The organism is Methylobacterium sp. 10 (assembly GCF_000519085.1).
Lineage (GTDB): Bacteria > Pseudomonadota > Alphaproteobacteria > Rhizobiales > Beijerinckiaceae > Methylobacterium.
Genome location: NZ_KI912577.1, coordinates 1,896,961 through 1,953,895, shown reverse-complemented (window position 1 = coordinate 1,953,895; position 56,935 = coordinate 1,896,961). Strand labels below are relative to the sequence as shown.

52 protein-coding genes and 1 tRNA gene (2 of these 53 running past the window's edge) are annotated in these 56,935 nt (G+C 66.7%); 25 read left to right on the top strand and 28 right to left on the bottom strand.

The window, feature by feature from the left end:
* A protein-coding gene (locus tag K368_RS0108975; protein ID WP_027172096.1) for a PAS domain S-box protein crosses the window boundary here: on the top strand, positions 1 to 267 show its 3' end. The gene continues 1,203 nt to the left of window position 1, outside the view; the window shows 267 of its 1,470 coding nt (coding positions 1,204-1,470); the start codon falls outside the window, past its left edge; its stop codon occupies positions 265 to 267.
* A 554-nt stretch (positions 268 to 821) separates the two neighbouring features.
* Here K368_RS0108975 and K368_RS0108970 read toward each other — a convergent pair.
* The 3 genes from K368_RS0108970 to K368_RS0108960 form a co-directional block, all read right to left on the bottom strand.
* A complete protein-coding gene (locus tag K368_RS0108970; protein WP_036266862.1) occupies positions 822 to 1,562 on the bottom strand; it encodes an ABC transporter permease subunit in 741 nt (246 codons plus the stop codon).
* Complete coding sequence (locus K368_RS0108965) at positions 1,559 to 2,638, bottom strand: ABC transporter permease subunit (protein WP_245259544.1); 1,080 nt, start codon at positions 2,636 to 2,638, stop codon at positions 1,559 to 1,561. Before K368_RS0108965 ends, K368_RS0108970 begins: the two co-directional genes overlap by 4 nt.
* Positions 2,639 to 2,739: 101 nt before the next feature.
* Positions 2,740 to 3,666, bottom strand: a complete 927-nt coding sequence (locus K368_RS0108960) for a glycine betaine ABC transporter substrate-binding protein (RefSeq protein WP_027172093.1) — start codon at positions 3,664 to 3,666, stop codon at positions 2,740 to 2,742.
* Between the two features lie 229 nt (positions 3,667 to 3,895).
* Between K368_RS0108960 and K368_RS0108955 the strand changes: the two genes are divergently transcribed.
* Entirely contained in the window at positions 3,896 to 4,285 is a 390-nt protein-coding gene (locus K368_RS0108955; RefSeq protein ID WP_027172092.1) for a response regulator, read from the top strand.
* 36 nt (positions 4,286 to 4,321) lie between these two features.
* On the opposite strand, the gene K368_RS0108950 is transcribed toward K368_RS0108955, so the two are convergent.
* On the bottom strand, positions 4,322 to 4,714 hold the full coding sequence (locus K368_RS0108950) for a YraN family protein (protein WP_027172091.1): 393 nt from the start codon (positions 4,712 to 4,714) through the stop codon (positions 4,322 to 4,324).
* The gene (rsmI, locus tag K368_RS0108945) at positions 4,701 to 5,663 is read right to left on the bottom strand and encodes a 16S rRNA (cytidine(1402)-2'-O)-methyltransferase (RefSeq protein WP_027172090.1); all 963 of its coding nucleotides are present in this window, start codon (positions 5,661 to 5,663) and stop codon (positions 4,701 to 4,703) included. The genes K368_RS0108950 and rsmI overlap by 14 nt, the downstream gene beginning before the upstream one ends.
* Before the next feature lie 331 nt (positions 5,664 to 5,994).
* Between rsmI and K368_RS0108940 the strand changes: the two genes are divergently transcribed.
* Complete coding sequence (locus K368_RS0108940; protein ID WP_245259543.1) at positions 5,995 to 7,044, top strand: penicillin-binding protein activator; 1,050 nt, start codon at positions 5,995 to 5,997, stop codon at positions 7,042 to 7,044.
* 90 nt (positions 7,045 to 7,134) lie between these two features.
* Here K368_RS0108940 and hemW read toward each other — a convergent pair whose 3' ends face one another.
* The 4 genes from hemW to K368_RS0108920 form a co-directional block, all read right to left on the bottom strand.
* On the bottom strand, positions 7,135 to 8,313 hold the full coding sequence (hemW, locus tag K368_RS0108935) for a radical SAM family heme chaperone HemW (protein WP_027172088.1): 1,179 nt from the start codon (positions 8,311 to 8,313) through the stop codon (positions 7,135 to 7,137).
* Positions 8,314 to 8,427: 114 nt separating this feature from the next.
* Positions 8,428 to 9,063 carry an RdgB/HAM1 family non-canonical purine NTP pyrophosphatase gene (gene rdgB, locus K368_RS0108930; protein ID WP_027172087.1) on the bottom strand — a complete coding sequence of 212 codons (636 nt, stop codon included), beginning with the start codon at positions 9,061 to 9,063 and terminating at the stop codon, positions 8,428 to 8,430.
* Entirely contained in the window at positions 9,060 to 9,773 is a 714-nt protein-coding gene (gene rph, locus K368_RS0108925) for a ribonuclease PH (protein WP_027172086.1), read from the bottom strand. The genes rdgB and rph overlap by 4 nt, the downstream gene beginning before the upstream one ends.
* Positions 9,774 to 9,895: 122 nt before the next feature.
* Positions 9,896 to 10,216, bottom strand: a complete 321-nt coding sequence (locus tag K368_RS0108920) for a hypothetical protein (protein WP_051439821.1) — start codon at positions 10,214 to 10,216, stop codon at positions 9,896 to 9,898.
* A gap of 501 nt (positions 10,217 to 10,717) precedes the next feature.
* Between K368_RS0108920 and K368_RS0108915 the strand changes: the two genes are divergently transcribed.
* On the top strand, positions 10,718 to 11,758 hold the full coding sequence (locus K368_RS0108915) for a glutamine synthetase beta-grasp domain-containing protein (protein ID WP_027172084.1): 1,041 nt from the start codon (positions 10,718 to 10,720) through the stop codon (positions 11,756 to 11,758).
* A 335-nt stretch (positions 11,759 to 12,093) separates the two neighbouring features.
* On the opposite strand, the gene K368_RS0108910 is transcribed toward K368_RS0108915, so the two are convergent.
* Positions 12,094 to 12,696, bottom strand: a complete 603-nt coding sequence (locus tag K368_RS0108910; RefSeq protein WP_027172083.1) for a glutathione S-transferase family protein — start codon at positions 12,694 to 12,696, stop codon at positions 12,094 to 12,096.
* A 75-nt stretch (positions 12,697 to 12,771) separates the two neighbouring features.
* Here K368_RS0108910 and K368_RS0108905 point away from each other — a divergent pair, with 75 nt between their 5' ends.
* On the top strand, positions 12,772 to 13,476 hold the full coding sequence (locus tag K368_RS0108905; RefSeq protein WP_027172082.1) for a YafY family protein: 705 nt from the start codon (positions 12,772 to 12,774) through the stop codon (positions 13,474 to 13,476).
* A gap of 29 nt (positions 13,477 to 13,505) precedes the next feature.
* Here the strand turns inward: K368_RS0108905 and K368_RS0108900 are convergent, their stop codons facing one another.
* Positions 13,506 to 14,435 (bottom strand): glutaminase, encoded by a 930-nt coding sequence (locus K368_RS0108900; protein WP_027172081.1) that lies wholly within the window; start codon positions 14,433 to 14,435, stop codon positions 13,506 to 13,508.
* A gap of 212 nt (positions 14,436 to 14,647) precedes the next feature.
* On the opposite strand from K368_RS0108900, the gene hrcA reads away from it, so the two are divergent.
* Positions 14,648 to 15,745 (top strand): heat-inducible transcriptional repressor HrcA, encoded by a 1,098-nt coding sequence (gene hrcA, locus K368_RS0108895; RefSeq protein WP_036266128.1) that lies wholly within the window; start codon positions 14,648 to 14,650, stop codon positions 15,743 to 15,745.
* A 133-nt stretch (positions 15,746 to 15,878) separates the two neighbouring features.
* Here hrcA and K368_RS0108890 read toward each other — a convergent pair whose 3' ends face one another.
* Complete coding sequence (locus K368_RS0108890) at positions 15,879 to 16,895, bottom strand: AraC family transcriptional regulator (protein WP_027172079.1); 1,017 nt, start codon at positions 16,893 to 16,895, stop codon at positions 15,879 to 15,881.
* 208 nt (positions 16,896 to 17,103) lie between these two features.
* On the opposite strand from K368_RS0108890, the gene K368_RS0108885 reads away from it, so the two are divergent.
* The gene (locus K368_RS0108885; RefSeq protein ID WP_027172078.1) at positions 17,104 to 17,394 is read left to right on the top strand and encodes a hypothetical protein; all 291 of its coding nucleotides are present in this window, start codon (positions 17,104 to 17,106) and stop codon (positions 17,392 to 17,394) included.
* Positions 17,395 to 17,641: 247 nt separating this feature from the next.
* On the opposite strand, the gene K368_RS0108875 is transcribed toward K368_RS0108885, so the two are convergent.
* Positions 17,642 to 18,190, bottom strand: coding sequence for a DUF1236 domain-containing protein (locus K368_RS0108875; RefSeq protein WP_348625530.1), 549 nt, complete (start codon positions 18,188 to 18,190; stop codon positions 17,642 to 17,644).
* A 666-nt stretch (positions 18,191 to 18,856) separates the two neighbouring features.
* Here K368_RS0108875 and K368_RS0108870 point away from each other — a divergent pair.
* On the top strand, positions 18,857 to 20,215 hold the full coding sequence (locus K368_RS0108870) for an MFS family transporter (protein WP_027172075.1): 1,359 nt from the start codon (positions 18,857 to 18,859) through the stop codon (positions 20,213 to 20,215).
* A gap of 226 nt (positions 20,216 to 20,441) precedes the next feature.
* Entirely contained in the window at positions 20,442 to 21,257 is an 816-nt protein-coding gene (locus tag K368_RS24295) for a YfdX family protein (protein WP_051439820.1), read from the top strand.
* Positions 21,258 to 21,594: 337 nt separating this feature from the next.
* On the opposite strand, the gene K368_RS0108855 is transcribed toward K368_RS24295, so the two are convergent.
* Positions 21,595 to 23,427, bottom strand: coding sequence for a chloride channel protein (locus K368_RS0108855; protein ID WP_155935063.1), 1,833 nt, complete (start codon positions 23,425 to 23,427; stop codon positions 21,595 to 21,597).
* A gap of 236 nt (positions 23,428 to 23,663) precedes the next feature.
* Between K368_RS0108855 and K368_RS0108850 the strand changes: the two genes are divergently transcribed.
* The 6 genes from K368_RS0108850 to K368_RS0108825 all read left to right on the top strand — a co-directional run bounded on the left by K368_RS0108850 (position 23,664) and on the right by K368_RS0108825 (position 28,833).
* Positions 23,664 to 23,740: transfer RNA gene (locus K368_RS0108850), tRNA-His, on the top strand.
* 344 nt (positions 23,741 to 24,084) lie between these two features.
* Entirely contained in the window at positions 24,085 to 25,230 is a 1,146-nt protein-coding gene (locus K368_RS0108845) for a transglycosylase SLT domain-containing protein (RefSeq protein WP_027172072.1), read from the top strand.
* A 287-nt stretch (positions 25,231 to 25,517) separates the two neighbouring features.
* On the top strand, positions 25,518 to 26,048 hold the full coding sequence (locus tag K368_RS0108840) for a response regulator (protein ID WP_027172071.1): 531 nt from the start codon (positions 25,518 to 25,520) through the stop codon (positions 26,046 to 26,048).
* A 222-nt stretch (positions 26,049 to 26,270) separates the two neighbouring features.
* Positions 26,271 to 27,191, top strand: a complete 921-nt coding sequence (locus K368_RS0108835) for a transglutaminase family protein (protein ID WP_051440028.1) — start codon at positions 26,271 to 26,273, stop codon at positions 27,189 to 27,191.
* Positions 27,192 to 27,262: 71 nt separating this feature from the next.
* Positions 27,263 to 28,069, top strand: a complete 807-nt coding sequence (locus tag K368_RS0108830) for a transglutaminase family protein (protein WP_018045137.1) — start codon at positions 27,263 to 27,265, stop codon at positions 28,067 to 28,069.
* Between the two features lie 110 nt (positions 28,070 to 28,179).
* Positions 28,180 to 28,833 (top strand): L,D-transpeptidase, encoded by a 654-nt coding sequence (locus tag K368_RS0108825; protein WP_027172069.1) that lies wholly within the window; start codon positions 28,180 to 28,182, stop codon positions 28,831 to 28,833.
* Between the two features lie 64 nt (positions 28,834 to 28,897).
* Here K368_RS0108825 and K368_RS0108820 read toward each other — a convergent pair whose 3' ends face one another.
* From K368_RS0108820 to K368_RS0108805, 4 genes are all read right to left on the bottom strand, one after another.
* Positions 28,898 to 29,230, bottom strand: a complete 333-nt coding sequence (locus tag K368_RS0108820; protein WP_027172068.1) for a hypothetical protein — start codon at positions 29,228 to 29,230, stop codon at positions 28,898 to 28,900.
* Positions 29,231 to 29,371: 141 nt separating this feature from the next.
* The gene (locus tag K368_RS27040; RefSeq protein WP_197030999.1) at positions 29,372 to 29,539 is read right to left on the bottom strand and encodes a hypothetical protein; all 168 of its coding nucleotides are present in this window, start codon (positions 29,537 to 29,539) and stop codon (positions 29,372 to 29,374) included.
* 218 nt (positions 29,540 to 29,757) lie between these two features.
* A complete protein-coding gene (locus K368_RS0108810) occupies positions 29,758 to 30,018 on the bottom strand; it encodes a DUF2798 domain-containing protein (protein ID WP_027172067.1) in 261 nt (86 codons plus the stop codon).
* Positions 30,019 to 30,287: 269 nt separating this feature from the next.
* Positions 30,288 to 30,776 (bottom strand): phasin, encoded by a 489-nt coding sequence (locus K368_RS0108805; RefSeq protein WP_027172066.1) that lies wholly within the window; start codon positions 30,774 to 30,776, stop codon positions 30,288 to 30,290.
* Between the two features lie 202 nt (positions 30,777 to 30,978).
* Here K368_RS0108805 and K368_RS24290 point away from each other — a divergent pair, with 202 nt between their 5' ends.
* From K368_RS24290 to K368_RS0108770, 7 genes are all read left to right on the top strand, one after another.
* Positions 30,979 to 33,900, top strand: a complete 2,922-nt coding sequence (locus K368_RS24290) for an ATP-binding protein (protein WP_051439819.1) — start codon at positions 30,979 to 30,981, stop codon at positions 33,898 to 33,900.
* Between the two features lie 139 nt (positions 33,901 to 34,039).
* On the top strand, positions 34,040 to 35,341 hold the full coding sequence (locus tag K368_RS0108795; RefSeq protein WP_245259542.1) for an ABC transporter substrate-binding protein: 1,302 nt from the start codon (positions 34,040 to 34,042) through the stop codon (positions 35,339 to 35,341).
* A gap of 113 nt (positions 35,342 to 35,454) precedes the next feature.
* Positions 35,455 to 35,715, top strand: coding sequence for a hypothetical protein (locus tag K368_RS0108790; RefSeq protein WP_027172064.1), 261 nt, complete (start codon positions 35,455 to 35,457; stop codon positions 35,713 to 35,715).
* A 169-nt stretch (positions 35,716 to 35,884) separates the two neighbouring features.
* Positions 35,885 to 37,834, top strand: a complete 1,950-nt coding sequence (gene acs / locus K368_RS0108785) for an acetate--CoA ligase (protein WP_027172063.1) — start codon at positions 35,885 to 35,887, stop codon at positions 37,832 to 37,834.
* Between the two features lie 348 nt (positions 37,835 to 38,182).
* Positions 38,183 to 38,491: a DUF485 domain-containing protein gene (locus K368_RS0108780; RefSeq protein WP_018045146.1), complete on the top strand. Its 309-nt coding sequence runs from the start codon at positions 38,183 to 38,185 to the stop codon at positions 38,489 to 38,491.
* Positions 38,488 to 40,182, top strand: a complete 1,695-nt coding sequence (locus K368_RS0108775) for a cation acetate symporter (RefSeq protein WP_036266124.1) — start codon at positions 38,488 to 38,490, stop codon at positions 40,180 to 40,182. The genes K368_RS0108780 and K368_RS0108775 overlap by 4 nt, the downstream gene beginning before the upstream one ends.
* Before the next feature lie 383 nt (positions 40,183 to 40,565).
* A complete protein-coding gene (locus K368_RS0108770; protein WP_027172061.1) occupies positions 40,566 to 42,305 on the top strand; it encodes an MFS transporter in 1,740 nt (579 codons plus the stop codon).
* Positions 42,306 to 42,448: 143 nt separating this feature from the next.
* On the opposite strand, the gene K368_RS0108765 is transcribed toward K368_RS0108770, so the two are convergent.
* From K368_RS0108765 to K368_RS24285, 3 genes are all read right to left on the bottom strand, one after another.
* Positions 42,449 to 43,819, bottom strand: coding sequence for a DUF2252 domain-containing protein (locus K368_RS0108765; RefSeq protein WP_027172060.1), 1,371 nt, complete (start codon positions 43,817 to 43,819; stop codon positions 42,449 to 42,451).
* Between the two features lie 58 nt (positions 43,820 to 43,877).
* On the bottom strand, positions 43,878 to 45,476 hold the full coding sequence (purH, locus tag K368_RS0108760) for a bifunctional phosphoribosylaminoimidazolecarboxamide formyltransferase/IMP cyclohydrolase (protein WP_027172059.1): 1,599 nt from the start codon (positions 45,474 to 45,476) through the stop codon (positions 43,878 to 43,880).
* A gap of 74 nt (positions 45,477 to 45,550) precedes the next feature.
* Entirely contained in the window at positions 45,551 to 47,335 is a 1,785-nt protein-coding gene (locus K368_RS24285; RefSeq protein WP_036266121.1) for a heparinase II/III family protein, read from the bottom strand.
* A gap of 386 nt (positions 47,336 to 47,721) precedes the next feature.
* Between K368_RS24285 and K368_RS0108750 the strand changes: the two genes are divergently transcribed.
* Entirely contained in the window at positions 47,722 to 48,276 is a 555-nt protein-coding gene (locus tag K368_RS0108750; protein WP_027172058.1) for a hypothetical protein, read from the top strand.
* A gap of 9 nt (positions 48,277 to 48,285) precedes the next feature.
* Here the strand turns inward: K368_RS0108750 and K368_RS0108745 are convergent, their stop codons facing one another.
* Complete coding sequence (locus K368_RS0108745; protein ID WP_027172057.1) at positions 48,286 to 49,428, bottom strand: hypothetical protein; 1,143 nt, start codon at positions 49,426 to 49,428, stop codon at positions 48,286 to 48,288.
* A gap of 8 nt (positions 49,429 to 49,436) precedes the next feature.
* Positions 49,437 to 50,834: an RsmB/NOP family class I SAM-dependent RNA methyltransferase gene (locus tag K368_RS0108740; protein WP_027172056.1), complete on the bottom strand. Its 1,398-nt coding sequence runs from the start codon at positions 50,832 to 50,834 to the stop codon at positions 49,437 to 49,439.
* A gap of 86 nt (positions 50,835 to 50,920) precedes the next feature.
* Between K368_RS0108740 and K368_RS0108735 the strand changes: the two genes are divergently transcribed.
* Positions 50,921 to 51,139 carry a DUF1674 domain-containing protein gene (locus K368_RS0108735; RefSeq protein WP_027172055.1) on the top strand — a complete coding sequence of 73 codons (219 nt, stop codon included), beginning with the start codon at positions 50,921 to 50,923 and terminating at the stop codon, positions 51,137 to 51,139.
* Between the two features lie 8 nt (positions 51,140 to 51,147).
* On the opposite strand, the gene K368_RS0108730 is transcribed toward K368_RS0108735, so the two are convergent.
* Positions 51,148 to 51,663: a L,D-transpeptidase gene (locus K368_RS0108730; protein ID WP_027172054.1), complete on the bottom strand. Its 516-nt coding sequence runs from the start codon at positions 51,661 to 51,663 to the stop codon at positions 51,148 to 51,150.
* A 188-nt stretch (positions 51,664 to 51,851) separates the two neighbouring features.
* Positions 51,852 to 52,508: a 5,6-dimethylbenzimidazole synthase gene (gene bluB / locus K368_RS0108725; protein ID WP_027172053.1), complete on the bottom strand. Its 657-nt coding sequence runs from the start codon at positions 52,506 to 52,508 to the stop codon at positions 51,852 to 51,854.
* A 465-nt stretch (positions 52,509 to 52,973) separates the two neighbouring features.
* On the opposite strand from bluB, the gene K368_RS0108720 reads away from it, so the two are divergent.
* Positions 52,974 to 53,348: a DUF2794 domain-containing protein gene (locus K368_RS0108720; RefSeq protein ID WP_027172052.1), complete on the top strand. Its 375-nt coding sequence runs from the start codon at positions 52,974 to 52,976 to the stop codon at positions 53,346 to 53,348.
* A gap of 8 nt (positions 53,349 to 53,356) precedes the next feature.
* On the opposite strand, the gene K368_RS0108715 is transcribed toward K368_RS0108720, so the two are convergent.
* From K368_RS0108715 to K368_RS0108705, 3 genes are all read right to left on the bottom strand, one after another.
* Entirely contained in the window at positions 53,357 to 53,614 is a 258-nt protein-coding gene (locus K368_RS0108715) for a hypothetical protein (protein WP_245259541.1), read from the bottom strand.
* A 91-nt stretch (positions 53,615 to 53,705) separates the two neighbouring features.
* Positions 53,706 to 54,473, bottom strand: coding sequence for a Bax inhibitor-1/YccA family protein (locus K368_RS0108710; RefSeq protein WP_027172050.1), 768 nt, complete (start codon positions 54,471 to 54,473; stop codon positions 53,706 to 53,708).
* Positions 54,474 to 54,774: 301 nt separating this feature from the next.
* Positions 54,775 to 56,935, bottom strand: the 3' portion of a protein-coding gene (locus K368_RS0108705; RefSeq protein WP_027172049.1) for an ABC transporter permease. Its footprint extends 410 nt past the window's final position; only the last 2,161 of its 2,571 coding nucleotides appear in the window; the start codon falls outside the window, past its right edge; the stop codon is at positions 54,775 to 54,777.

Here is a 56,935-nt window from a genome sequence, read left to right as displayed (position 1 = left end):
GTGAAGTACGGGTCCCTGTCGAAAGACGAGGGCCGCGTGATCGTGAGTTGGGATGTGTCGGAAACATCGAGCCCGGCCCGCCTCTGGTTCCAATGGCAGGAGATCGGCGGGCCTCGGGTGTCTCGACCGAAACGAACGGGCTTCGGCTCACGGATCATCGAACGGGCGCTGGCACAGGAGATCGGCGGCACGGCCGAGATCGACTATCGCTCGCGCGGCGTCGTCTTCACCGCCGAAGCAGCGTTGCCGGAAATCACTCGGGATTGATTTGAGCCGCGATACCGAAGCGTATCGGGCAGAGTGCGCACGCGCCATCGTGCGAGGGGCCGCTCCCCACCTCGAGGCGACATTGCCGTGCCGGCCCGACACAGGCGGGCGACGTCCGGTGAAACCTTGCGATGGTCCGGCGATGGGACTCGCCTGAAGCGTCCGGCGATCCGAGCCGCCGGCAAGCCATGTTCATCGAGGACGTCGAGGTCGCCCGGACGGCCGTGGCGGGCGGACTGCCCGTGCCGCCGCCCGGCTCTTCGTGCTGCGCCCGCCCGATGAGGGCATCACGCAGACTGTGCTTGATCGACTGTCTCAGCGGATTCTTACGCCAAAGTCGCTGATCCAAGCAGACCAGCTCATCGTGATGTGCCGAAGCGTAGCGGAGGCTTTGAGGAAGCCCTCCCGGCGTCGCGCGATCCCAGGATGCCTCCTTCGAGGCCGCTACGCGGCACCTCGGGATGAGGTGAAGCTTTGGAACAACAAATCAAACAGGCTCCGCCTCGTCGCCGGCTTCAGGGGGCAGAACCGGACACCGCCTTTGCAAAACCGGCTCAGCGCCGCGCCCGGTCCGCCAAAGCCAGGCTCGCCAGCATCAGCATGGCCGCATCGCAGAGGAAGGCCAGGGCGGCGGTCGCCAGGGCGCCCTGCAGCATCGGCAGGACGTTCTGGTTCTGCAGCCCGGCGACGATGGGCGTGCCGAGGGTCGAGGCCCCGGCGAGGGCTCCCACCGCCGTCGTGGCGATGGCGAGCACCAGGGCCGTGCGAAGGGCATCGACGAGGCCCGGCATCGCCAAGGGCAGTTCCACCCGCAGCAGGATCTGGAGGCGGGTGAACCCCATGGCTTGCGCCGCCTCGCGCGCCTCGGGCGAGACAGATTCCAGCGCGCCCACCGTGCCGCGCAGGACCGGCATGATGCCGTAGGCGACCAGCGCCAGCAGGGTCGGCGGACCGCCGAACCCGAGGATGGGCAAGGCCAGGGCCACCATCACCACCGGCGGCACCGCCTGCGCGGCAGCCGCGATACCGTCGATGCCGCCGCGCAGGGACGCCGCGCCGGCGCGCGTGGCGAGGATGCCGAGGCCGAGGCCGAGCACTGCCACCAGGGCCAGCCCGGTCCCGGCGAGGGCGAGGTGGTGCGTTGCCAGGGCCAGCAGGCGCTCCGCGCTCAAGCCCCGTCGCGGCGCCTCACCCAAGGCCGCGACGATCCAGGCCGCCACGGCCGGATGGCTCATGGCGGCGAGGGCCGCCCCGACGAGGCCGGTGGCGAGGGCGGTGCGCAGGCCTGGCCTCATGCGCGCCACCGTGCCCGGCAATAGGCTTCGACGGCGCTGAGCGACCCCTCCGCCGCCAGCGACAGGAAGATGATGGGGATGGCTCCCAGCAGGATGAGGTCGGGGGCGAATTGCGCCATGCCGTCGAAGACGATCCGTCCGAGGCCGCCCGCGCCGATGAGGGCGCCCAGCGTCGCGAGGCCGAGACTCTGGACCGCCGCGACCCGCAGGGCGCCCACGAGGATGGGCGCGCCGAGGGGCAGCTTCACTCGGGCCAGGATCTGGGCCTTCGTCAGGCCCATGGCTTCGGCGGCGTCGACGGCGGCGGGATCGGCGGCGCGCAGGGCCGTGCCGATCCCGCGCCAGAGGGGCAGCAGCAGGTAGGCGGCGATGCCGAGAAGCGCGGGCAAGGGCCCGAGGGCCGAGAGGCCGAGGTCGCGAAGCGCCGGCACGGCGCGCAGCACTCCGCCGACGAGGGCGACGAGAGCGCCCAGCAGGGCGACGGCGGGGATCACCTGCACGCCGCTGACGAGGAGACCCACGACACCCTGCCCGGAGCGCCAGAGGGACAGAATGACAGCCGCCGGGATGGCGAGGGCGACCGCTCCCCCCGCCAGGAGCAGGTGCTCGGCGATGGCCTCGTGCAGCGCCTCCCGCCGCCCGGCATATTCCACGGCCAGGGACAGACCGTCCAACCCTCCACCGCGCCACGCGGCGACCAGGAGCCCCGCGGCGGCGAGGATTGCGAGCACGCCGAGCCCCCGGCGTCGGACCCGTGCGATGCCGCCTCCGGCCAGGACCAAGAGGCAGGACGAGGCCAGCCAGAAGCCGGAACCGAGGCTGGCCCTCGCCGCTGGCGGCATGGTGGCCACGATCCGGGCCGCCTCTGCGCCGAGGCCGAGCAGGAGGACGGCCCAGGCCGACAGGAAAAGACAGAGGGCAAGAAGACCGCCCACGCGCCGGGGCAGCATCGCGCCGATGACGAGACCGGCCAGCGACAGGAGCGAAACGAGGCCGATCGACCGGTCGTGGAACTCGCAGGCCATGATCGGATCGCCGGGCAGGAGGCGGTTCGCCGCGACATCGAGGAGCGCCATCCCATGGAGGGACGCGATAAGAAAGGCGGCGCCGAAAAGCCCGGCCCATGGCGCTGAACGACCCGTCGCGTGGCGCATCGAAGCGGGTGGCGATGGCGCTCTCACCCGATCAGCCCGCGCTCGTTGAGGTAGCGCCGCGCGACCCTTTCCGCGACCTCGCCCTCCACGGTGATTCGCCCGTTGAGGCCGCGCAGGGTCGGGGCATCGAGGCCGGCGAAGACCCGCGCCAAGGCCGGGGCAATGGCCGGAAAGCGCTCCAGCGCGGAGGCGCGGATGACCGGGGCGACCTCGTAGACGATCTGGGCCGCCTCGGGATCGCTCATCACCACGAGGTCGAGGGCGGAGAGCGCCCCGTCGGTGCCGTAGACCATGCCCGCATTGACCCCGCTGATCCGCTGCGCCGCCGCCCGGGCCGTCACCGCCGTGTCGCCGCCGGGCAGGCTGATGATGCGGTCGAGGCCCAGGCTGAAGCCGTAGGCTGCCTCGAAGGACGGCAGCGCCGCCGGGCTCTCCACGAACTCGGTGGAGGCCGCGATCAGGATGAGGCCGTCATTGGCGGCCTTGGCGAAATCCGCCATCGTGGCCAGATGCCGCGCCCGCGCGAAATCCCCGTTGAGGGCGATGAGCCAGGTGTTGTTGGCGGGCGCCCTGGCGAGCCAGACCAGCCCCCGCTCGGCATCCTTGCGCCGGATGGTCTCGTAGGCCTCCTGCGGGATCTTCCAGGCGGGATCGGTCTCGGTGCCGGTGAAGAACGCGCCGTTGCCGGTATATTCCGGGTAGATGTCGACCTCCCCGGAGAGCAGGGCGTCGCGGACGATCAGGGTAGGGCCGAGGCCGAGCTTGCGGACCACCGGCACGCCGAGATGCTCCAGGGCCAGGGCGATCATCGCCCCCGTGAGCGCCCCTTCGGTGTCGCTCTTGGAGGCCACGACGAGGGGTCGGTCCGCCCGAGCGGATGTACCCGCCGCGACGGCCCAGGTGACCAGCAGCGCCAGCGCGCCGCGCCGGTTCGTTGCTCCGGGCGCCACAGGCTGCGGCGATCTGCGTGAAAATGTATCGTCCGATAACATTAACCCGATCCTGACCCTCCGCGGCCACTTCCTGCGCCTTGACACGCCAAGCGGAACGGGCGACGGCTCGACCGTTGCCGCAGGCGCTACACGTCATTCTCGCCAACCTCACGGATGGCAAGCCTGTAAGGCTCCGGATGACGGCACCGTTCCAGGCCGGAACGAATCGAAGGGAAGACTCCCCAGCGTGAGTGCTGAACAGAACGACACTCTCCTCGACGGCGCCAGGGTTCTGGTGGTGGAGGACGAAGCCGCCATTTCGATGCTGCTCGAAGACATGCTCCTCGATTTCGGGTGCACCGTCGTTGGGCCCGCGGCCCGTCTCGCGACGGCCCTGGAGATGGCCCGGACCGAGACCTTCGAGGTCGCCATCCTCGACGTGAACGTCGCCGGCGAGCCCATCTATCCGGTGGCCGAGGCGATCACGGAACGCGACCTGCCCATCGTGTTCTCGACGGGGTATGGCGGCGCAGGAATCCGCGAGCCGTTCCGCGACCGCCCCGTGGTCCAGAAGCCGTTCAGCCAGGCCGATCTCAAGCGCACGTTGATCGCGGCGCTCGCGGCCGCGAGAAAGTAAGCGGCCTCCGGTGGGCCGAGCGGCCATCGCGTCGGCTCACAGTCCCTCGATCGCGAAGGCATCGGGCAGGTGGCGCGGCCAAGTACGTGGCGCCACGAACACGGCATCCGCGCGCAACGTCAGGGCGCCATAGCGCGGATTGCGCCCCATCCAAGCGCGCGCCGCGCGCGAAAAACGAGCGCGCTTCTTCGCATCGATGGCGGTCCGGGCCGCGTCGAGGGTCGCCCTCGCCTTCACCTCCACGAAAGCAATCGTGTCGCCCCGGCGCAGGATGAGGTCGATTTCTCCGCCGCTCGCGCTGAAGCGCCGAGCCAGGGGGCGATACCCCTTCATCATCATGGCGAGGAGGGCGAGAGTCTCGCCCGAATGACCGCGCAGGTAGGTGGCGCGCCGCCGCTCTTTCGCGTCGACGAGCTTAGACGTCCGCATCGGTGCGCCGAGCAAGGACGAGGGCGCGGGCATAGACCACGCGACGGGGCAGCCCGGTGGCGTCAGCCACGAGGGCGGCGGCATCCTTGATCGAGTGGCGTGACAACGCCGCTTCGATCGCCGCATCGAGACCGGCCTCGATCTCCTCCTCCGGCGGTTCGTCCGGGTTGGTTCCGATCACCACCACCACCTCGCCCTTGGGCGCTCCCTCCTCGGTGAAGGTCTCGGCCAGGGTCGCGAGGGTGCCGCGCCGGATCGTCTCGTAGAGCTTGGTGAGTTCGCGGGCGACCGCCGCGGGCCGGCTTCCTCCGAGGATCGCGGCGGCATCCACCAGCATCTCGGGAAGGCGATGGGGTGATTCGAACAGGACCAGCGTGCCCGGAATCTGCCCAAGCGCCGCCAGCCGGTTGCGCCGGGCACCGGATTTCTGCGGCAGGAACCCTTCGAAGAAGAACCGGTCGGTGGGCAGACCGGCGGCGACGATGGCGGTCATCACCGCAGAGGGTCCAGGGATTGGCGTAACCTCGATGCCGGCCTCGATCGCCGCCTGGACAAGCTTGAAACCAGGGTCCGAGACCAATGGTGTCCCGGCGTCCGAGACCAGGGCCAGAGCTTCGCCGTTCTGCATCCGTGCGATCATCCGCTCGCGCACCGCCGCGTTCGAATGCTCGTGGTAGGCGACCAGCGGCGTCGTGATGCCGTAATGCATCAACAGCGTGCGGGTGACGCGGGTGTCTTCGGCAAGGACAGTATCGGCCGCCGCGAGAGTCGCGAGCGCGCGGAACGACACGTCCTTGAGGTTGCCGATCGGGGTCGCCACCACGTGCAGTCCGGGGTCGAGTGGTTGCGCCTCCGCCGCGAGGCCGAAGGCGGTAAAGGTGGACACGGGCTTGGCCGGATCGTGGACCGCCCTCGAGCGGCGCGTCCGATTGTCGATTCTCTGAGTCATGGGGCGGACTTTGCCACGACGACACGGGCTGGAGGAATGCCCGCGCCGGGGGTGTCGGCACATTTACTTTTGTCGTCCAGGCTTTAACCGTGCACTCATCGAGCGTGGGACATGGATTGGCGACGGGGAGTGCCGTGCAATGGGGACAAGCCTTGCAAGGGGCCACGGTTCGGCCGCGGTCGGTTGGGTGAGAGCGGCGGCGTGTCTCCTGCTCGCCGGGGGGCTTGGCGGCTGCATCGGAGGTCCCGATGGCGGTCCACGCGCCACGAAGGCCGCGTCTAACCCGGATATGGCCGCCGCGGGCGATCCGCAGGCGACGTCACCGGGCGCGATGAAGATCGGCTCCGGTTCGGTGAAGATCGCCCTTATCCTGCCCCTGTCTGGTCCCGGTTCAGCCGTTGGCGCGGCTCTGCGCAATGCGGCGGAACTCGCCGTCGAGGATTTCCAGAAGCCCGATCTGCAGATCTTAGTGAAGGACGATCGCGGGTCGCCGGATGGCGCCCGCGAGGCGGCCCAAGCCGCCCTGGCCGAGGGCGCCGAGCTGGTGATCGGCCCTCTCTTCGCGGCCAATGTCCAGGCGGCAGCAGGGATCACGCGCGCGGCCGGCAAGCCGATCATCGCATTTTCCACCGATGCGAGCGTTGCGGCACGTAGCGTCTATCTTCTCAGTTTCCTGCCGCAGACCGAGGTGGACCGGGTGGTCGATGAGGCGGTGGCGGCAGGGCGCCGCTCCTTCGCCGCGCTGATCCCCGAGAGCAGCTACGGAAATGCCGTGGAGGCGCAGTTCCGCGAGGCGGTAGCGAGGAAAGGTGCTCGGCTGGTGGGAATCGAGCGCTATGCGCCCGGCGTACCTGCCCCTGCCATCGCGCGCCTCGCCGGACTCATCCATGGTCCCGGCGCCCAGGCCGACGCCCTGTTCCTGCCGGAAAGTCCAGAGGGCTTGGCCGTCGTTGCACCCGCGCTCACGAAGGCGGGATTCTCTCCCGGTCGGGTCAAACCCATCGGCACGGCGGTGTGGAACGACCCGCGCAACTATGCCCTCCCCGCCTTGCAGGGCGGCTGGTTCGCAGCGGCGGATGCCAACGGGTTCAACGGTTTCTCGCAGCGGTATCAGGCGCGTTTCGGCTCGGTTCCGCCACGCGTGGCGACGCTGGCCTACGATGCCGTCTCACTCATGGCGGCGCTGACGCGGCAATACGGATCGCAGCGCTTCGCCGACGGCACCCTGACCACGCAAGCCGGCTTTTCGGGAATCGACGGCACCTTCCGCTTCCGTCCGGAGGGGTTAAGCGATAGGGCGCTGGCCATCTACGAGATCCGAAGCGGCGCGCCGACCATCGTCAGTCCGGCTCCGCGCACGCTCGGCCCCTCCGGCACCTGATCCGGTTTGCTGCGCGTCACGTGTTGTCAGAGAAAGGCCTCTATGACGCCGAGGGCGACGACCAGCGCGGTGGTGGCACTCCGCCCGGCATCAGGCAGCGAGTTCCGCCACCACCGCGTTCAGAACCGGCGCGCCGCGCGGGGTCGCGGCAATGCGGCCACCCTCCAAGCGGGCGACGAGCCCGTCGCCGATCAGGGCCTCGACACGGACCGGATCGAGGGGGCGACCCTTCAGGATCGTGTAGCGGGCCGGATCAACGCCCTCCCTCAGACGCAGGCCCATCATCAGGAACTCGTCGCCCTGGTCTGCGGCCGAAAGGGTTTCGGTCTCGACTATGCCGTGGCCGTCGCGCTCGACCCGGGCGAGCCATGCCTCCGGCGCCCGGTCGGTGACGGTGCCGATCCGCCCTACGCCGGTCACTAGCCGGCCATGCGCGCCGGGACCGATGCCAGCGTATTCGCCATAACGCCAGTACAGGAGGTTGTGGCGCGATTGCGCGCCGGGGCGGGCATGGTTGGAGATCTCATAGGAGGAGAGCCCGGCCGCGTCGCAGACCTCCTGCGTCACGTCGTAGAGCGTTCGCGCCATGTCGTTGTCCGGTGGAACGAGCTTCCCGGCTGCGTGGAGGCCGAAGAACGGCGTCCCCGGCTCGATGGTCAGCTGGTAGAGCGACAAGTGTTCGGCCGCTCGCGCGATGGCCTCTTTCAGTTCGGTGCGCCAGGCGGACGCGCTCTGGTTCGGCCGGGCATAGATGAGATCGAAGGAGTAGCGCTCGAAATGTGCGGCCGCCGTCTCGACCGCCGCCATCGCCTCGGCGGCCGTGTGGAGCCGCCCGAGGGCCTTCAGCGAGGCGTCGTCCATGGCCTGGACCCCGAGGGAAACGCGGTTCACCCCGGCAGCCCGATAACCGCGAAAGCGACCGGCCTCGACGCTGGTGGGGTTGGCTTCCAGCGTCACCTCGATATCGGGCGCCGTACCCCAGGCATCGTCGATGGCCTCGAGCAATCCCGCGACGGTGGCCGGCTGCATCAGCGACGGGGTGCCGCCGCCCAGGAAGATGCTCGACACGGTCCGGCCCGGAATTCGCGCCGCCACATGGGCGATCTCGGCCCGGAACGCCGCGAGATAGCGGACCTCGTCCACCGGCGCGTGACGGACATGACTGTTGAAGTCGCAATACGGGCACTTCGAGGCGCAGAAGGGCCAATGGACATAGACACCGAACCCGGCATCGCGGGTCGGGTGGTCCGGGCCTGAACGATCGGTCATCGGGCGGATGTGCGCGCGGTTGGGGATTTTGGCAATGGTGCCGGGACGATCCAAGGTCACCGCCACACCTCGGCATGCGGCCGAGGTGTGGAATAAAGAAGCTCGCCCGCTCGTTCAGACGGGCCGACGCAGGCAGCTCCCGGCCAGAAGCACGAACGCGCGGGCGCGGTGCGACAGGGCGTTCCCGCTCTGCCAATCGACGCCGTGCTTTTCCTCCGAGGAGATCTCACCGAAGGTGCGATCGTAGCCATCGGGCAGGAACATCGGGTCGTAGCCGAAGCCCTGTGAGCCGCGCGGCTCCACGAGATCGCCAAAGACGCGACCCTCGAATGTTTCGGTATGGCCATCGGGCCAAGCGATGACGAGGGCCGACACGAAGTGAGCTCGGCGGGTTGTGGCTCCGCGCTTGTCGAGTTCGGTCGCGATGCGGGCCATGGCACCGGAGAAGTCCTTGTTCGGACCAGCCCAGCGGGCGGAGAACAAGCCGGGTGCGCCATCGAGGGCGTTGACGCAGAGGCCGGAATCGTCGGCGAAGGCCGCCAATCCCGAGGCCTGTGCCGCGGCGATGGCCTTGATCGCCGCGTTCTCGGAGAACATCGTTCCAGTCTCGTCGGGCTCGGGCAGACCGAGTTCGCCGGCTGAGACGGCCTCGACGCCGAACGGCGCCAGGAGCTCGCGCATCTCCACGAGCTTGCCGGGATTATGGGTGGCGATGACGACCCGCCCTGTGAGGATGCGCGGCTCGCTCATGCGATCGCCTGCTTCTGAAGGGCAACGAGTTGCTCGACGCCGCCACGGGCTAGCCGCAGCAATTCGATGAGTTCGGCCTCCGAGAAGGGCTTGCCCTCGGCGGTGCCCTGCACCTCCACGAGGCCGCCGGACCCGGTCATGACGAAATTCGCGTCGGTCTCGGCGGCCGAATCCTCGGCGTATTCGAGATCGAGCACCGGGGTACCCTTGTAGATACCGCAGGAAATCGCGGCGACGTGCTCACGCAGGGGATTCACCGAGATGATGGAGCGCCCGCGCATCCAGGTGAAACAATCGTGCAGGGCGATCCACGCACCGGTGATCGCGGCGGTGCGGGTGCCGCCATCCGCCTGAATCACATCGCAATCCACGGTGATCTGTCGCTCGCCGATGGCGGGAAGGTTGGTCACGGCGCGGAGCGAGCGGCCGATCAGACGCTGAATCTCCTGTGTCCGCCCGGATGGCTTTCCGGAATTCACCTCGCGGCGGGTGCGCTCATGGGTTGCGCGCGGAAGCATGGAATACTCGGCGGTGACCCAGCCTTTGCCCGAACCGCGTAGCCATGGCGGCCCGCGTTCTTCGAGAGAGGCCGTGCAGAGCACTTTCGTCTGACCGAAAGTGACGAGGCAGGAACCCTCCGCATAGCGGGCGACGGCGCGCTCCAGGGTGACGTTGCGCAGTTCGTCGTTCGCGCGCTTCGAGGGCCGCATGGGCACTCTCCTTGGTCGAGTTCCGGATTGATCGTCCGGGCTCTTAGGCCCCGGCTGGTCCACCGGCAAGCGCAGCCAGGGAGGGAGGGGCGCGCCCACGGGACGCGCCCCGAACTCACGCCTCAGTAGCGGTAGTGGCGGCGATGATGGTGACCGAAACGACGGTGATGGTGATGGTGGCCGAAGCGCCGGCCGTAGTGATGGCCGAAGTGGCGACCGCGGTGGTGACCGAAGTGACGGCGATGATGCCGCCCGTGATGGCGCCAGTGGCCGCCGCCGTATTGAACCTGCGTGGCGGCCACGTTGACCGAGCCGGCGACCTCCGTGGACACTGCCATCGGTGCGGCTTGCGCGCCGCGCGGGGTACCAAGGATCATCGCGCCCACCAGGGCGACCACGATGGCGAGGGTCTTCGCCATGGCGGACAGGGTTGGATTCTTCATCAGGACGGACTCCGTTCCATGAGTTGTTCGTATCGCCGACCGCTTCGGTACGGGTGCGATGGAACGCATGTTCGCCCGGAAAGGCAGCATGCCCTGCTGCGAATTTATATTTTTTGTTTCGGGATTAACCACGGGGCCCACGCGCCAACCGGTCGATAGTCCGAGCTCCACAATCACGGTGCACCATCGTTCGCCAAGGGGATGGGCAAGACACGGATGGCGCTCAGAAAAGGAGCGTTTGCCGTCCCACGTTTCAACTCTGAGAACGCCTGAGCCGGAAATGCCTATTTCGCGGGCAGGCGCGTCGTTGCGGTTCAGGGTTGCCGCGCCCGATGATGAAGATCTCGTGTCGGGTGGCGACCGAAGGTTACGTCAGTGCCGGCACGCCCCAGAACCACGGGTGGCACACGTTATGCTATCGGCGATTCCGGCTATGAACGGCCGCGAACGATGTGAGGGGAAACCCGGCCGTCGGATCGCTTGAGGGACGAGAGGCTCGAAATGACGAAATATAAGCTCGAGTATCTATGGCTCGACGGATACACGCCGGTGCCGAACCTGCGTGGCAAGACCCAGATCAAGGAATTCGACGGCTTCCCGACCCTCGAGCAGCTTCCGCTTTGGGGCTTCGACGGCAGCTCGACGATGCAGGCCGAAGGCGGCAGCTCCGACTGTATGCTCAAGCCCGTGCGCCACTTCCCCGACAGCACACGCAAGAACGGCGTGCTGGTGATGTGCGAAGTGATGATGCCGGACGGCGTGACGCCTCATGCCTCCAACAAGCGCGCCACGATCCTAGACGATGACGGCGCCTGGTTCGGTTTCGAGCAGGAGTACTTCTTCTACAAGGATGGCCGTCCCCTCGGCTTCCCCGCCAGCGGGTACCCGGCCCCCCAGGGCCCGTACTACTGCGGCGTCGGCTACAAGGAAGTTGGCTCGGTCGCACGCAAGATCGTCGAAGAGCACCTCGATCTGTGCCTGGACGCCGGCATCAACCACGAGGGCATCAACGCCGAAGTGGCCAAGGGACAGTGGGAGTTCCAGATTTTCGGCAAGGGCTCCAAGAAGGCCGCCGACGAGATGTGGGTCGCCCGCTACATCCTTCAGCGCCTGTGCGAGAAGTACGAGATCGACGTCGAGTACCATTGCAAGCCGCTCGGTGCCACCGATTGGAACGGCTCGGGCATGCACGCCAACTTCTCGACGGAGCACCTCCGTACGGTCGGCGGTAAAGCTTATTTCGAGGCGCTCATGGCGGCGTTCAAGGAGAACCTCGACGACCACATCGCCGTCTACGGGCCGGACAACCACATGCGCCTGACCGGCAAGCACGAGACCGCCGCGATAGACCAGTTCAGCTATGGCATCGCCGATCGCGGCGCCTCGATCCGCGTGCCGCATAGCTTCGTCAACAATGAGTACAAAGGCTATCTGGAAGACCGCCGTCCCAACAGCCAGGGGGACCCCTACCAGATCGCCTCGCAGATCCTGAAGACCGTCGCCTCGGTGCCGACCTCCGAGGAAGCGAAGGCGGCAGCCTGACACCACATACGCCACGGCGCTCCTTTGCGCCGTGGCGATTTACATTTTCTATGACTGCTCCATGAGCTGTTGATGTCTTTTTGGGCATTTTGCCCGAAATGGACGCTGCTCTGATTGCCGATGAAGCAGGGGATCAGGTTCAGAACCGCCTCGCTTCACGCTTCTTTTCCAGAACGCCGATAGAGTCAGCAGACGGTAATCGGGAAACCAGCGAGAGACGAGCCACGCTAGCAGCGGCAGTACTAGCGGACGCTCTACGGCTTTTCCCGCGAGGCTTCGGATAGGGTTCCGCTTCCCCTCGACAGCCCTGGAATGGGGTGGCTTGGTACGACCGGTCATTTCAGCACGTGCCCGGCGTCAAACTCGGTGGCGAAAGCCGCCCCAGGACGGGCCATGCAGCGCTCGACCCAGTCATCGAGGACGGGATCGCCTGCCTTGCCAAACCAAGCATAGGGCGAGTGGAGTAACAGGTCCGCCGCCGTGAAGCGCGCGCCAAAGAGGTAGGGCCCCTCGGCGAGCCCTGCAGCAAGCCGCTGCCGCATCTCCGTACCGCTGCGAAAAGTCGATGCGAGGGCGGGATGCGTGAGCCCGATCGCTTCCAGCAGCATGACCGGCTCGACCACACCCGCATACCACGCGAACCAGCTGAGATAGGCTCCCCGCTGCGGATGTCCCGGCGGGATACTCAAGCCAGCCTTCGGGAAGAGGTCGGCGAGGTAGAGCATGATCGCGCTGCTCTCCCAGATCGTGACGCCATCATGGGCAAGGAACGGCACCTTTCCCTCGGGATGGGGGTTGGCGGGATCACGCTGGCCGGAGCCGTCCTGGCGCGCGATGGCGACGATTTGGACTGACACGTCGTCGAGGGCGCCGAGCTCGTACAGCAGCGCGATGATGCGGGTCGAACGGCTTTTGGGCGAATGATAGAGCGTCATCATCGAAGCACTCCTGTTGGTAGGGTCGACACCGATGCTTATAGTCCGGGGCTACTGCCACTCTGCGTCAGTTGAACGATGGCTCGCACGGACCGCCTCTTCCGGTTGCTCCAGGCCCTGCGCGAGCTGCCCGCGCCGGTAACCGCGGCCCGGCTGGCGGAAGAAACGGGCGTGTCCCCCCGCTCGCTCTACCGCGATATCGACAGCCTTCGCGCAGCCGGCGCCCATATCGAGGGTGAACGCGGGTACGGCTATCACCTGATCGAGGATGGGGCTTTGCCGCCGCAGATCTTCGATCGTATCGAGATCGAAGCGCTGGTGCTCGGCTTGTCCGAAGTCCGGCACATGGGTGATCCGGCGCTGGCGAAAGCCGCCGTCGCAGTGCTCGCCAAGGTGGCGGCGACCCTTCCCGACACGAGCCAACAGCACCTGCTCCATGCGGTCTCGCAGGTCCGCCGGTCCGAGGAGCGCTTCGTCCCCTCCCCCGCCACGGCGGTGATCCGCGAAGGATGCTGGCGCGAGGAAGCGGTGACGATCCGCTACGCGGACGGTGACGCACGGATCACGGAACGGACGATCTGGCCCCTTGCGATTGTCTATCTCGACAGCAAGCTGGTGGTCCTGGCCTGGTGCCGCCTGCGAGAAGCACACCGGATGTTCCGCGTGGACCGGATCGCCGCGGCCGACCTCGCAGGCGCGAGCTTCCGGCCGAAACGCGTCGGGCTCCTGCGGGACTACCTCGCCGTGTTGGAGAGAAAGGCGGCGAACGCGCCGAAGGGCTGAGCACCGGGAAGGCGCCCGGGCGACTAAGATCAGGCGCCGAAGATCGACCAGCCGAGGCGCTTGGTCAGCTGTTCCAAGGCGATCCGGCCGAGATGGGAATTGCCGGATGCGTCGAGTCCCGGAGACCAGACTGAGATCGAGGCCTTCTCCGGTGCCACGGCGATGATTCCTCCGCCGACTCCGCTCTTGCCCGGCAGGCCGACGCGGTACGCGAACTCGCCCGAGCCGTCGTAGTGACCGCAGGTGAGCATCACCGCATTGATACGCCTGGCTCTCTCAGCCGAGACCACCGAATAACCGGTCATCGGGTTCCGCCCGGAATGCGCCAGGAAACGGGTCGCGTTGGCGAGCTGTCGGCACGACATGGCGATGGCGCAGTGGTGAAAATAGACGCCGAGGGTGAAATCCACCGGATTGTCGAGAACCCCGAAGGATTTCATGTAGTTGGCGAGCGCGATGTTACGGAATCCGGTGCGCAGCTCCGAGGCCGCGACCGCCTCGTCGATGATGATTGTCGGGTCCTGCGCCAGGAACTGCAGGAAACGCAGGATCTCACCCAGGGCTTCCCTCGGCTGATGGCCCGACAGGATCACGTCGGTGACCGCGATGGCCCCGGCGTTGATGAAAGGATTGCGTGGAATGCCGCGCTCACGCTCCAACTGGACGATGGAGTTGAACGGGCTGCCCGAGGGCTCGCGTCCCACCCGGCGCCAAAGCCGGTCGCCGGCCATGCCGAGCGCCAGGGTGAGGGTGAAGACCTTCGAGATGCTCTGGATCGAGAACGGCGTATCGCTGTCACCTCCCGCCGCCACATGGCCGTCCGCGTCGATGACGACGAGACCGAACGCCTTTGGATCGACCCGGGCGAGTTCCGGGATGTACGTAGCAACCTCCCCGCGGTCCGGCCTGTCCGCCATCTCCTCGGCGATCTCTTTGACGACGGTATCGAGGTCGGGCACGGCGGCGTTGTCCTCCGGACAAACGGGAGCGGCGGGTCCGTCGGCCAAACCCACCGGCCCGGCGAAACTGCTCGCGAGGGCGGCGACGCTACGCAAAGGCCGTTCCGTTCGGGCGGCAAGTGGATTAGCAGACGACAGGGCGGCTATGCCTCACCGGTAAAGGTTGTGCCCGGGCTCCGAGCCGGACACAATCGGCGGTCAGGAAACACCCAGTGACCGAACGCGCGCATCCCTATTCCTCCTCACTGCAGCTTCAGGCCCTCTCGGCCCTGAACGAGCGGACACGCGAGATCTTCCGGCAGATCGTCGAGAGCTACCTCACGACGGGCGAACCGGTAGGGTCGCGCAACCTCGCGCGTATCCTGCCGATGGCCCTGTCCCCGGCCTCGATCCGCAACGTCATGGCGGATCTAGAGCATTCCGGGCTTATCTTCGCACCCCACACCTCAGCCGGGCGCCTGCCGACGGAACTCGGCCTGCGATTCTTCGTCGACGCCATGCTTGAGATCGGCGATGTCGGACGCGAGGAGCAGGAGCGGATCGAGGCGCAGATGCGCGCCGCCGCCTCGGGCCACACATTCGAGAGCGCCCTCGCCGAAGCCTCGTCGATGCTGTCTGGCATTTCGCGCGGGGCGGGCGTGGTCGTCACGACCAAGACCAATGTTCATCTCAAGCACATCGAGTTCGTGCGGCTCGATCCCGCCCGTGCCCTCGTCGTCCTCGTCTCCGACGACGGCTCGGTGGAGAACCGCCTCCTCGACCTGCCGCTCGGCCTTCCAGCGGGCGCCCTGCAGGAGGCCTCGAACTACCTCAATGCCCGCCTGCAGGGGCGGACCCTCGGAGGCTTGAGAGCGGAGATCGAGGCCGGCCGCGAGGCGATGAAGCGCGAACTCGACGTCATTACCGAACGGCTGGTCGATGCCGGCCTCGCCACCACAGTGGGTCCTTCCGAAGCGCGCCAGCTCATCGTACGCGGCCAGGCGAACCTGCTCGACGACCTGCGTGCGGTGGAGGATCTCGAGCGGATCCGCCTGTTGTTCAACGATCTCGAGACGCAGAAGGACGTCATCGAACTCCTCTCCCGCGCCGAGGGCGGCGAGGGCGTCCGCATTTTCATCGGCTCGGAGAACAAGCTGTTCTCGCTCTCGGGCTCCTCGATGATCGCGGCGCCGTTCCGAGACGGTTCGCAGAAGATCGTCGGCGTCGTCGGCGTCATCGGTCCGACCCGGCTCAACTATGCGCGGATCGTTCCGATGGTCGATTACACGGCAAGGGTTGTCTCGCGGATGCTGGATCGAGGCGGTCGCTGAGGGGAGCCGCGCTGGCTAGCCTCGGCCGAGTTAAGAATGTTTCGCAAAGGTGCCCCCGGTTCGGCGTTCAAGAACCTGCGACACGTCAAAGGTCTGTGCGAGGGGATGCGTCGGCTTGCTCCTGCGAACCCGCTCAGAGATCGTTGAACCAATCGTCGACGACGGCCCCGGCTTCGGGGAGCGATGTCGAGGCGCCGGATCGGACCCTCGCCCGGAGGTCGGCGGGGGAGTAGCCGAAAGCCTGCTGGAACGCCCTGCGGAAGCTGCGCTCCTGACGGAAACCGAAGCAGGCCGCGATCTCGGTCATCGGAAGGTCGGTCTTTCGCCTCGCCGCGATTTCGCGATGCGCGCGGGTCAGGCGCAACCGACGAATGACGCCAGCAACGTCGCCAGTCGCACTCATCAGGCGGTAGAGCCGCGAACGCGACAGACCGAACTGCTGACAAATCAGGGCGGCATCGAGATCGGGATCGGCAAGGTGATCGTCGATGAATCGCCGGATCGCCTTCATTATCTCGGCGTCCGGGTCGACGCCGATGACGAGGTGCGGAACCGTCTTGCTGAAGCAGGCTGCGAGGAGAAGAAGGCTGGCGCGGCCCGCCAGCGCGGCCTTCGCGGGCGTGAGCATCTCGGGCAGATCGAGCAGAGTGCGGATATGTGAAGCGACGATCATCGCCTCGGGAGTGTCCGGCTTGAAGACCCGTCCGTTGATCGGCTCGACCGGTCCCATCCTAGCCTCGAGAAGACGGCGCGGCACGACCAGAGCTGTGAACGTAACGTCGTCCAGATGATAGTGGGCGGCGCTGGATAGTTTCGTGACGGACAGTGAGCCGACATCGAAGGCCATCTGGCGCCGACCGCAGGCCCCCACGCCCCGGCCAGACTCCCAACCGTTGAAGAAAACATGGTCGAGGCCGGTTCGCTCGGCGACCTCCTTCGTGCGGACGAGGGAAAAGGCTGTCGTCGTGATGCGTCCGACCATCACCGGCCCGAAGCGCCGCCACGACGAGTCACTCGTGAAACGCCGGGCCTCCTCGGGCTCCACGCGGACCTCGCCGGACGTCTTCATGAGTTCCTGCCAAGCGGCGACCCGATACGTGGCATCGCCATCGATGAGCCGGATGCTCTGCCTCACCGTGGCTGAACTCATAGACGAAAATTCCGCGACAAACGCTGCCGGACAATTCGTCCCAATTTAGCGAAATATCAAGTTGCTTTGTCCGGCATACCAGTGAGGCGATTGACGAGTCTGCAATTTCGACTTCAACAGTCTATTCGAAGCGGCAATCGTCTTCGAGACAATTTTGACCGCCAATGGCAAGCTTCCGTTTGAGTATTATGCGTAGAAAGCACGGGTTATGGAAAATTACATTATCAGATTTTCAAAGCCGGCTGCTCTTGCAGCGATCTGCGCCGTGTCGATATTCTATCTCACGAAAAGCTTCAGCGCTGCATTTGTTGTTAGCTTGGTGCCGTTATTGCTCGGATGGCTCGGGATCCTACAGGGATTCGCCTATGGATTGGCCGCCCTCGCCTTCCTGGTCTCCGCCGCATGGGCGGTCACACCCATTCAGGTCAAGATCTTCCTGAGCGACCAAGCGGTGCAGGCGGCAGAGGCCATGAACCAAGAGATGAAGACGAAAAAATAGGATCGCATGCCTTCGCTTGCGGAGGGCATGCCATTCGCACCGAACGACAGATCGGTGGATAAGCTGAAACGCGGAGGCTCCGAATCGATCAGGACCACCGATCCGGAGCCTTTGGACTTGGCTTCGCGTCACCGCGTCAAGGCGGTCGACACTGGTATCGTCACGGCTCGCACCGCGGCTGCGGACGATGGATGGAAGCGTGCGCCCATGCGGCGGCTCCCCTTTCGGGGATACCGCCGATCCGAGATCAGCCGCGAATGACGTCCACGATCTCGTAGGTATCCGGATCGACGATGACAATGTCGTCATCGACGAGGACATAGCGATAATCCTCGTATTCCGGCGCGATCCGAACGATATCCGGCGGAAGGTCGTAGAGAGTGTAGCTGCGGGCGATGGCGCTCCCCACCGTCAAGGCGAAGGCGCCCGCGGCAAGGCGTGGAATGCCGCGACGCAATACGTTCTGGCGGAATTCCGTGCGTTGCGGAGCACCCAGCCGGCCATAGGCTCCGCGCACGGCGCCACTGTCACCACGTCCCCCACGGTCTCCGCGCCTGCTACGATCCCCTCTGTCGCGTTCCATGCGCTCGCCACGGTCCGCCTTGCCGTCTTTCATGTCACGATCGGCCTTGCCGCCACGTTCCATGCGCTCGCCCCGATCCGGCTTGTCCTCACGATCTGCCTTGCCGTCACGATCGGGCCTGCCGGCATCGGTCCTGCCGCCCGGAACCGGGCGTTCACCCTGCTCCATGCGGCCATTCCGGTCGTTGCCGGCATTGCTGCCGCCGCGTTCCATCCCGGCAGCTCCGCCGCGCTCGCCCGCCGGACCACCTCGTTCCCCCGAGGAACCGCCACGCTCCGAGCTACCGGCGGCTCCGCCACGCTCCGCTCCGGCCCCACTACCGCCACGCATTCCGGCGCCACCGGCCGATCCCGCGCCACCGACACCGGCACCGGGCGCACCAGCCCCACCCGCGCCACCGCCCGCACCACCACCGCCTCCGGCTCCAGGCCCGCCCTGGGCAAAAGCGGTCGCCGCACCAACAGCCAAGACGGCAGCCGTCATCGTACTCCGCAAGAGCTTGCTCATGTCGATCAATCCATCTTTACGTTGAACTCAGCCGCCGATAGGCGCCGATACGAAGCCGAAACGGAAAGACCGGCAAAACCGTTCCTTGATTTTTAGACTATTGGCCTCCTCATCATGAAGCCTCCGAGGGCCAATCACGCTCAAGCTTGAAGGAAGTGAGTTTTCATTGGACAGCGACCCTGCTCCGTCCCTTGGACTCAAGTACATTGTTTAGTTCCGAGTAGCCAAAAGCCTGTGCGGGGGAGAGTGGCTGACATTTCCGACGCGCTGTAGAAAAGCCGCACTTAAGCCCTTGTGAATCGCTGACCGGTGCTTAACGTCGCCGCCCAAGAGACCTCCTTCGAAGGTCCTGCTCAGAGTCTGGGAGTCCACATGTCCGACGCTATCGCGATCGATCCTTCGCGGCCCGACGATCCCGAAGATCGCCGACGCCGCATCTTCGCCATCGTCGGCTCGTCGTCGGGCAACCTCGTCGAGTGGTTCGATTTCTACTGCTACGCGTTCTTCGCGCTCTACTTCGCGCCGGTCTTCTTCCCCGAGGGCGACGATACGAGCCAGCTGCTGAAATCCGCCGCCGTGTTCGCGGTGGGGTTCTTCATGCGGCCCATCGGCGGATGGTTGTTCGGCCGCATCGCGGACCGTCTCGGCCGCAAGACCTCGATGATGATCTCGGTGCTGATGATGTGCGGCGGATCGCTGATGATCGCCGTGCTGCCGACCTACGCCAGTGTCGGACATTGGGCTCCTGCCCTGCTGCTCCTCGCCCGCATGATCCAGGGCCTGTCCGTGGGCGGCGAGTACGGCACCAGCGCCACCTACATGAGCGAGGTCGCCCTGAAGGGTCAGCGCGGATTCTTCGCGTCGTTCCAGTACGTCACCCTGATCGGCGGCCAGCTCCTCGCCTCGCTGGTGCTGATCATCCTGCAGAGCGTCCTCACCGCCCAGCAGCTCACCGCCTGGGGATGGCGCATTCCGTTCTTCATCGGAGCGATGGCGGCCGTGGTCGCCCTGTTCCTGCGCTCATCGCTCGCGGAGACCGCCACGAAAGAGGACATGGCCTCGAAAGAGTCGGGCACCTTCGCAGCCCTGTTCAAGCATTGGCGGGCGTTCTGCGTGGTGCTCGCCTACACCGCCGGCGGCTCCTTGAGCTTCTACACCTTTACCACCTACATGCCGAAATACCTCTTCAACACGGCGCATATTGACAAGATCACCGCCTCGCAGATCTCCACGGCGGCGCTGCTTGTCTACATGGTGATCCAGCCCTTCTTCGGCTGGCTGTCGGACCGGATCGGCCGCAAAACCAACATGCTGCTCTATAGCGGGCTCGGCACGTTGATGGTGGTGCCGCTGATGACGGCCATCGGCGCCACCACCAACCCATACCTGTCGTTCGGACTGATCATGATCGGCCTCACGGTGATCAGCTTCTACACCGGCATCAGCGGCATCGTGAAAGCCGAACTGTTCCCGACCCAGGTCCGTGCGCTTGGGGTCGGCCTCTCCTACGCGGTCGCGAACTCCATATTCGGCGGCACGGCGGAGATGGTGGCCCTGTATCTGAAGCAGATCGGCTCGGAGAGCAGCTTCTTCTGGTACGTGACGGCGATGCTCGCCATCGCCTTCATCGGCTCGCTGATCATGCCGAACCCCAAGCGCCACGGTTATCTCGACGGCGACGGCACCGTGGAAGAGGCGCTGATGCGCAAGTCGCGCCTCTCGGCCGCTTGACCGGGCGCGCTTTGGGTCGACAAGACGCACGCGGTGCCAGCGCACCGCGTGCGTTTTCGTTCGAGGCGGCAGGATTCAAATCCCACTTGATCGACCTCCCGATACCGGAATCTGTCAAGAAATATTTGATGAAGCAAACCTGAACAGAATTTAAGGTGACTCAAGCACCAAGCAGCAGCACATTCAGGACTGAAGAGAGCTTCGGCGCGGACAGATCAGGAAGATCATGGACCCTTGCGCTGCTCAGCTTCAGAGGTATTGCTATGATAAAGACAAAGCAGTCGCTGCTTTCCTTGCTGCAACTTCGCTGCTCAGCGGTGTTGCCTTCGCCAACGACGCGGTGAGGCCACAGACGGCGGCGCCGATCGCGGCTGCACAGCAGGCGGTGGACCGGGATGTCGGGAAACTGTCGAAGGATGGCGCCCGGGCGTTCCGCGACCTGCACCTCGCCCGTATCGCCATCTTCGACGCCGATCCGACCCTGGCGAAGGACCTGATCAGCAAGGCGCAGGCGTTGCTCGTCAAGTCCAAGACCGACGAGGCGGTGTACACGAAGGCGGAGGCGGACCTGCGCGGCCCGGCCAAGCCTTCCGACACGCGCAAGGTGACGGGTGCTGCCAAGGCGGCCGATGCCGGGAAATCCATGGATGAGGAGAAGGCGACTGCTCAGCCCACCGTCTGGCTACCCATCGACGGGCAACTGACCCTCGGCGAGGATTTCGTCGCGACGCCGACCAAAGCCGCCGCAGTGGCGACCGCAAACAAGAGCCTGGAGAAGGGCGACCGTAAGGCGGCTGTCGACCAGTTGAAGTTGGCCGGCGTGGACGTGAGCTCCGTGCTCGCCGTCGCTCCGCTGAACCAGACAACGACCGACGTCGACCAGGCGGCGAGCCTCATCGGCCAGGGCAAGTACGACGAAGGCAACGCCCTGCTTGAGAAGGTGGAGGACAGCGTGCGCTTCGACCTGGTCGATGCGGTTGGCACGCCGCAGAAGGCAGCGGCTCCGGCGACCACTGGAACCGCGGCCGCGCCGCAGAAATGACGTCCTGACGCGGCTCCGCCGGGCCGGCGTGGCCTCCCCTTCCGGGATGCAGCGCCGGTCGTCACACGGCCGCTCGCCGCGCGGCGACCGGAACGCAGCACGCGTTGCACAGCAGACGGCCATTCCTATGGGTATCGGGATCAGTCTCGGGCTTATGGTCTCCGCCATCGCAACCGGGGTCGCATTCTTCTCAGGGCCGACCGGACACCCGGTCGCTGGACAATTGCCGAGCGACTGGGGCTGGAGCCTCGTCATGATGGGCACCGCGAGCCTGCTAGCCTCGAGGTATTTCGGCTTGCGCCGCATCACCGAACGGCCCTAGCCCTGCGGGCCGCTGTCAGCTCGCCTCGCCCATGATCGCCCGCCGTTGCCGGTCGAGTTCCTCGCTGTAGCGCTTGAGCGTGTGGCTTTCGGTGAGCAGGCCGACCACCCGCCGCGAGGCCTGGTCGTCCACAACCGCCAGCGCCTCACTCTCGGCACTATCGAAGGCCGAGGCCGCCTGCTTGGCGTTCATCCCGACGGTGAGGAACACGTCGGCATAGCGCATGGCCTCGACAAGCGCGGCCTCGCCATCGACGGCGGCGAGGGCATGGGCCTCGGGCACCAGCACAATCCCGGCATAGCGCCCGTCGCCGTCGACCAGCACGACACGCGAGGGTGAGCCGAGGGGATGGGCTTTCAGGAAATCACACAGCTTCATGTCGACCGGCGTGGTTTCGACCTCGCGGCGCATGAGCGCCCCCACGGTGAGCGACCGGATCCAGCCGATATCGTGCGCGCTGCGGATGCTCTCGCCGCGAAGGTGAAAGCGCCAGGTGGCGAAGGAATAGCCGAAGGTCTTCCGCACGGTCATCGACGAGGCGATCACGGCCACGAGGACGAGGCCGGTTATGGGAAAGCTGCCGGTGAGTTCGAGGGCGAGGAAGGTCATCGTCAGCGGGCCGCCGATGACCGCCACCGCCAGCGCACTCATGCCGATCACCGCATAGGCGAGCGGCGTGAGGCCGAACACCGCGAGGCTCTCCAGGCCGGACACTCCGTGGAGGCCGGACAGGCCGGGGATCGTCTCCGCCATCAACGCGGCAAAGAGTTTTCCCGCCAGGGCGCCGAGGAAGAGGGAGGCGAAGAACAGGCCGCCGCGAAAGCCCGAGCCGATGGAAATCGCCGAGGCCGAGGCCTTGGCCGCGAACAGCAGTGCCAGGGTGCCGAGCCCCATGGCGGGCATGTCGGCATCGAGATGAAGATGGAGCGCGCCGTGTCCGCCGGAGAGGATCTGCGGCGAGACCGCCAGGGCCAGGGCGCCCACACAGAGACCGCCGAAGGCAGGGGCGAAGACGGAAGGCAGACGGGTCGCCCGCACACCCTGCTCCACCAACGTGACACCGCGCATGATCAGGATACCGAGCCCGGCGCAGGCGAGACCGAGGGCAAGGCTCGGCAGGGTGTCGATTCCCGTGATCGCCCTGGTCGTCAGGGCATCGAACCCGTCGGCGGTGACGAGGGGGCTTTGCGTCACCAGCGTCTTGGCGACCAGACTACCGCACAGGGCTGCCACCACGACCGGTGTCAGGGTGGCAATGGAGTAGGTGCCGATAATGAGCTCGAACGCATAGAACGCCCCCGTGAGCGGCGCGCCAAAGGCAGCGGCAATGGCGGCGGCCGACCCGCAGCCCACCAGGGTCCGCAGATCAGAGCGCCGCATCTCGAAGGCGAGGCCGAGCCGGGAGGCAAGGCCGGCGCAGATCTGGGTATAGCCGGCCTCGAGGCCGACCGAGGCACCGCTGCCATTCGAGATCACGTTCTGGGCCGCCACGGCGACGGACCCCTTCACCGAAAGCCGCCCCCCATGCAGGGCATTGGCCTCGATCGGATCGACGATGGGCCGCTGCGGCCCGCCGCGCCAGCGAGCGAGCCCGAAAGCGATGAGTCCGAGAATGAGCCCACCTACGGCCGGACCGATCAGGATGAGGAGCGGATCCACATCCGTCGATGCGCTGAGGCGCACGCCGTGCGGCAGGCGATAAAGGATTTCGCGCAGGCCCTGTGTCGTAAGGCTCATGGCCGAGACCGCGATCCCGGCGATAGTTCCGACGCAGGCGGCCAAGATCACGAGGCCGAGCTCGCTGCCGCGTACCAGGGCGCGCAATCGGCTGGGCACGTGAACCAGCATCTGGCCGGCGGGAAATCCACGGCGCGGCGCGTTTCTTGGCTTCATCGACCGATGGGAAGGATTGAGACGAAAGGGGCGGGAAACACCCGGCACCTTACGGGCCAAAAGCTGAAGGCGTCGACCGGATTCCGGTGCGGGGTCTCCTCCACGGACCAATGAGTTTTCCCCATATCTGCATTCCCTGCGCCGCTGGCGCTTGAAATGCCCGCGGCCTCAGGATACATCGCAGCCCGAGTGCCGCTGTAGCTCAGTTGGTTAGAGCGCTTGATTGTGGATCAAGAGGTCCCCCGTTCGAGCCGGGGCAGTGGTACCATTCGACCCTCCGGGCGTCCGTGATGACGCTGAGCAGGGTGACAGTTGCGGACTCGCTGTACGGAGCCGAAGCGCTGCCTTTCCAGTCTGGACTTGGCGTGAGGTCCGATAGCCGGGCGCAATCCATCCCTTGAAAGACCAGACTGGGCGATACTGCCAGTGTCGGATGGGCTTGGCGCTGTGTCGCTTGGCCGGGTGATCGGCAGACCAGTGCCTCCGCTTACGGCCAAGCTGCCTCAAAGTGGCCACCTGCGCCACGGGATGAGCACAAGCCTAGCCGTTTTGTCGCCACAACTGTCCTCGTAAATGCCGGTGTGCGCCACCACACGGAGACGAGTCGATCAGATGCGGGTTCAGAAGGTCGGATCATCACGGATTTCCCCTCCCTCGCGCCGTTTCGGCGCTGGCGGTGACGTCGCGACATCTTCCGATGCCCTGACCCTCAAGAATCGAGTCGGCCGCGACCATGGCAGCCGTCCCGCACTCACGCGCTCCGTTATCGCGATGATGCTGGTGGCGGGCGGCCTCAGTGCCGTGGTCCTCAATGGCACCGGCACCAGCGGCTTTGGCGCCGTGGTGCAATCGGCTCAAGCGATGACCGAACTGTCGATGCCCAAGCCTAGGATTCAGTCGGCTGTGCCGTCAGTCCTCGACGCGGCGCCCACCGTGCTCACGGCGTCCTCGGCCTTTGCCGCCGTGCACGATCTCGATACCGAGATCGGCTCGAATGCGGTCGATCGGGTCTCTTACGATTATCTGCTCACCGAGAGCGCCGTCGGCGATCCGAACGACATCCTCGAATTCGGTCCGATGAAGATCCGGCGTCACCTTGTGCAGAAGATCGTCCGCGCGGCACAGGCCGTCCAGACCGACCCTGTCCTTCTGATGGCGGTGGCTGACAAAGAGTCGAGCTTCATCACCGAAGTGCAAGCCAAGACCTCCTCGGCGACTGGCCTGTTCCAGTTCATCGAGCGGACATGGCTTGGCGTGGTGCGCGATTTCGGACCGAAATACGGATTGACGCAGGAAGCGGCCCTCGTGGTCTCCGGCGATAATGGCAAGCCGAGCGTAGCTGATGCCGCCGAGCGGACCCGCATCCTCGAATTGCGGCGCGACCCCTACCTCGCTGCCCTAATGGCGGGCGAGATGCTTAAGCGCGACGCAGCGCGAATCTCCCTGCGCATCGGCCGCGAACTCACCCTCGGTGAGGTCTACCTTGCACACTTCCTTGGGCCGGACGATGCCGAGGAGTTCCTCGCCAGCGTGGTCGACAAGCCGAAATCGGCCGCGGCACAGATGCTGCCGGGCCCGGCACGCGCCAACCGCACCATTTTCTTCGCAGCACAGCGCGGTCGCCGCAAGGCCGCGAGCCTGTCGGTGGCGCAGGTCCACGAGAAGTTCGAGACGATGATGAGCACCCGCGGCGCGCGCTACCGCGACGTCCGCTCGCTCTCGGGCGTGATGGCCTACGCCGACGCGTCGGTCGAGTAGGCGTACGAGACCGCTTCCCCTCGTAATGGTCTCCGCTGGCGGCACGGATCACCCGCCGCGCGACTGCTTTTCCCCAACGCCGGCCCTCTTGTTGCCCCCGAGGGCAACTGACGCCGAACTCCCGACGTTGATCTTACGGTCGCACACTTCGGTGCGGAGGCGGATTACGAAAGTCGGAGGGTGACGTGCTCGATCCAAAAGGCCCTTTGAAGGATCGGTCTCCCACGCCGTTCAAAGCCACCCCCGCCAAGCGCGCCGGTCACGACACGCTCGCGCCCAGCCTCGCCCTGGATCAGATCGGCGAAGCGCTCGCTTCCTTCTACGACGACCTGATCGCCGAGGGCATTCCCGAGAATCTGGCGGCCCTCGTTCGCCAAGTCCCTTCGACGGCAGCGGTGACCGAGCCGGTGCCCGTCGTCTCGGCGCCGGTTCGCAAGTCCGGTCGCCTCGCTCTGGTGGTGGAGGACGACGCGTCGACGCAAGGTCTGGCCGTCGCCCTTCTCGATGAGACCGAACTCGACACGATCGGTTGCGCCTCGGCGGAAGAGGCACTCGCGGTGATGCGGGACCGGGGCGGCGACGTTGCCCTCGTCTTTGCCGATATCCAGCTCTCCGGGGTCATGGACGGCCTGCAACTGGCACGGGCCGTAGCCATGCTGTGGCCCACGGCGCGGATGGTCGTCACCTCCGGCCGACGCGCCCCGCGACCGGATGCGCTTCCGGAAAGAGTGGTGTTCATCCCCAAACCATGGCGACCGCAGGACGTTCTGGTGGAGGCCGAGCACGCCACCAGCAATCCTCCACCGGCCGTGCCCTGAACCTTGGACTCCGTACCGAGTCATGGCCCGGAGCGGAACGCTCCATCATCGACGAACATCGCTGTCGAACAGGCTGACGGGCCATTGCCATGGCGATGATATCCAGGACAATGCTGCGCGGGGGTGGGGGTGGATTCTGGTTCCACCCTGGAGTTGGGCGCACCTCTTGCATTGCCTCGATCCAAGAGAGTGGTACCGACCGGTGCCGCGGAGCCCGTGAACGTGCCGATACTGTCCGTCCGACACATCACCACGTACCGTTACCGCCAGCCCGTCGGGCTGGGCGAACACCGAATCATGTTCCGGCCCCGCGACAGCTACGACCAGCGCCTGCTCGCAGCGACCTTGAAGATCACGCCCGAGCCCTCGTCCCTGCGCTGGCTTCACGACGTGTTCGGCAATTGCGTCGCGGTGGCCACCTTCCAGGGACGGGCCTCGTCCCTCGTCTTCGATTGCTCGATCACCCTCGACCATACGCCTGAATTGGCGCCGGAATTCCCGATCGCGCCGCATGCGGCTTACTACCCCTTCGGGTACGGGGCCGACGACATGCCCGATCTCAGCCGTTCCATCGAGCGCGAGCATCGCGATCCGAAGAACGAGGTGGATGCCTGGGCGCGCAGCTTCGTTCCACCCGCCGGCCGCGTGGGGACGCAGGAGCTGCTGGCCGAGATGACGCGCCACGTCCGGCGCAATTTCGCCTATCTCGCCCGCTCGGAGAAAGGCGTTCAGGATCCAGTCACCACCCTGCGCCTCAAGCGCGGAAGCTGCCGCGATTTCGCGGTTCTGATGATCGAGGCCGTGCGTGCCCTCGGAATGGCCGCCCGCTTCGTCTCCGGCTACCTCTATAATCCGCGCGGGGACCGCAACCGCCATGTGGGTGGCGGCTCGACCCATGCCTGGGTCCAGGTCTACCTGCCGGGCGCGGGCTGGATCGAGTTCGACCCCACCAACGGCATCGTCGGCAACCGCGACCTCATCCGCGTCGCCGTCGCGCGCGACCCGCGCCAAGCGGTGCCGTTGCACGGCTCCTTCTTCGGATTTCCCGCGGACGATCTCGGCATGTCGGTGAGCGTCGAGGTCGACGAAGTCGAGCCGAGTTCCATCGAACAGCGCACACCGGATCCGATCCTCGTGCGTTGAACACGATCACGCCCCTGTCGTCGGATGCGACCGGGTTCAGACCAGACTTTTGCAGACATGGGGCCATTACGATGAAGATCAGGACTGGGTTCGACATCGCCTTCGAATCGGTTCAGCCGACGCCCATGATCCTCGAACTGAGCGTGCATCCGTCACGCATGCCGGATGTGATGACCCCGCACGTCATCAGCTTCAATCCGCCCATCCCCTTCCAGGAATACCGGGACGTCTACGACAACATCTGCACCCGCATCGTTACGCCGGTGGGACGCCTCGACATCTCGGCCGATTTTACTGTCTATGACACGGGAATGCCGGACGAATACGCTCCTTACGCGCAGCAGATCGACGTCCAGAACCTGCCGAGCGACGTACTGGTCTACCTCCTCGGCAGCCGCTACTGCGACACCGACAAGCTCTCGGAGACTGCCTGGTCGCTGTTCGGCGGGACGATGCCGGGCTGGTCGCGGGTTCAGGCCATCTGCGACTACGTCCATGACCGCATCCGCTTCGACTACATGCTCGCCGACGCCACACGCACCGCGTGGGACGGCTTCATGCAGCGACAGGGTGTGTGCCGCGACTTCGCGCATCTCGCCGTCGCCTTCTGCCGCTGCATGAATATTCCCGCGCGCTACTGCACCGGCTATCTTGGCGATATCGGCATCCCGCCCGTCCCCGACCCCATGGATTTCTCGGCCTGGTTCGAAGTCTATCTCGACGGGCGCTGGTACACGTTCGACGCGCGCCACAACACGCCGCGCATCGGCCGCATCGTCATGGCGCGGGGTCGCGACGCCACCGACGTCGCCATCACCACCAATTTCGGATACTCGCACCTCGCCCGCTTCGACGTGCATACCGACGAGGTGTACTGATTTTGGAAGCTCACGTTAACGAGACGTGAAATCTGCATCGGGGGGTGGAACCGCGGGCCTACGCTTACGCTTGTATAGCAAAGGTTACCGTACAGCCAAGGCATCCGACCATGAAGACGTTGGCGACCGCTTTTGCAGGCATCATGGGTGCTTGCATCCTCGCTTCCACCCCCGTTCTCGCCGCCTCCTCCTACGATCCGTTCGGAACGGGTGGCGACGATTACTACTCCGAGACCGAGTACGCTCAGCCCTCCTACGATCCCTATGGCTATCAGGGCACCGTCGGCCAGGGCGCTCAGGCCGCTCCGCAGGCCCAGGTCGCGCCAATCCCGCGCGAGATCGTCGGCTTCAACGGCGCATATAAGCCGGGGACCATCGTCGTCTCGACCGCCGAACGGCGTCTCTACTTCGTTCTGCCGAACGGCGAGGCCATTCGCTACGGCGTCGGTGTCGGCCGCCCGGGATTCACTTGGTCGGGCACCAAGACCGTCACTGCCAAGCGGGAGTGGCCGTCGTGGACTCCCCCGGCTGCGATGATCGCCCGTCGCCCCGACCTGCCGCGCTACATGGCTGGCGGCGTGGAGAACCCGCTCGGCGCCCGCGCCATGTATATCGGCAACACGGAGTACCGGATCCACGGCTCCAACGAGCCCGACACGATCGGTCAGGCCGTGTCCTCCGGCTGCATCCGTATGACCAACGACGACGTCACCGATCTCTACGAGCGTGTAAAGGTCGGCGCCAAGGTCGTCGTCCTGAACTGAACCCCTCGCATCGTCACAACAACGCCGCGTCATCGCAGGATGGCGCGGCGTTGTTCGTCGCGCCTTAGGGGACGACGCGCCCCACCGCCGTCTGCGGTGAGCTGAACGACGCTATCGGCATGTCGCAGAAACAGCGCGCGCCGAGGGGACGCGGCCCCGGCAGAGGACAGGAATAGGGCTGCAGGCCGCTGATTCCCGATTGAACCGCATCGCAGTTCAGGCCCACGGCCCGGCGGGGCGGCGGGCCGCGATCCTCGTAGTAATCACGGCGCGGCGGCGGACGATAATAGCCTTCGTCATCGTATTGCGCGCTGGCGGCGCCAGCGGAGAGCACACCAGCCAGAGTGAGGGCCAACAGGCCGAAACGCTGGGCGGAGCGCGAAAAACCAGGTCGCATGGAGGTTCGCCCTCTTCGACGAGCCCGAAATCCGGGCGGGGCGCCAGGGTTATGAGACCGCTCGCCGCGGTGCAAGCGCCGTGTCGCACGTCGTTCGCTGCCGTCGCCGACGGGACTGCGGCACCGGCGATTGCGCGCCTTTCAAAGAACCGTGAGGGAGGCGATCGGCAGCCACTCTTCCAGTTCGTCGCCGTCGACGTCGCCATCCACGAACCAGCGGCACAGTGCCTTGTCGTCCACAATCTCGACGACGGTCATGGTCGCCTCGTTGTCGTCCGACCCCACGTAATCACCCGGCTTGATGGTCATCGATCCCCGTTCCCCCGATCTTCGCTGCCTGTCCATCCTGAGCTTTAGTCTCGATGCTTTCGAGCAAGGCTTCAGCACCGCACCGGGCATAGCCTCGGGAACGATGCGGGAGTTTCTTATGCCGTGCCGGCTCCTCTGAGAACTGCCTCAGCCCTCGCTGTCTCGGTCCGGATCGTCCTTCCGGACATCTGATGTTTGTAGGCCGGGGCGGGCGCGCATCAGGCTGATCTAACCAGAAACCCGACGATCCGGCGGACCAGGGGCAGGACCAGGAGAAGCGTCGGGAACGCCACCACCCAGGACAAAGCCCAGGCCGGCGACCAATGCTCAAGGAAAGCCGCGTCGGCCCCCAAGGTCTTGTAGGTGGCGATCGCCGAGACGACGAGCGTCATCAGCACCGAGAGCACCAGCGGCATGATCAGCCACTGACTGTTCGGCGGCAGGCATCCGCGGAGACGGAACGATTGCAGGCGGTTCATGATAACCCGACGTCTGGACCGTAATACGAGGCAGCACTGACACCGACCGGATGACGGATCGGAAAATGCGTTGCTTGACGTCAGACGCTTACGGCACGCGCTTGGCGCGGCGAAACTTGACTAGGACAGCTTGGCCGGGACCGTCAATAATCGAATATCGAGCCGGGTCATCGAGCCCGTCTTCCGAAAAACAGCGAGGCCCGCCTCACCATGCGGGCGGGGCGGGCCTCTATCGTCGGACGGATCAGATCCGTCCCACCGTGAGAATGTCAGGAATTGGCGTTGCGAATGGCCTGCTCAGCATCGGCGCCGGCCTTGCGGGCGGCTTCGGTACCCTGCTCCATCGCCTTGCGGGTGTTCTCGGCAGTCTCTTGCATAGCGGCCTTGGCCTTCTCGGCACCCTGTTGCATGGCGCTCTGCGCCAGGCCGCCGAACTCCTTGGCCTGGGCCTGGATCGCAGCGAACTGGCTGCGGACGAACTCGGCCTGATGCTGCATGGCTTCCTGCAGGTCGCGCGAGCGAACCAGCTTCTGGGCGAGGTCGAAGGCGGCATTCACGTTCTGCTCAGCGAACTCGAAGCCGCGGGCGGAGACGTCATGCGCACTGGTGCGGGCCGTGTCGGCCGAGCCCTGGACCGTGTCTGCGGTGCGACGAGCCGCACCGATGAAGGAATCGAAGGCCTTGCGGGCCTGATCGACGCTCTTTTCGGCAAAATCGCGCATCTCAGCAGGCACTTCATAGTTCGGGGTGTTGCTCATGTCCGTCTCCTCTGAACTTGCTTGTTGATCGTTTGTTGTGCGCTGCACAATAACACATCGCCTGCCCTATGCCACCCTCGTGCGTGGCATTAAGGATGACAAAAGGTAAACGCGCACCGGCAGCGCTTGGTGTCTATATCGGCGGCGCGTTGCGGGTAAAAAAGGGTGCGAATCACTGACATGCCAGGCGAAACGGGTACGGATGTTCGACAAAGGGGCTGAAGAACCGACGTCCGGCCCCGACCCGGACCTCGGCAATCTCGTCAGACATTGGAGTGGTGATTCGCGGTTCGGGCTTCGCCTGAGCGCCCCGGACGCGGCTTGGCTCGTTCTGGACGGGACGGCGGAGCGGATCCTGCTGGCTTCGACGGCAGCGGACCGCCTCTTCCAGGCGATGGGCGCCGACAAATCGGGGCGGCTCGTCGATGCGATTCGCTTGAGCGACCAAGTTCGCCCGCGCAGCCTGCCGTTGGATCGACCGACTCTGATGAAGCTGCGGTTCGAAACGCGCCGTCTCGGCGCGGCCACGACGTGTCTCGTGTTGCGGACGAAGGATACGTCGGGGCGCAACCTCCTGATCGTTGCGCTTCTGGACCGCTTACCGAACCACCGTGCATCGCCGCAGAAGGGCATCGTGGAGGCCACTCCCACTCAGACCGATGAAGCGACGGCGGTCGCGGAGTATTCTCCGGCCGCGAAAGGCGCGCCTTCATCGCAGGACGCCTCGCCTTTGCAGACCGGGCGCGTGGTATGGCGTAGCGATGCCGACGACAGGCTCACCGACATTTCCGGGGCGGCCGCCGCTTCGGTCAAGCCGGCGATGCTCGGCAGAACGTGGGCCGCCCTGTCCCAGACCCGTACGCTGCTCGATGCAGAGGGCCTTCTGCTCGCCCTCGCCCAGCGCCGCACCTTCCGAGCGATCTCCGTCACCCTGCAGGCCGACGGGGCGCCGGATGCGATGGATCTCGACATTTCCGGTACGCCGACCCGGTGCGTCGGAGACGACTTCGCCGGTTTCAACGGCTTCGCCATGGTCCGCCCCTCGGGGTCACCCTCCGCCCAGGATGCCGTGACGAGCCCGGAGGGTGCGGAAGCTTCCCCCGACCAGTCTCCGAGCGACCAACCCGTATCGGAGATGGAAGGCGGCATCGGCGCCATTGCCGATACAGCCGAAGCGACGGCCCCCGTCGCCGCGCGGCCCGAGACTACGGGGTCGACCGTTTCCTCCGGGGTTCCGGCAACCGAGACGGCGGTGCTCCCGCCCGTCACCGAACCCTCGACCGGTCTCATTGCCGACGAGGCGAGCGCAGTGGCGGACACGGCTCCCCCCCCCGCCCCGCCGCCGGTCGTTTCGGAAGCCGACGCGCTGCCGGAACAGGTCGCGTTCGATTCCGAGCCTTCGTCCGACGCGCAGGGCGGCTGGCCGACGCTCCAGGACCCTCACCTGTCCAGCCACGAGCATGCGGCGTTCCGCGAGATCGCCCGCGCCTTGGGCGCACGCTTTGCCGGCGATTCCGAGGCCGATGAGCAGGTCACGACGTGGGACGAGCGCCCGGCCAGCGGATCGGTGACCCCGTTCCCCACCGCCATGGCACGCAATGCCGAACCGGCTGCGGAAGGCCCGAACGCCACCGTGGCGGCGACGCTCGAACGGTTGCCCGGCGGCGTGATGATCTATCGCGACGACAGAGTCCTCTTTGCCAACGGCCGCCTGTTGGGCATGGCCGGGTTCGCCGATCTGGTCGAACTCACCGCGTCGGGTGGCCTCGACAGGCTGTTCGGAGGGCTCGTCCCGCACGAGCGGTCTGCGGACGGCGCGCCCGCCCTCCTCACCACCCGGACGGGGGACCGCCTGAGCGTCGACATACAAGCGTCCGAACTCGACTGGGCCGGCGCGCCGGCCCAGTTGCTCCTCGTCCGCGATGCGGTGGCGGGAGAGCCGGCCCGCGAGCGCGCAGCGCTGCAGATCGCCGATGCCTTCGCCGGAGCCCGCGCCGCCGACGCGCAGGCCGTACTCGACAGCCTGGAAGACGGTGTCGTCACCCTCGACCGGAATGCCCGGATCATCGGGCTCAACCGCAGCGCGGCGACGACGTTCGGTCTCGACCCGCGCGAGGTCGTCGGTGCCGGCATTCTCAGCCTGTTCGCGCCGGAGAGTGCCGTGGCCGTCCTCGCCAGCGTCCATGGCATCGCCGGCCCGGCACAGGCGGCTCTGGCGCAACCGACACCCGACGTCATCGCCAAGGCGGCCGCCGGCACGCTGCCGATGCTGATCCATGTGACGCCACTCGCCGGACGGGACGATGGCCGCATGGTCATGACCGTCCGGGACGTGCGCGCCACCAGAAGCGTCGAGGCCGAATCGTCGAACGCCCGGCGCGCGGCGGAATATGCCAGCGCGCGCAAATCGGATTTCCTCGCCCGCATCAGCCACGAAATCCGCACCCCGATGAACGGCATCCTCGGCTTTGCCGACATGATGCTGTCCGAGCCGTTCGGCCCCATCGGCCATGAACGCTACCGCGACTATCTCGGCGATATCCACGCCTCGGGCAGCCACGTCCTCAGTCTCGTCAACGACCTGCTCGACCTCGCCAAGATCGAGGCCGGGCGCCTCGACCTGTCCTTCGAGGAGGTGCCCCTCAACGACGTCGTCACCCATTGCGTGGCGATGCTGCAGCCGCAGGCGATGCGCGACCGGATCGTCCTGCGCACGAGCTTCTCCCACGACCTGCCGCCCCTGGTCGCCGACGAGCGCTCGTTGCGGCAGGCCGCCCTCAACATCATCGCCAACGCCATCGCCTTCACCGAGGCCGGCGGGCAGGTCATCGTCTCCACCACCCTGGCGGATCGGGGCGAGATCGCCCTCCGGGTACGCGACACCGGGATCGGGATGAGCCCCGACGAGGTCGAGACCGCCCTCGAACCGTTCCGGCAGGTCGCCGTGGCGGCCTCGCACAGGGGGCGAGCGGATGGGCGAAGCACCGGTACCGGCCTCGGCCTGCCGCTCACCAAGGCCCTGGTGGAGGCCAATCACGGTCGCTTCCGCATCGAGAGCCGGAAGGACGAGGGCACCCTGGTGGAAATGCTGTTTCCGCCCCAGGCGGCGGTCAGGACGGCCTGACCACCGCCTGGTGCGGGCGCGGGCTCGTCTCACGGCCGGGCATCTGCCATCATCGGTCGGCCATGTGGCGTGGGTCGCGCCTGCGACGCGCGGCCTGCGGAGGACCGGGCTCGATGCACTCTCCATGACGAGACGCCGCTTGCCTCCGACGGCCGTGACGGCCCTGATCCTGGCGCTCTGCGTGCCGGCGGCAGCCGCCGAGCCAATCCGCATGACCCTCCTCACCAACCGCACGGGCCCCGACGCCGCCATCGGCGCGCGGATCGCCAACGGCGTTCACGATTACCTGGAGATGCTGAACCAGCGCGATGGTGGGATCGGCGGCGTACCGTTGCGGGTGGAGGAATGCGAGGTCGCCTCGGAGGTGGAGCGCGCCCGCGCCTGCTACGCCACCGCGCGGGCGGCCGGAACGGTTCTGATCACGACGCCGGACCGAGGCATCACCCACGACCTGCTGGAACCGGCTGCGCGGGACCGGATTCCGATCCTGTCCCTCGCCGACGGCTTCCCGGCCGGGACGCGCGGCGACCTGCTGCCATGGGTGTTCAACCCCTCCGCCACCGTCCTCGGCGGCATCACCATCGTGATCCGGTATCTCGCCAACCGGCTCGGCGGACTGTCCGAACTGCAGGGCCTCTCCATCGGCCTCGTCTACAGCCATGCGGGTGCCGACCCGTCCGCCCTCGCCATCCTGCGGGAACTCGGCGCCCGCTATGGGTTCTCTACACCGCTCTTCGCCGATGACGAGACCGAGGCCGGCAAGGCCGCCCTATGGACACGCATCGCAGCCGCGCACCCCGACCATGTCATCCTTCTGGGCCAGGGCACGCGGAGCGGCGCTTCCGTCGATGAAGCCCTGAAAGTCGGCTTCCCGCCCGACCGGATGATCGCCCTGCGCTGGCCCGATCAGGACGGCATCCGCCGCACCGGGTCGGCGAGCCGCGGCTTCAAGGAGGTGAGCCGCCATGCCTTCGGCGATGCTTTCCCCGCCTTCGATGCCATCGACGCCTTCGTCGCCGATCGCGGATTGTCCTCGACGCCGAAGGACGGATCGGGCGAGACCCACTATAACCGGGGCGTCTACAACGCGGTGCTCGCCGCCGAAACCATCGCGGAGGCCCAGAGAGCACGGCGCGGCGCGCCCTTGCGCGGCGAGGACGTGCGCCTCGCCTTCGAGGCCCTTTCCATCGACGACGGCCGCTGGAAAGGGCTCGGATTGGCGGGCTTTGCCCACTCGGTCACCTTCTCCTGCCGCGATCACGGCGGCCGACCTTCCGGCTTCGTGCAGGTGTGGGACGGTGCCAAATGGCTTCGGGCGGCCGAGGGGGTTCCGCAGATGAACGATCTCGTGGAAGCTCGCCTCGATGCGGTGGTGGCCGAGTTCCGGACAGTCAATCCGACGCTGTCGGCCCGTACCGAGCCCTGCGGGTCGCCTCCCTGACACGAGGCGAGCTCGCACTCGCGCCCCGACGCGGTCTTTTCCGGCGCCGCTTTGCGGCGGGAAGCAACCCCGGCGCACCCCATCCGTTCTTCCGCGAACCATGGAGAAGCGCGATGCGTACGACACTGAGACTTCTGGCCGCCGGCCTTTTCATGACCGGAGCGACCGCCGCTCTAGCCCAGTCGAGCGGCACCCCGACGACGGGGCAGAACCTCGACTCGGCCGGCTCGTTCCGCAACATCGCCCCCACCGGCGTCACCAAGCCGCCTGGCGCCGCGGCAGCGCCCGACACACCGATCAAGCGTGACGACAGCAGCAAGCAGCGCAAGTCGGAAGGTTCGGGGATCAAGGGGATCTGTATCGGCTGCAACTGACATGCAGGCCCCCGATGTCGAGGAGTATTCCCCCAATTGGGGGGTGTCGGCGCTGTTGGATCATGCCCCTTCGCGCTTGCGATAAATCTGCTCCTGCGCATAAGAACAAGGTGGAAGTCCCGGCTGCGCGGTTTTCGCGATACGATCGGGCACCAGCAGGGAAAACGTCATGGACGAGAAGGTGGTCGACGTCCGCGCGGCCTGGATCGACGGCGCGCATGTGGACGACGCCGGATATCAGGCGATGTATAAGGCCTCGGTCGATGATCCGGCCGCGTTCTGGGGCGAGCACGGCAAGCGGATCGACTGGTCGACTCCGTACTCCACCGTGAAGAATACGAGCTTCGCTCCGGGCAACGTTTCGATCAAATGGTTCGAGGACGGCAAGACCAACGTTGCCTACAATTGCATCGACCGCCACCTCGACACCCGCGGCGACCAGGTCGCGATCATCTGGGAAGGCGACGACCCGAACGACTCCAAGCACATCACTTACCGTGAGCTTCATTCGGAAGTCTGCCGGATGGCGAACGTGCTGCGCAACCGCGGCGTCGGCAAGGGTGACCGCGTCACCCTCTACCTGCCGATGATCCCGGAAGCCGCCTATGCCATGCTGGCCTGCGCCCGGCTCGGGGCGATCCATTCCATCGTCTTCGGCGGCTTCTCGCCGGATTCCCTCGCAGGCCGCATCGAGGGTTGCGCCTCCAAGCTCGTCATCACCGCCGACGAGGGTCTGCGCGGCGGCCGCAAGGTAGCGCTGAAGGCCAATGTCGACGCCGCCATCGCCCGCCTCGGCAAGGATGCGGTGGACCATGTGGTCGTCGTGCGCCGCACCGGCAGCGCCGTTCCGATGGAGCCCGGCCGCGATGTCTATTACGACGAGGCCGCCGCCCAAGTCACCGACGAGTGCCCGGCCGTGGCCGTGGAGGCGGAGCACCCGCTCTTCATTCTCTACACCTCCGGCTCCACGGGCCAGCCCAAGGGAGTCGTCCACACCACCGGCGGCTATCTCGTCTACGCAGCGATGACGCATCAATACGTCTTCGATTACCGCGAGGGCGAGGTTTACTGGTGTACGGCGGATGTGGGCTGGGTCACGGGCCATAGCTACATCGTCTACGGGCCGCTCGCCAACGGTGCCACGACCCTGATGTTCGAGGGCATCCCGACCTATCCGTCGACGTCGCGTTTCTGGGACGTGGTGGACAAGCACAAGGTCAACATCTTCTATACCGCCCCCACGGCGATCCGCTCGCTCATGGGCGGCGGCGAGGGCCCGGTGAAGAAGACCTCGCGGGCTTCGCTCCGCGTTCTCGGCTCGGTGGGCGAGCCGATCAACCCGGAAGCCTGGGACTGGTACTACCGCGTGGTCGGCGACAGCCGTTGCCCCATCGTCGATACGTGGTGGCAGACCGAGACCGGCGGCATCCTCATCACCCCGCTTCCCGGCGCCACCAAGCTGAAACCCGGCTCGGCCACGCGACCGTTCTTCGGCGTGCAGCCGCTGATCGTCGATGCCGAGGGCAAGGCGCTCGACGGTCCCTGCGAGGGCAACCTCTGCATCGCGGATTCCTGGCCGGGCCAGATGCGCACGGTCTATGGCGACCATGAGCGGTTCGAGCAGACCTACTTCTCCACCTATCCGAACCTCTACTTCACCGGTGACGGCTGCCGCCGGGACGCGGACGGCTATTACTGGATCACCGGGCGCGTCGACGACGTCATCAACGTCTCGGGCCACCGCATGGGCACGGCGGAGGTCGAATCCTCCCTCGTCGCCCATCCGAAGGTGTCGGAAGCGGCCGTCGTCGGATACCCGCATTCCGTGAAGGGACAGGGCATCTACGCCTACGTCACCCTGATGGAGGGCGAGGACGGTTCGGACGAGCTGCGCAAGGAACTGGTGGCCTGGGTCCGCAAGGATATCGGCCCCATCGCCTCGCCGGACCTGATCCAGTTCGCCCCCGGCCTGCCCAAGACCCGCTCCGGCAAGATCATGCGCCGCATCCTCCGCAAGATCGCCGAGGACGAGTTCTCGTCGCTGGGCGATACCTCGACGCTCGCCGAGCCGGCCGTGGTCGATGACCTGATCGAGAACCGCCAGAACCGCGCGTCCTGATCCCCGAACTCCCGCAACGAAGCGGCGCATCTCGAAGGAGGTGCGCCGGTCGCGTCCTAAGCAGGTTTAGCGAAAGTGGTCACCGGTTTGCACTCTAGAACCTGCGACACGTTAAAGGCTTAAGCGAGGTGAAGCATTGGCTTGCCAATGCGAACCTGATCAGCCGGATCCCAAGCCGTCGCTTCCGCTCGACCTGACGATATCGTGACCGTGCGGCGCTTGCGTAGACGCGCCTCGGGACACGAGAGAAGATTGGCAGCATCGAGCGCGCTCGCCCCCCATCGCTACAGTATTCGTCGAGACCGAGACCCCGTTCAGAAGGGTCGACGCTTCAGGGAAAGTAACGCCATGTCCGATATCGAGACTGCGCGGATTGCGCAGAACCCGCGATTCAAGGAGCTCGTGCACGAACGCACCCGCTTCGGCTGGACGCTGACCATCCTGATGCTGCTGGTTTATTTCGGCTTCATCGGCCTCATCGCCTTCGACAAGTCTCTGCTCGCCCTGAAGATCGGGAGCGCCACGACCTCCCTGGGCCTGATCCTCGGCGTCGCCGTGATCGTCTTCGCCTTCATCCTCACCGGCATCTACGTCCAGCGCGCCAACGGCCGCTTCGACGAACTGACAGCCGCGCTCAAGCGGGACCTCGGCCGATGATCCGCTCAGCCCACCCCATCGCCCTTGGCACCACCCTCGCGGTCATTCTCGCGGGTGCCGCCTATGCGGCCGGCCCCGATATCGGCGCCGTCACGAAAGCCCAGACGAACTGGCCGGCCATCGGCATGTTCGCGTTCTTCGTCCTCTTCACCCTCGGCATCACCTACAAGGCGGCCAAGGGCACGAAGTCGGCCTCCGACTTCTACGCCGCCGGTGGCGGCATCTCGGCCGGCACCAACTCGCTGGCCATCGCCGGCGACTATATGTCGGCCGCCTCGTTCCTCGGCATTTCGGGCCTCGTCTACACCTCCGGCTTCGACGGGCTGATCTACTCCACCGGCTTCCTTGTGGGCTGGCCGATCGTGCTGTTCCTCATTGCCGAGCGCCTGCGCAACCTCGGCAAGTTCACCTTCGCCGACGTGGCGAGCTTCCGCCTCGACCAGACCTCGATCCGCATCATCTCGGCGGTGGGCACCCTCGTCGTGGTGGCGTTCTACCTCATCGCCCAGATGGTCGGCGCGGGGAAGCTGATCCAGCTGCTGTTCGGGCTCGAATACCTCTACGCCGTGGTCATCGTCGGCGTGCTGATGATCGTCTACGTCGCCTTCGGCGGCATGAAGGCGACCACCTGGGTCCAGGTCATCAAGGCCTGCCTGCTGCTGGGGGGCGCCACCTTCATGGCCGGCGCGGTCCTCTACAGATACGGCTTCAACCCCGAGGCCCTGTTCTCGGCCGCCGTCGCCACCCATCCGAAGGGCGACGCCATCATGGCGCCGGGCGGCCTCGTCTCGAACCCGATCGAGGCGATTTCCCTCGGCGTCGGCCTGATGTTCGGCACCGCCGGCCTGCCGCACATCCTGATGCGGTTCTTCACGGTCTCCGACGCCCAGGCCGCCCGCAAGTCGGTGTTCTATGCCACCGGCCTGATCGGCTACTTCTACATCCTCACCTTCATCATCGGCTTCGGCGGCATCGCCCTGCTGATGTCCGACCCGGCCTATTTCAAACTCGATCCGGCCGGCGCCTTCGACAAGCTCAAGGGCATGGTCGGCGGTACCAACATGGTCGCCGTGAACCTCGCCAATGCCGTGGGCGGGCCGTACTTCCTCGGCTTCATCTCGGCGGTGGCTTTCGCCACCATCCTCGCGGTGGTGGCCGGCCTGACCCTCGCCGGCGCATCGGCGGTGAGCCACGACCTCTACGCCAGCGTCATCGCCCGCGGGCGCACCAACGAGGCCTCCGAGGTCCGGCTCTCGAAGATCTCGGCGGTCGTCATCGGAATCGTGGCGATCTATCTCGGCTATGTTTTCGAGAACCAGAACGTCGCCTTCATGGTGGGCCTCGCCTTCTCGGTGGCGGCGAGCTGCAACTTCCCGATCCTCACCATGTCGATCCTGTGGCGGGGCACGACTACCTGGGGCGCCCTCATCGGCGGCTTCGTCGGCCTCTTCGCGGCGGTCGGCATGGTCATCCTGTCGAAGGCGGTGTGGGTGACGACCTTCGGCAATCCGGTGGCGATCTTCCCCTACGACAACCCGGCCCTGTTCTCGATGCCCCTGGCCTTCTTCACGATCTACGTCGTGTCGAAGCTCGACAACACGGCGCGGGCCAAGCGCGAGCGCGCCTTGTTCGACCAGCAGTTCGTGCGCTCGGAGACCGGGATCGGGGCGTCCGGCGCGCACGCCCACTAAACCGTACCAAAAACAGTCTTCGAGACATCGAGAGGGCGCGGCGCGAGCCGCGCCCTTTCTCGTTCGAAGTACCGAGTGCGACGGACGAGCCGGCTGCGGACGGGAAAGTGACACCCGCACACAAAAACGTGAGTATCGCGCGCCTCCGCCGCGTTTTCACTCTTGGGCGAAATCATGGCGTGGGGTAGCGTCGTGTGCTCTCATTTCCGTGAGGGGCAAGACGAATGCTCAACAGAACTTGGCCGACTGCGAACGCCGACGCAGAAGCCCGGTCTGTAAAGTGATGAAAGCCAGGCCTGCAAAAGCCTGGAAGTAAAAAATCCGGAGGAGTCCCCATGTCTGCAACGTCAGCGGTCCCATTACCGAAGGAAGCCGCGCGGCCCATGAGTGCCGGCGAGAAGAAGGTCATCCTGGCCTCCTCGCTCGGCACCGTGTTCGAGTGGTATGATTTCTATCTCTACGGATCGCTCGCCGCGATCATCGGTGCGCAGTTCTTCTCGGCTTATCCGGAAGCCACGCGCAACATCTTCGCCCTGATGGCCTTCGCCGCTGGCTTCCTAGTCCGCCCCTTCGGCGCGCTGGTGTTCGGACGTCTCGGCGATCTGGTGGGCCGCAAGTATACCTTCCTCGTGACGATCCTGATCATGGGCATCTCGACCTTCGTGGTCGGCCTGCTGCCGTCCTACGCGACGATGAACGAGTACGGCGTCGGCTGGGTCGCGCCCGTGGCGCTGCTGGCCTTGCGCATGCTCCAGGGCCTCGCCCTTGGCGGTGAATACGGCGGCGCGGCGGTCTACGTGGCCGAGCACGCTCCCCCCGGGCGTCGCGGCTTCTACACCGCCTTCATTCAGACCACGGCGACCCTTGGTCTCCTGCTGTCGCTGATGGTGATCCTGTTCACGCAGATCTACGTCAACGCGAACTACGCGCCCGTCGCCACCACCCTCGCCGATGGTTCGGCAGGCACGATCACGCCCTTCGCCGCCTGGGGCTGGCGCATTCCGTTCCTGGTCTCGATCGTGCTGCTCGGCGTCTCGGTCTGGATCCGTCTGCAGATGCAGGAAAGCCCGGCCTTCAAGAAGATGAAGGACGAGGGCACCGGCTCGAAGGCGCCGCTCTCGGAGGCGTTCGGCCAATGGCGCAACGCCAAATGGGCGCTCCTCGCACTCCTCGGCCTCACCGCCGGCCAGGCCGTGGTCTGGTACACCGGCCAGTTCTACGCGCTGTTCTTCCTCCAGACGATCCTGAAGGTCGATCAGTTCACCGCCAACGTGCTCATCGCCTGGTCGCTCATCCTCGGCACCGGCGGGTTCCTGTTCTTCGGCGCGCTCTCCGACAAGATCGGCCGCAAGCCGATCATCCTCGGCGGTTGCGTGATCGCGGCACTGACCTTCTTCCCGCTGTTCAAGGCGCTGACCGCAGCCGCCAACCCGGCTCTGCACGCGGCCCAGCAGAGCACGCAGGTGGTGGTGAAGGCCGATCCGGCGGATTGCTCGTTCCAGTTCAATCCGGTGGGAACGGCCAAGTTCACCAATTCCTGCGACATCGCCAAGGCGCTGCTCGCCCGGTCCGCGGTGAACTACACCACCGAGCCGGCCGCTCCCGGCACCAAGGCCACCGTCACCGTCGCCGGCAAGGAGTTCGCCGCCGCCGATCCGGCCTTCACCAAGGACGTGGGCGCGGCCCTCACCGCCTCCGGCTACCCCACCGCCACCAACCCGAGCATCGTGAAGATCGCCATCGAACCGAAGGACGGCCTGTCGAACTTCGCCAAGATGATCGACATCTTCTCGGTCCAGAAGCTGACGATCATCGGAATCCTGACGATCCTCGTCCTCTACGTGACGATGGTCTACGGCCCGATCGCGGCAGCCCTCGTCGAACTGTTCCCGACGCGTATCCGCTACACCTCGATGTCGCTGCCCTACCATATCGGCAACGGCTGGTTCGGCGGCCTGCTGCCAGCCACGGCCTTCGCCATGGTGGCCCAGACCGGCGACATCTATTTCGGCCTCTGGTACCCGATCGTCATCGCCCTCGCGACGGCCGTCATCGGTGCCCTGTTCATCCCCGAGACCAAGGACAGGGACATCTTCACCTGGGACGACCGCCCGGCGCGATAGTCCTCGAATCGAAGCGCCGGACCGGGCTCTCCGATACGGTCCGGCGCGCGACGTAGCACCCTCGATGTGACGCCATGGAAAAGGGCCCCGGATCGCTCCGGGGCCCTTTGTCGTATCGGCCGCGCGTCGCGGAATCCGTCACGTCATGCGTGCTCGGCGGTATCCGCATGGGCCGCCTGCAGGGCGTGATGATCGGCCATCGTTTGCCACGCATAGCGCATGGCGAACTCGGCGACGGCCTCGTCGAAGGCGTCGCCCTTGCCGAGATAGCCGGCGATCATCGCCGCGTCCCCGGAGCGGGCGTGGGCGCGGGCGAGCGTTGTGCCGCAGAGCCGCGCATAGGCTTTGGGGCCGCTCTCGGCGAGGATCTCGGCGACGGCCGAAAGCTTCTTGTTCTTGAGTTGGCGCACATAATAGGAGCGCCCGCTCAGCTCGGAATGGGCGGTGCCGAGGAACATGTCGCTTGCGGCCTGCATGATGCGCTGGCCATCGATCACGCGCTGGCCCTCGGATGCGAGGAAGAACGGGCTCAGGGCGAGCTGACCCAGGACCGAAGGCCGGGCCTCCTTGATCTGCAGGAAGAGCGGCGCGCCATCCGCGTCGGTGTACAATCCCACGGCGCAGACGGTGCCGACCGAGCCGATGCCGACCACCTTGAAGGCGACGTCGCGCTGCATGTAGCGCAGGGTCAGCAGGTTGCGGTCGGCCTGGAGGCTCTGCGGATAGGCGAGCAGCGCGGCGGCCGCTTCCTGCACCGCCTCCGTCAGCCCGTTCGCCCCTTCGTGGAAGATCGTCGGATCCTTGTCGGCGATGCGCCAGAGGGTCGAGTCCGCATGGATGGTCGCCGGGTCGAGATCCGGGGCGTCGCCATGGCTCAGGCCGTCGGCGGTCTCGGCGGCCGCATCGGCCACGAGGCGCCGGCACAGATCCCCGTCGCCGAGACGGCCGATCTCTTCGTCGAGGTCGATGCGGCTGTGCCAGATGGCCAGCGGCGAGAGATACGACAACTCGCGGATGTGCTCGCGATAGGCGCAGACGCTGGCGCGAGCCGCGCGATAGGCCTTGTCCTCGCCCTGGGCGAAGGCGGCGACGGCGACGCTGGCGGCGAGACGCTTCACGTCGATGGTGAAATCGACGTTCCAGAGCGTCTCGTCGAAGTCGTTGATGTCGAACAGGGTCTGGCCCTCGGCGCTGCGATACACGCCGAAATTGCCGATGTGGCAATCGCCGCAGGCCTGGACCGGGATGCCCGGAACCGGAACGCCGGCGAGGTCGGAGGCCATCACCGCGGCGGCCCCGCGCAGGAAGGCGAACGGACTAGCCCGCATCCGCTCGTGGCGCAGGGGAATCAGTTCGAGCAACCGGCCGGCATCGTTCGCCCGCAGGACCGCCAGCGGATCACGGTCTTCGGCCGGATACCAATCGGCATGCGATTCACGGGGGACCGCATCGCGCAAGCGCTTGCCGGCCGCCCGGCGCTCGGCGCGATGGGAGGAAAGGTGCGTGTTGATCATGGAAGAAAGCCTCGACAGGGCGATGCGCGCAGGCCGTTTGCGTGCACACCGCGCGGCATCAGTGCCGGAAGTGGCGGTGTCCTGTAAACACCATGGCGAGGCCGGCCTCGTCGGCAGCCTTGATCACGTCGGCATCCCGCATCGAGCCGCCGGGCTGAATCACCGCCGTGGCGCCGGCCTCCGCCGCCGCGATCAGACCGTCGGCGAAGGGGAAGAACGCGTCCGAGGCCACAACCGAGCCCTTGGCCAGGCTCTCCGCCGCGCCGATGCGTTGTGCGCCCTCCGCCGCTTTCCAGGCGGCGATGCGCGAGGAATCCACCCGCGACATCTGCCCGGCACCGATGCCCACGGTGGCTCCGTTACGGGCGTAGACGATGGCATTCGACTTGACGTGCTTGGCGACGCGGTAGGCGAAGCGCAGGTCGGCATATTCCTGCGCCGTGGGCTCGCGCTTCGTCACCACCTTCAGCGTCATGTCGTCGACCACGGCCGCGTCGCGGCCCTGGACCAGGATGCCGCCGGCGAGGTTGCGCATGGCGAAGCCCTTGGCACGCGGGTCGGGAAGGCCGCCCGCGAGAAGGAGACGCAGGTTCTTCTTGGCCGCGACGAGGGCGATCGCCTCCTCGGTGGCGTCCGGCGCAATGATCACCTCGGTAAAGATCTCGACGATTCGCGCGGCCGATTCGGCATCCAGGGTGCGGTTGAGGGCGACGATGCCGCCGAAGGCCGAAGTCGGGTCGCAGGCGAGCGCCCGCTCATAGGCCTCTGCCAGGGTTTCGCCTTCGGCGACGCCGCAGGGGTTGGCATGCTTGATGATCGCCACCGCGGCGGCGCGGGCCGGGTCGAACTCGGCGACGCATTCATAGGCCGCATCGGTGTCGTTCAGGTTGTTGTAGGACAGCTCCTTGCCCTGGAGCTGGCGGGCGCTCGCTACGCCAGGCCGAACGAGGCCGGGCGTCCGGTAGAAGGCCGCCGATTGATGCGGGTTCTCGCCGTAGCGCAGGGATTGGGCGAGGGTGCCGCCGAAGGCACGGAAGGCGGGGGCCTCCTCCATCTCCACATGGTCGGCGAGCCAGGCGGCAATGGCGGAATCGTAGGAGGCGGTGCGGGCGAAGGCCTTCTGCGCCAGCCGCCTGCGGGTCGCCGCACCCAGCGTGCCGTTGCCGGCTTCGAGCTCCGAGAGAATGGCGCCGTAATCGGCCACATCCACCACCACCGCCACGTCGGCATGATTCTTGGCAGCCGCGCGGATCATCGCCGGGCCGCCGACATCGATGTTCTCCACCGCGTCGTCATAGGCGCAGGGTTTCGCGATCGTCGCCTCGAACGGATAGAGATTGACCACGAGGAGGTCGATGGCGCCGATACCGTGGGCGGCCAGCGCCGCCTGATGCTCGGGATCGTCGCGCACCGCGAGGAGACCGCCATGCACCGCCGGGTGCAGGGTCTTCACCCGCCCGTCCATCATCTCGGGAAAGCCGGTGATCTCGGCGACTTCCGTGACCGGCAGGCCCGCCTCGCTCAAGGCCCGGTGCGTGCCGCCCGTGGAGACAAGGGCGACGCCGCGCTCGGACAGCGCGCGGGCGAAATCCACGAGGCCCGTCTTGTCGGAGACGGAGAGGAGTGCGCGGGCAACCCGCGCCTGATCATGCGACATTGTCGAGAACCGTCCGGCACAGGGCAGATTCTGCCCCTGAAACGCGGCGGGTACCACAGATGGCGCCCTATCGGCTACCGCGCGGCCTCATCGGCCACCGGAGCCTCGAGCCGGGCGGGTTTGTTCCGCCCCGGCGCCTGCGCAAGGTGCAGGAACCGCCAACGCACCCGGGTGCCCTCCCCGGCGGTGACGTAGAGGACGATCTGGTCTGTCCGCCGCGCACCCGTCAGACCCGCGAAATACACGCTTTCTTCCAAGGCGATGGCCGCGCCGTCGGCCTCGAACCGCCAGACTTCTCCCAGCGGCGAGGCTAGGTCGACCCCTCCGCCCTCGGCCGCATTGGCCGCGATGGCGGGATGCAGGTGGAAGCGGATCGCCGCCTCCGGCGGACGCAGCCGGATGCGGTTGCCCTTGTGGGCGACGGCTACGAAGGCATCCTCGCCTTCGAGCCCGGCCCCGTCGGGGAGGAGGCACCAGCGCCGCTCATGGACGATGCCGAACTCGGCGGCATAGCCGTCATGGCGGCCGGCAAGGATCAGCGAGCCGTTATCGCTCGTCCGCTCGGACTTGACCGCGCGCGGGCCGCGCACCAGCACGGGGCCGATCCGTTTGATGAGCCAATCGGCGGCGAAACGGCTGCCCACTCCCTCGCTGGCGCCGAGGAAACGGCAGGATGAGGAATCCCCAACCGTCGCGGTGGAATGGGCGGCGGTGCTGCGGGCAAGGCGCCGCAATTCCGGGCCGCTCGCCGGCAGGCCGCAATTGATCACCACCCGCTGGGGGCCGCTCGACATCTCGAAGGAGAGGCAGCCGGCCCCGGCATTCATCGAAAAGGGTAGCGGCGGCGGCGCACCCACATCGGCGACCACGACGACGCGGCCGCTCTCCAGCCGCTCGTATCCGGAATTCGGCGCATGCATCATCGGCTGCGCCAGAGCGCCGTCATAAACCAGCAGGGTGGCGAGGTGGTCCGCCGCCGTGGCGCCCATACCGTTGAAATGGCTCAGGGACGCATCGCCGTGGCGCAGGAGCCGCAGCAGCGGCAGCATCCGATCGATGGCATGGAGCAAGGCCACCGGCGGATCGAGGCTCCGGCTAAGGAAGCTCTGGCGCAGGGGCAGGAGATCGAGAAGGAGTTCCATGGCGAAGCGCGGGTCGCGGCTGCGATGGCCGCCATCCGCCATGATCTGACGGTCGAGTTCCCGCGACAGGATGCGCGTGGCCCGGCGCAGGATCGGCTGGATGCCGTCGCAGCATAGACCGGCATAACACAGGGCCACCACCGCCAGGAGCCGCGATTGCGGCGGTAGGCCCCGGCGCAGGGAGCGTTCGAGGTCTCTTGCGCCGCGCCCGACCGCCTTGAGGAATGCCTGGTAGAAGGCGTGGTCCGCTCCCTCCAGAACGAGGGGCGACTGGCACAGGAAGGAGATCAGCCGCCGCGCGGCAACGGGCACGGGGGCGGCCCGGGCCTCGTCGCCACGGCCGGCGATGAAATCCGCCACGAAAGCGCGGGCATTGGCTCTGGCCAGCGCCGTGTCGGCGGCGCGCAGGTGGCGCAGCCAGCCGAAACCGTAGAACGCATCCGCCCATTCCGGCGAGGGCGGCGCATAATCGAAGGGCGACCGGCCGCTCACTGAAAGGGAGCGCCCCGCGAACACGAAGAGGCCGGCATAGATATCGTCGGCGAAGGTGGCATCGCTCGTGCGCAGATCGTGCGGGGCGATCACCAGGGCGCTGACACGGGCGCGCGCCAGCAGGTCCGGGCTCGCGGTCAAGCGTGCGGAGACGCCCCGCGCCGAGCGCGCGATCTCACGCCCGACGAGCCGATAGAAACGCCAACGATCAGCCCCCCAACCCACGCACGCCTTTCCTCCAGCACCGCGACCCGGATGGCAATTGTGCCGGATGTCGTCCCATCGGGAAGCTAAGCCGTGCCTATTAACCAACAATTAAGGATGCCGATACTCGTCGCACCGCCTCGTGGCCTCTCCGCTCGGGATTTCCCCCTCCGGAGTGGCGCCGCGCACAGGGGAACGGCCGGGCACCGCCACGGCCCAACGAACTGTATTTTTTGGCCAGCTCGGCCGGAACGGTTGAATGCTGCACAGGTTATACACAGCGTCCAGCGAGTTTCGTTCCTGCAGCCTCCAGCAATGGCAGTGTGCCTGTGACTGTCATCCCTGTCTTCAAGCGCGCCGGGCTCTTGATGTCTGCCGCAGCGTTATTGTGCACGTCTAGCGCCGCTATGGCCCAGAACGCTCAAGACCGTGGTCTCGGCGGCCTGTTCGAGGCGTTGTTCTCTCCGGCCCGCCCCGCGGTGGAAGCGCAGCAACCCGCTCCCGCGATCGAGGTCCAGCAGAGATCCTTCACGATCCGACGGGAGGCGAGCCGCCCGCGCCCGAAGATCCGCTACGCCGCCCTACCGAAGAGCGAGCCGCTGCAGCTCCAGATCGGCGACCGCCAGACGCCGATCCCGCTCTCCTCCGGGCCGATGGCCGCCCTCCTCAAGGATCCGACCCTGCGCCCCGGCGACATCGTCGTGCTGAAGGATGGCGCCCGCGTCTTCACCGGCAACGAGGAGAAGACCCACACCGTGCGGGATTTCGAGCCGGTGAGCCGCTCCGCCTCGGTCGACCGCAAGACCAAGGCGCTCCTGTCCATGATGATCGCTCCCGTCGGCGCACTGCCGCCCGACGAGGTACGCAAATTCATGGCGCGGCTGAAAAAATCCGCACCCGCTGGCGAAATGAACGGCGACGCTCAGGTCCAGACCGTCTCCATGCGGGTGATCACGCCGTAAGGCGGACGCCTACCGCAGATACGTCACGCTGTACAAAGTCCGCCGCAACTCGCTCTCGGTGACCCAGATGCGACCGTTGTCGCAGCGTTCGCGGATGCCGTCGCGCATGCGGCCGCAATATTCGCCGGTATTGTCCTGAATTCGATACTGGCAGACGCTCCCGGCCCTGCGGCGGGCGATGACCGGGCTCGCATGGTCGGCGAAGAGGTCGGGATCCTTCGGGTCGCGATCTTCCAGCAGATACCAGCTGTAGCCCACGGTCGGCACGCGGCCATGGTCGAGGGCGTAGTCGACCATGGCGAGGATGCGGTCGAGCTTCGGCTTACTCGGATGGCGGCCGGATTCGAGCATGTCAGCGAAATCGGCCTGGCTTGCCGCCACACGGTAGGAGACGGGCAGGAGCGGCACCGGTAGCGGCGTGCGGCGGCAGACCGACTCCACATGGGCGATCCAGGCCGCGTTGAACGGATCGGCCCGCCGCCCGCGCAGATGGGTCGCGGTGGCGGCCACAGCGCGAAAGCTCTGGCGCGTCGGGCGAAGCGTCGTCCGGTAGCGCAGCGCGCGTAATGTCGGCATCACGTAGCGATAGCCATCGTTGGACGGCAGGTCGCGGTCCTCGCAATAGCCGTCGATATTGTAGAGGAGCGCCGCCGTATCCTCCTCGCCACCCTCGATCTTGTCGAAATACGGCTCCAGGGCCGGGTTACCGTCCTTGGTGACCTCGGCCGTGTTGCGGCTCCAGGCGATGTCGGCCCGGTGGGCGGGATGCACGCGCAGATGGCGTTTCAGATGCGGATCCGGGATCGCCTCCAGCTTTGTGGGATCGCCGAAGTAGAACTTCGTCGCCACGTCGAGGGGCGAGACGGATTTGCCGATCCGGTGCGAGATCATGTCCGCCGTGGCGTAGGCGAAGCAGATCGCGCTCTCGCCCTGGTTCAAGGGCAAGTCTTTCGGCGAGGGCGAGATGCCGACATCGCGGGTGCCGGTATGGATCTCGAACGGGATCGTCACCGACACCGGGGCGCAGGCGGGATTGCGGGCATAGGCCGGCGCGGCCGGCAGGATGCGGCGGTCGATCCCGTCGGCCTCGGCCTGGCCCACGAGCGACAGGGCCGCGATCAGACCGGCGAGGGCATCGCGAAAGGCCCGCACCGCGCCCCTTAAGCCTTCCGAACCAGTCGGCTCGCGAAGAATCCGTCGATCCCGCCCCGAACCACCGGGGGGGCTCCTTCGCCGCCTGCCGTCTCGCCGGACAGGTGAGAGGGCAACGTCCGAAGATCGCCGTCGCCGTTGATGAGCTCGCCGAGGCCTCCGACCTCATCGGAGCGGATTGGAAGCCGTTCGAAAGCCGGATTGCGTGCGAGGAAGGCCGCGACCTGCCCCTCGCCTTCCTCGGGCTCCAGCGAGCAGGTGCAATAGACGAGACGCCCCCCCGGCTTCACCAGGGTGGCGGCACGATCGAGCAAGCGGCGCTGCAGCAATCCGAGACGCCCTACATCCCCGCCGGCCTTCGTCCAGGCGACGTCGGGATGGCGGCGGATGGTGCCGGTGGCCGAACAGGGCGCGTCGAGCAGCACGGCGTCGAATGTATCGGCGTCGGCCTCGGGCAATTGGGTGGCGTCGCCGACGCGGATCTCGGCTTTCAGCCCGAGGCGGGCGAGGTTCTCGGACAGACGTTCGAGACGCGGGGCCGAACGGTCCACGGCCACGACCTCCGCTCCCGTGGCGGCGAGCTGGGCAGTCTTGCCGCCTGGAGCCGCACAGAGATCGGCCACGCGATCTCCCGGCCCGACCGCGAGCAGGCGCGCCGGGATGGCGGCGGCGGCGTCCTGCACCCACCACGCGCCCTCGCCGTAGCCGGGCAGTTCCGAGACAGTCGAGCGGACCTCGTGCAGGCGGATGCTGCCGGTGGGCAGGGCGACGCCGCCGAGGCGCTCGGCCCATTCCACCACGGAACCTCGCGGCGTGATGTCGAGGGCGGCGCCGGAGAGATGGGCCGAGGCGATGGCCCGTGCCGTGTCGGGTCCGTAGGCGGCGCTCCAGCGGGCGGCGAGCCAGTCCGGGGTGTTCTGCGCCAGGGGATCGGACGCCTCGGCCGCGATGGCGTCCCGCTCACGGATCACCCGGCGCAGGATGGCGTTCACGAGGCCGGGCGTGTGCTGCAGGTAGGGGTCGCCCTTGGCGATGCGGACCGAGAGATCGACGGCGGCATGGTCCGGCACGTTGAGATCGAGGATCTGGACGGCGCCGGTGACGAGGAGGGCTACCAGCCTCGGCTGGTCCGGCGGCAGGCCCTGGGTCATGCGGGCGGCCAGCATTCGCCGCAGGAAGCCGAGTCGGCGGAAGGTGGCGGTGGCGATGGCCCGCGCCAGCGATGCGTCGGCGGCGTCCAGGCCGGCATCGAGGCCCGCCTTGGCCAGGGCATCCTCGAGGGCGAAGGCGCGGCCCTGGACGAGGAGATCGGCCACGGCGGCATGGGCCACCTGCCGGGCGGCGAGGCCCGGAACCGTGCGGTCGATCGTCGTCGTCGGCCCGTCCGCGTTGCGGCGTGTCGCCATGAATGCCACTTTCCGTGTCCGAGGCCCGGTCACCCGGAGCCAGTCCCAACGGATGCCCTCCCATCCGGCCCACCGAGATGCAAGCCATGACGACGCCCGACGACGCGGAAAACGCCGAGATCCCGCCCCGCCCCGCTCTGACACCTGCCGCGACGCGGGCCCTGGCCGAGGCCGCCGACCGACGCGCTTCCATCGACGCGAAGGCCGCGGAGATCTCCGCCGCCCGCGAGCGCCAGGGCCGTGGCGGCCTGGAGCCCGTCCGTTACGACGATTGGGAAGTCAAAGGCATCGCCGTCGACTTCTGACAGCGGGTTCAGCGCGTGACGTAGACCTGCGTGCCCACGGAGACGCGCCCGTAGAGATCGACCACGTCCTGGTTGTACATCCGGATGCAGCCGTAGGACGCGTAGGTGCCCACAGAGTTCGGGCGGTTGGTGCCATGGATGGCATATTCGCCGCCGGCCAGGGTCATCGCCGCCGCGCCCATCGGGTTGTGCGGCGAGCCGCCGGCGATCACGTCGGGCAGGCGCGGGTTGTCGCGCTTGACCTCGCGCGGCGGCGACCAGGCCGGCTCGACATACTTGCCGTCGATCTTGGTGGCGCCGGTCCATTGCTTGCCGGGCTTGCCCACCGCCACGGGATAGCGGATCGCCGTGCCGTCGCCGTTGACGAGGTAGAGCCGGCGCTCCGAGGTGCGGACCACGACCGTGCCGGGCATGACGGCCTGGTCGAAGGCAACGAGTTCACGGGACGCGACCGGTGTCGCGGCAAACCCCACACTCAAGACTGTTCCGGCCAAATAAGCAGCGAACCCATTACGCGCGAACATCTGTCGTCATCTCCGAAAGCGTGACCGTGAGCTTCACGATAAGCAGCGATCGAGATTGCCGTTCCGGTTACCGGAGGGGTTCATGGGCCGGATACGCACCGGAATGATGGAGCGCGGTTAAACGGCGCCCCTCACGCTCGCGCTAAAGGCGAGCGATCCGATTAGGCTTTGATAAAGGCTCGCCGCGCTCACCGCTCCAGCAGGACGGAAGCCGTTTCGTCGCGCTCCTGCCAGCCGTGCCGGACGAGTTCGGGATCGTCGTGCTCCTCCACCGGATAGCCGACGCAGAGATAGGCGACGAGGCGCCAGGAGGCGGGAACATCGAGATGGGACGCGACGCAATCGGGCTCGATGATCGACACCCAGCCGACGCCAAGGCCGTGCGCCCGCGCGGCGAGCCAGAAGGTGTGCACCGCCGTGACAACCGAGTAGCGCAGCATTTCCGGCATGGTGACGCGGCCAAGCCCGAACCCGTTCTTCGTACTCTCATCGCAGAAGATCGCGAGATGGATGGGTGCCTCGCGCAGGCCGGCGAGTTTCAGGCGGGTATAGGCCTCGCGGCGCTCGTGATCGTAGGTCTCGGCCGCCGCGTCGTTGCAGCGCTCGAAACTCGCGGTCACCGCCCCGCGCCGCGCAGGGTCGGCGACACGGACGAAACGCCAGGGCTGGCTGTTGCCCACGGACGGGCTCAGCATGGCCAGGGCGAGGCAACGCTGGAACACCGCCTCCTCGACGGGATCGCTCCGAAAGCGGCGCACGTCGCGACGCCACGCGAACAGCTCAGCGAGCCTCTCGCGAAAGCCGGGATCGAACGTCACCAAGATCTGCTGACCAACCACTGCCATCCCTTGTCGACGAGGCCGCCTCGGCTGCTCGCCTCTGTCAGCCGCCGTCGTGGAGAGTGGCAAGAGAATGCGAAGGGCCGCCGGGGCCATCGGAGGGGATTTTTAGACCAGACCACGCCGGTATGGCAGAAAAAAAGGCCGCACTCCGGAGAGGCGGCCTGAAGTCCTTGGGTCTCGAAACCTCTGGAGTGTCGTTCCCGTGACATCGGCAGGCTCCCGAAAGCTGGGGAGCATGGATATCGGCCGCCCGACCGAGCACGGAACCGACGAGGTTCGGCCACAGGTATCATCGTCTATCGAGGCCGACGATGGGCCATAACGCGGCGAAATCGTGACGTTGTGTTGCCGGTCCGTGGCCGGTGTCAGCGCGCACTTGGCGGTCGGCCGGGCTTGCAGGCTCGGAGCGGGAGGCCCATCATTCCTCCTTTGCGGCACCCGTCGGATCGCCGAAACCGAGGAGCGAGGATGGACGAGAGGACCGGAGTCGAGCCGCGATCGCAGGATTCCACCGGCCGCGTCGTGCCGTTTCCGACGGCTCCGGTGGTGCCACAGGTCGCGTTCGACCGCTCCGAGCTCAGGACCCTGTTCAACCTCTACGGTCGCATGGTCTCGGCCGGAGAATGGCGAGACTACGCCCTCGACTTCCGCCGGGACAAGGCGGTGTTCTCGATCTACCGCCGCTCGTCCGAGACACCCCTGTTCCGAGTGGAGAAAGACCCCAAGCTCGCGCGCCGGCAGGGCGCCTTTTCGGTGATCTCCGCCGCCGGCATCGTGCTCAAGCGCGGACACGACCTCGCCCGTGTCCTGGCAGCGCTGGAAAAGCCCCTTCGCGTTGTATGATCGCCCCGTCACGGGATGAAGAACGGGACCGCCTCCCAACGGATAGGAGGCCAACCCCATCGCCGCGCGCCGATGGAATACAGGGCACCGAGCACGAGCAGCGTGGCGATACCGGCGATGACGGCGGCGCCGAAGCCGGCCCCTGCGCCGGTGCCGATCGCGGCGACGACGCTCACGCCGACGACGGCGTAGGTCGGCACGTCGCTCGGAGCCGGCGTCTCCCGCCCCAAGCCCCGCCCGATCTTCGGCACCACCGGTTTACCCACCGCGACATCCTCGCATGACCGCCGCAACGGAAACGAAAAAAAGGCCCCGGCGTTTCCGCCGAGGCCTTCGATCCGCGTTCCGGTGGCTCGCTCAGCGGCGGTCGCCGAGGAGCTGGAGCAGGAACTGGAACATGTTGATGAAGTCCAGGTAGAGGGTCAGAGCGCCGTTCACCGACAGCTTGGCCGCGCCTTCGGCATCGGCACCGCTGTAGAGGAACATCTCCTTGAGCTTCTGCGTGTCGTAGGCGGTGAGACCCGCGAAGATCAGTACACCCAGCACCGAGATAGCGAACTGAAGCGCGCTCGAGGCCAGGAAGATGTTCACGATCGAGGCGATGAAGAGGCCGATCACGCCCATGATCAGGAACGAGCCCATCCCCGAGAGGCTGCGCTTCGTGGTGTAGCCGTAGAGGCTGAGACCGCCGAACGTCGCCGCAGTGATGAAGAACACCCGAACCACGCTGGCGCCGGTAAAGACGAGCAGCAGGGTCGACATCGACGCGCCCATCACCGCCGCGAAGGCGAAGAAGGTCATGCGTGCCGAGGAGGCGGACATCTTGTCCATCCGCATCGTGAAGATGAAGATGAACGCGAGGGGTGCCAGCATCAGGACCCACTTGAGCGGGCTGGTGTAGAGCATCTGGCCGAACGGGGTCAGCGCGAGCTTGCCCGTGGCCGTCTGAGCGGTGGCGGCCATATTCAGGCCGAGGGCCACGAGGCCGGAAATCCCGAGGCCGACGATCATGTTGTTGTAGACGCCGAGCATGAAGCTGCGCAGCCCCTGGTCGACATCGACCTGGGAGCCGGCATAGCCCTGGGGCTGGGCGCCGTAGCGGAAGGGACTGTTATCGAATGCCATGGGAGATTCCCTTGGAAGCTCTCTCAGCGTGTGATTTGGAACCGAGGCTCACGCACAGGACCTCTGGCACGTGACCGCGCCTTGAGCCGAAATATGTTCCGTCATGCCGCTCCGCACAAGGGGGCGGTCGAGCTTTGGAGCCCCGGAATCACGTCTCCTGACCTCGATCTTTATTTGAATGAGGGCGGATTAAATCTCGTTCATCATCCGCGCGGCAAACCAGAGCTATAGTGACAGGTCATAAACTATGATTTCGGCGTCGTCTTTCTCCTTCGACGAAGAGGCGGACGACCGTCCCGCCTCAGAACTGTCGCAGGTAGGGAGCCGGTTTCTGACCGAGGATGCGCCACGTCCCGGCCAGTCCGAGGACGATCGCGAAAACCACCGCGAGGGTGGATGCGACGAGGGCACCGGAGAGGTCCAGGGCGAAGTCGAGCTTCATCACGCGGGTGACGATGGTCCAGCCCGCAAGCGTGCCGGCGAGGAGCCCGAACAGGGCGGTGGCGATGCCGAGCGCGCCGTATTCCAGCGTATACGCCAGGAGCAGGCGCCCGCGCGTGGCGCCGAGAACCTTCAGCACCACGGCGTCGTACAGCCGGGCGCGGTGTCCCGCCGCGATGGCGCCGGCGAGCACGAACAGGCTTGCTACCACGGCCACGCCGCTGGCGGCGCGAATCGCCAGGACCAGCTTGCCGACGATGTCGTTGACCGTGTCGAGGGCGTCCTTCACCCGCACGCTGGTCACCGACGGAAAGGCGCGGGCGACGTCGCGCAGGATCAGGGCCTCGGTCTTGGCATCCGACCCGCCAGCAAGGGTCAGGGTGGCGAGGTCCGAATGCGGCGCGCCCCTGAAGGTACCGGGCGAGAAGACCATGACGAAATTGATGCCGAGGTTGCGCCATTCGACCTTGCGCAGGTTCGCGACTTTGGCCGTCAGATTCCGCCCCAGAACGTTGACCGTGACGGTGCCGCCGACCCCGAGATTCAGCGCCCGGCCGAGCTCCGCATCGAAGGACACCAGCGGCTTCGCGCCTTCCTCGGCGCTCCACCAGGCGCCATCGACGAGGTTTGAGCCTTCCGGCAGATCGTCGGAATAGGTGATGCCGCGGTCGCCATCGAGTACCCAGGCGGCATCCTCCGGCGGCTTGATGGCGGCGGCGGGGGTGCCGTTGATGGCCACGATTCGCCCGCGCATCATCGGCACACGCTCGATCTTCGCCCCGGGCGCGAGCCTGCCGAGCTCCGCATGGAACCCGTTGGCCTCCGCCGCCGGAATATCGAGGAAGAACAGGTTCGGCGCACGTGCCGGCAGCGAACTCGTCAGCGTCCGCCGGACATTGGCGTCGATCAGGCTCAGCGTCACCAGCAGGGTCACGCCGAGCCCGAGCGACAGGACGATGGCGGGCGTGAGCGCACCGGGACGGTGGAGGTTGGCCAGCGCCAAGCGGGGCGCCGCCGAGCGCGGCCGGGGCAGACGTCGCGCCACTGCCATGAGGCCGAGGGCGACGAGGCGCAGAAGCCCGAAGGCAAGGCCGGCCGCCACGATGAACATCAGCGCCACCCTGCGGTCGAAGGCCGTGGCAAGTGCCAGCGCCACCAGGGCGCCAAGCGCCGCGACGAGGATCAGCCGGTAGCGAAGCCGCGTCTTTCGGGTGTCGGGATCGACCACGTCCCGGAACAGGCCGGAGACCGGTACGTCATGGGCGTGGCCCAGGGGAATGATGGCGAAGGCGAGCGCGGTGAGGAGACCGTAGGCGGCGGCGAGCAGCAGTTCCCCCGGCGCCAGGGTCGGGTTCAACGGCAGCGGCAGCGCATCGTGGAACAGGCCATCGAGGAGGAAGGGCAGGCCTGCCCCGATGACGAGGCCGATCACGGTGCCGAGCCCTGCGATGAGCATCACCTGCGTGAGGTACAGGGCGACCACTTGCCCCCCCGGCGCACCGACGCTCTTCAGGGTGGCGATGGACCCGCGCTTTCTCGCCACGAAGGCATTGACGGCATTGGCGACGCCGACCCCGCCGACGATGAGCGCCGTGAGGCCGACCAGGGTGAGGAACTGCGTGAAGCGCTCGACGCTCTTGGCGAAACGCGGATCGGCATTGGACCGCGAGCGCATCTCCCAACCGGCATCCGGCGCCGCCTTGGCGACGGCCGCTATCCGCCGCTCCAGCTCCGCGTCGTCGGCCTCCGGCGCCTGGATGCGGTAGCTCCAGCGGTTGAGGCTGCCCGGTCGGATCAGCCCGGTCGCCTGGAGCGTTGCGGCGGAGGCGAGGAGGCGGGGGCCGAACCCGATGCCGTTGGCGATCTTGTCCGGTTCGGCGACCAGGATGGCCCGGATCGCCACCGGCTTGCCCGCGATCTCGATCCGGTCGCCGATCTTAAGGTCGAGACGCGTGAGCAGGACCGGATCGGCGACGGCGCCGTATACCCCATCCTTCTCCGCCAGCAGATCGGAGAGCGGC

Bases quoted from the DNA above. Each gene is read 5' to 3' on its own strand.
- K368_RS0108905 (WP_027172082.1), top strand. From the start codon at position 12,772: ATGGCTCGCACGGACCGCCTCTTCCGGTTGCTCCAGGCCCTGCGCGAG.
- K368_RS0108875 (WP_348625530.1), bottom strand. From the start codon at position 18,190: ATGGAACGCGGCGGCAGCAATGCCGGCAACGACCGGAATGGCCGCATG.
- K368_RS0108845 (WP_027172072.1), top strand. From the start codon at position 24,085: ATGCGGGTTCAGAAGGTCGGATCATCACGGATTTCCCCTCCCTCGCGC.
- K368_RS0108805 (WP_027172066.1), bottom strand. From the start codon at position 30,776: ATGAGCAACACCCCGAACTATGAAGTGCCTGCTGAGATGCGCGATTTT.
- K368_RS0108790 (WP_027172064.1), top strand. From the start codon at position 35,455: ATGCGTACGACACTGAGACTTCTGGCCGCCGGCCTTTTCATGACCGGA.
- K368_RS0108890 (WP_027172079.1), bottom strand. From the start codon at position 16,895: ATGAGTTCAGCCACGGTGAGGCAGAGCATCCGGCTCATCGATGGCGAT.
- K368_RS0108915 (WP_027172084.1), top strand. From the start codon at position 10,718: ATGACGAAATATAAGCTCGAGTATCTATGGCTCGACGGATACACGCCG.
- K368_RS0108820 (WP_027172068.1), bottom strand. From the start codon at position 29,230: ATGCGACCTGGTTTTTCGCGCTCCGCCCAGCGTTTCGGCCTGTTGGCC.
- K368_RS0108970 (WP_036266862.1), bottom strand. From the start codon at position 1,562: ATGAGGCCAGGCCTGCGCACCGCCCTCGCCACCGGCCTCGTCGGGGCG.
- K368_RS24290 (WP_051439819.1), top strand. From the start codon at position 30,979: ATGTTCGACAAAGGGGCTGAAGAACCGACGTCCGGCCCCGACCCGGAC.
- K368_RS0108870 (WP_027172075.1), top strand. From the start codon at position 18,857: ATGTCCGACGCTATCGCGATCGATCCTTCGCGGCCCGACGATCCCGAA.
- K368_RS27040 (WP_197030999.1), bottom strand. From the start codon at position 29,539: ATGACCATCAAGCCGGGTGATTACGTGGGGTCGGACGACAACGAGGCG.
- K368_RS0108810 (WP_027172067.1), bottom strand. From the start codon at position 30,018: ATGAACCGCCTGCAATCGTTCCGTCTCCGCGGATGCCTGCCGCCGAAC.
- rdgB (WP_027172087.1), bottom strand. From the start codon at position 9,063: ATGAGCGAGCCGCGCATCCTCACAGGGCGGGTCGTCATCGCCACCCAT.
- K368_RS0108775 (WP_036266124.1), top strand. From the start codon at position 38,488: ATGATCCGCTCAGCCCACCCCATCGCCCTTGGCACCACCCTCGCGGTC.
- K368_RS0108735 (WP_027172055.1), top strand. From the start codon at position 50,921: ATGACGACGCCCGACGACGCGGAAAACGCCGAGATCCCGCCCCGCCCC.
- K368_RS0108885 (WP_027172078.1), top strand. From the start codon at position 17,104: ATGGAAAATTACATTATCAGATTTTCAAAGCCGGCTGCTCTTGCAGCG.
- hemW (WP_027172088.1), bottom strand. From the start codon at position 8,313: ATGACCGATCGTTCAGGCCCGGACCACCCGACCCGCGATGCCGGGTTC.
- K368_RS0108750 (WP_027172058.1), top strand. From the start codon at position 47,722: ATGGCCCAGAACGCTCAAGACCGTGGTCTCGGCGGCCTGTTCGAGGCG.
- rsmI (WP_027172090.1), bottom strand. From the start codon at position 5,663: ATGACTCAGAGAATCGACAATCGGACGCGCCGCTCGAGGGCGGTCCAC.
- K368_RS0108770 (WP_027172061.1), top strand. From the start codon at position 40,566: ATGAGTGCCGGCGAGAAGAAGGTCATCCTGGCCTCCTCGCTCGGCACC.
- K368_RS0108720 (WP_027172052.1), top strand. From the start codon at position 52,974: ATGGACGAGAGGACCGGAGTCGAGCCGCGATCGCAGGATTCCACCGGC.
- K368_RS0108830 (WP_018045137.1), top strand. From the start codon at position 27,263: ATGAAGATCAGGACTGGGTTCGACATCGCCTTCGAATCGGTTCAGCCG.
- K368_RS0108920 (WP_051439821.1), bottom strand. From the start codon at position 10,216: ATGAAGAATCCAACCCTGTCCGCCATGGCGAAGACCCTCGCCATCGTG.
- K368_RS0108950 (WP_027172091.1), bottom strand. From the start codon at position 4,714: ATGCGGACGTCTAAGCTCGTCGACGCGAAAGAGCGGCGGCGCGCCACC.
- K368_RS0108710 (WP_027172050.1), bottom strand. From the start codon at position 54,473: ATGGCATTCGATAACAGTCCCTTCCGCTACGGCGCCCAGCCCCAGGGC.
- K368_RS0108780 (WP_018045146.1), top strand. From the start codon at position 38,183: ATGTCCGATATCGAGACTGCGCGGATTGCGCAGAACCCGCGATTCAAG.
- K368_RS0108855 (WP_155935063.1), bottom strand. From the start codon at position 23,427: ATGCTGGTTCACGTGCCCAGCCGATTGCGCGCCCTGGTACGCGGCAGC.
- bluB (WP_027172053.1), bottom strand. From the start codon at position 52,508: ATGGCAGTGGTTGGTCAGCAGATCTTGGTGACGTTCGATCCCGGCTTT.
- K368_RS0108740 (WP_027172056.1), bottom strand. From the start codon at position 50,834: ATGGCGACACGCCGCAACGCGGACGGGCCGACGACGACGATCGACCGC.
- K368_RS0108965 (WP_245259544.1), bottom strand. From the start codon at position 2,638: ATGGCGCTCCTCGATGTCGCGGCGAACCGCCTCCTGCCCGGCGATCCG.
- rph (WP_027172086.1), bottom strand. From the start codon at position 9,773: ATGCGGCCCTCGAAGCGCGCGAACGACGAACTGCGCAACGTCACCCTG.
- acs (WP_027172063.1), top strand. From the start codon at position 35,885: ATGGACGAGAAGGTGGTCGACGTCCGCGCGGCCTGGATCGACGGCGCG.
- K368_RS0108940 (WP_245259543.1), top strand. From the start codon at position 5,995: ATGAAGATCGGCTCCGGTTCGGTGAAGATCGCCCTTATCCTGCCCCTG.
- K368_RS0108910 (WP_027172083.1), bottom strand. From the start codon at position 12,696: ATGATGACGCTCTATCATTCGCCCAAAAGCCGTTCGACCCGCATCATC.
- K368_RS0108730 (WP_027172054.1), bottom strand. From the start codon at position 51,663: ATGTTCGCGCGTAATGGGTTCGCTGCTTATTTGGCCGGAACAGTCTTG.
- purH (WP_027172059.1), bottom strand. From the start codon at position 45,476: ATGTCGCATGATCAGGCGCGGGTTGCCCGCGCACTCCTCTCCGTCTCC.
- K368_RS0108765 (WP_027172060.1), bottom strand. From the start codon at position 43,819: ATGATCAACACGCACCTTTCCTCCCATCGCGCCGAGCGCCGGGCGGCC.
- K368_RS24295 (WP_051439820.1), top strand. From the start codon at position 20,442: ATGGACCCTTGCGCTGCTCAGCTTCAGAGGTATTGCTATGATAAAGAC.
- K368_RS0108825 (WP_027172069.1), top strand. From the start codon at position 28,180: ATGAAGACGTTGGCGACCGCTTTTGCAGGCATCATGGGTGCTTGCATC.